This window comes from Streptomyces sp. NPDC030799 (assembly GCF_055572255.1).
In genome coordinates this window covers 225,410-278,189 of record NZ_JBVIDS010000015.1, presented here as the reverse complement: position 1 = coordinate 278,189, position 52,780 = coordinate 225,410, and the positions used below count along the sequence as shown (strand labels likewise).

At 71.5% G+C, this 52,780-nt stretch carries 54 protein-coding genes and 2 pseudogenes (1 of these 56 only partly in view); 18 read left to right on the top strand and 38 right to left on the bottom strand.

Annotation, left to right across the window (positions count from 1 at the left end; translation table 11 throughout):
* From ACZ41I_RS33520 to ACZ41I_RS33510, 3 genes and pseudogenes are all read left to right on the top strand, one after another.
* Positions 1–649 (top strand): annotated as a pseudogene (locus tag ACZ41I_RS33520) (poly-gamma-glutamate synthase PgsB); the annotation flags it as partial.
* Positions 646–1,128 carry a poly-gamma-glutamate biosynthesis protein PgsC/CapC gene (locus ACZ41I_RS33515; RefSeq protein ID WP_363216169.1) on the top strand — a complete coding sequence of 161 codons (483 nt, stop codon included), beginning with the start codon at positions 646–648 and terminating at the stop codon, positions 1,126–1,128. The pseudogene ACZ41I_RS33520 and the gene ACZ41I_RS33515, both read left to right, overlap by 4 nt.
* Before the next feature lie 100 nt (positions 1,129–1,228).
* On the top strand, positions 1,229–2,278 hold the full coding sequence (locus ACZ41I_RS33510) for an NlpC/P60 family protein (protein WP_468515815.1): 1,050 nt from the start codon (positions 1,229–1,231) through the stop codon (positions 2,276–2,278).
* 4 nt (positions 2,279–2,282) lie between these two features.
* Here the strand turns inward: ACZ41I_RS33510 and ACZ41I_RS33505 are convergent, their stop codons facing one another.
* The 3 genes from ACZ41I_RS33505 to ACZ41I_RS33495 are packed head-to-tail and all read right to left on the bottom strand — an operon-like array spanning position 2,283 to position 3,933.
* On the bottom strand, positions 2,283–2,945 hold the full coding sequence (locus tag ACZ41I_RS33505) for a DUF5063 domain-containing protein (RefSeq protein WP_363216167.1): 663 nt from the start codon (positions 2,943–2,945) through the stop codon (positions 2,283–2,285).
* Entirely contained in the window at positions 2,938–3,537 is a 600-nt protein-coding gene (gene recR, locus ACZ41I_RS33500) for a recombination mediator RecR (RefSeq protein ID WP_030342446.1), read from the bottom strand. The genes ACZ41I_RS33505 and recR overlap by 8 nt, the downstream gene beginning before the upstream one ends.
* Positions 3,538–3,588: 51 nt before the next feature.
* Positions 3,589–3,933, bottom strand: a complete 345-nt coding sequence (locus ACZ41I_RS33495) for a YbaB/EbfC family nucleoid-associated protein (RefSeq protein WP_399767219.1) — start codon at positions 3,931–3,933, stop codon at positions 3,589–3,591.
* Between the two features lie 255 nt (positions 3,934–4,188).
* Between ACZ41I_RS33495 and ACZ41I_RS33490 the strand changes: the two genes are divergently transcribed.
* Positions 4,189–4,938, top strand: a complete 750-nt coding sequence (locus ACZ41I_RS33490) for an SLATT domain-containing protein (RefSeq protein WP_399766184.1) — start codon at positions 4,189–4,191, stop codon at positions 4,936–4,938.
* Here the strand turns inward: ACZ41I_RS33490 and ACZ41I_RS33485 are convergent, their stop codons facing one another.
* The 3 genes from ACZ41I_RS33485 to ACZ41I_RS33475 form a co-directional block, all read right to left on the bottom strand.
* Positions 4,939–6,852: a serine/threonine-protein kinase gene (locus ACZ41I_RS33485; protein ID WP_468515814.1), complete on the bottom strand. Its 1,914-nt coding sequence runs from the start codon at positions 6,850–6,852 to the stop codon at positions 4,939–4,941.
* A gap of 115 nt (positions 6,853–6,967) precedes the next feature.
* Positions 6,968–7,471 carry a MarR family winged helix-turn-helix transcriptional regulator gene (locus ACZ41I_RS33480; protein ID WP_468515813.1) on the bottom strand — a complete coding sequence of 168 codons (504 nt, stop codon included), beginning with the start codon at positions 7,469–7,471 and terminating at the stop codon, positions 6,968–6,970.
* The gene (locus ACZ41I_RS33475) at positions 7,468–8,082 is read right to left on the bottom strand and encodes a type 1 glutamine amidotransferase family protein (RefSeq protein ID WP_468320721.1); all 615 of its coding nucleotides are present in this window, start codon (positions 8,080–8,082) and stop codon (positions 7,468–7,470) included. Before ACZ41I_RS33475 ends, ACZ41I_RS33480 begins: the two co-directional genes overlap by 4 nt.
* Before the next feature lie 159 nt (positions 8,083–8,241).
* Between ACZ41I_RS33475 and ACZ41I_RS33470 the strand changes: the two genes are divergently transcribed.
* From ACZ41I_RS33470 to ACZ41I_RS33450, 5 genes are all read left to right on the top strand, one after another.
* On the top strand, positions 8,242–9,597 hold the full coding sequence (locus ACZ41I_RS33470; protein WP_363216162.1) for an aspartate aminotransferase family protein: 1,356 nt from the start codon (positions 8,242–8,244) through the stop codon (positions 9,595–9,597).
* Between the two features lie 137 nt (positions 9,598–9,734).
* On the top strand, positions 9,735–10,430 hold the full coding sequence (locus ACZ41I_RS33465) for a GntR family transcriptional regulator (protein ID WP_468515812.1): 696 nt from the start codon (positions 9,735–9,737) through the stop codon (positions 10,428–10,430).
* A gap of 48 nt (positions 10,431–10,478) precedes the next feature.
* Positions 10,479–11,129 (top strand): hypothetical protein, encoded by a 651-nt coding sequence (locus ACZ41I_RS33460; RefSeq protein ID WP_363216160.1) that lies wholly within the window; start codon positions 10,479–10,481, stop codon positions 11,127–11,129.
* Between the two features lie 62 nt (positions 11,130–11,191).
* Positions 11,192–11,431 carry a DUF6400 family protein gene (locus ACZ41I_RS33455; RefSeq protein WP_363216158.1) on the top strand — a complete coding sequence of 80 codons (240 nt, stop codon included), beginning with the start codon at positions 11,192–11,194 and terminating at the stop codon, positions 11,429–11,431.
* The gene (locus ACZ41I_RS33450) at positions 11,418–11,645 is read left to right on the top strand and encodes a hypothetical protein (protein WP_363216157.1); all 228 of its coding nucleotides are present in this window, start codon (positions 11,418–11,420) and stop codon (positions 11,643–11,645) included. The genes ACZ41I_RS33455 and ACZ41I_RS33450 overlap by 14 nt, the downstream gene beginning before the upstream one ends.
* 82 nt (positions 11,646–11,727) lie before the next feature.
* On the opposite strand, the gene ACZ41I_RS33445 is transcribed toward ACZ41I_RS33450, so the two are convergent.
* From ACZ41I_RS33445 to ACZ41I_RS33435, 3 genes are all read right to left on the bottom strand, one after another.
* Positions 11,728–13,545, bottom strand: coding sequence for a bifunctional metallophosphatase/5'-nucleotidase (locus ACZ41I_RS33445; protein WP_399766202.1), 1,818 nt, complete (start codon positions 13,543–13,545; stop codon positions 11,728–11,730).
* 223 nt (positions 13,546–13,768) lie between these two features.
* Positions 13,769–13,996, bottom strand: a complete 228-nt coding sequence (locus tag ACZ41I_RS33440) for a hypothetical protein (protein ID WP_399766205.1) — start codon at positions 13,994–13,996, stop codon at positions 13,769–13,771.
* A 49-nt stretch (positions 13,997–14,045) separates the two neighbouring features.
* Positions 14,046–15,329 carry an adenylosuccinate synthase gene (locus ACZ41I_RS33435; protein WP_363216153.1) on the bottom strand — a complete coding sequence of 428 codons (1,284 nt, stop codon included), beginning with the start codon at positions 15,327–15,329 and terminating at the stop codon, positions 14,046–14,048.
* A gap of 211 nt (positions 15,330–15,540) precedes the next feature.
* On the opposite strand from ACZ41I_RS33435, the gene ACZ41I_RS33430 reads away from it, so the two are divergent.
* The gene (locus tag ACZ41I_RS33430; RefSeq protein WP_468515811.1) at positions 15,541–16,365 is read left to right on the top strand and encodes a diacylglycerol kinase family protein; all 825 of its coding nucleotides are present in this window, start codon (positions 15,541–15,543) and stop codon (positions 16,363–16,365) included.
* 127 nt (positions 16,366–16,492) lie between these two features.
* The gene (locus tag ACZ41I_RS33425) at positions 16,493–18,004 is read left to right on the top strand and encodes an APC family permease (RefSeq protein ID WP_399766209.1); all 1,512 of its coding nucleotides are present in this window, start codon (positions 16,493–16,495) and stop codon (positions 18,002–18,004) included.
* Between the two features lie 46 nt (positions 18,005–18,050).
* Here the strand turns inward: ACZ41I_RS33425 and ACZ41I_RS33420 are convergent, their stop codons facing one another.
* The 21 genes from ACZ41I_RS33420 to ACZ41I_RS33320 form a co-directional block, all read right to left on the bottom strand.
* Entirely contained in the window at positions 18,051–19,274 is a 1,224-nt protein-coding gene (locus tag ACZ41I_RS33420) for a cytochrome P450 (RefSeq protein WP_468515810.1), read from the bottom strand.
* A 43-nt stretch (positions 19,275–19,317) separates the two neighbouring features.
* Entirely contained in the window at positions 19,318–19,806 is a 489-nt protein-coding gene (locus ACZ41I_RS33415) for a hypothetical protein (protein WP_468320736.1), read from the bottom strand.
* Between the two features lie 78 nt (positions 19,807–19,884).
* Positions 19,885–20,346: a hypothetical protein gene (locus ACZ41I_RS33410; RefSeq protein WP_468320739.1), complete on the bottom strand. Its 462-nt coding sequence runs from the start codon at positions 20,344–20,346 to the stop codon at positions 19,885–19,887.
* Positions 20,347–20,456: 110 nt separating this feature from the next.
* A complete protein-coding gene (locus ACZ41I_RS33405) occupies positions 20,457–21,122 on the bottom strand; it encodes a response regulator transcription factor (RefSeq protein WP_363216146.1) in 666 nt (221 codons plus the stop codon).
* Positions 21,119–22,468 (bottom strand): sensor histidine kinase, encoded by a 1,350-nt coding sequence (locus tag ACZ41I_RS33400; RefSeq protein ID WP_468515809.1) that lies wholly within the window; start codon positions 22,466–22,468, stop codon positions 21,119–21,121. The genes ACZ41I_RS33405 and ACZ41I_RS33400 overlap by 4 nt, the downstream gene beginning before the upstream one ends.
* A 115-nt stretch (positions 22,469–22,583) precedes the next feature.
* Positions 22,584–23,264: a response regulator transcription factor gene (locus ACZ41I_RS33395; protein WP_363216144.1), complete on the bottom strand. Its 681-nt coding sequence runs from the start codon at positions 23,262–23,264 to the stop codon at positions 22,584–22,586.
* A 65-nt stretch (positions 23,265–23,329) separates the two neighbouring features.
* A complete protein-coding gene (locus tag ACZ41I_RS33390) occupies positions 23,330–24,769 on the bottom strand; it encodes a sensor histidine kinase (RefSeq protein WP_468515818.1) in 1,440 nt (479 codons plus the stop codon).
* 13 nt (positions 24,770–24,782) lie between these two features.
* The gene (locus tag ACZ41I_RS33385) at positions 24,783–26,042 is read right to left on the bottom strand and encodes an acyltransferase (protein ID WP_399766223.1); all 1,260 of its coding nucleotides are present in this window, start codon (positions 26,040–26,042) and stop codon (positions 24,783–24,785) included.
* Positions 26,035–27,213, bottom strand: a complete 1,179-nt coding sequence (locus ACZ41I_RS33380) for an alpha/beta hydrolase (RefSeq protein ID WP_468515808.1) — start codon at positions 27,211–27,213, stop codon at positions 26,035–26,037. Before ACZ41I_RS33380 ends, ACZ41I_RS33385 begins: the two co-directional genes overlap by 8 nt.
* 163 nt (positions 27,214–27,376) lie before the next feature.
* Positions 27,377–28,276, bottom strand: a complete 900-nt coding sequence (locus ACZ41I_RS33375; RefSeq protein ID WP_468515807.1) for an alpha/beta hydrolase — start codon at positions 28,274–28,276, stop codon at positions 27,377–27,379.
* 364 nt (positions 28,277–28,640) lie between these two features.
* On the bottom strand, positions 28,641–29,858 hold the full coding sequence (gene kynU / locus ACZ41I_RS33370; RefSeq protein ID WP_363216141.1) for a kynureninase: 1,218 nt from the start codon (positions 29,856–29,858) through the stop codon (positions 28,641–28,643).
* On the bottom strand, positions 29,851–30,696 hold the full coding sequence (locus tag ACZ41I_RS33365; protein WP_468515806.1) for a tryptophan 2,3-dioxygenase family protein: 846 nt from the start codon (positions 30,694–30,696) through the stop codon (positions 29,851–29,853). The genes kynU and ACZ41I_RS33365 overlap by 8 nt, the downstream gene beginning before the upstream one ends.
* 146 nt (positions 30,697–30,842) lie before the next feature.
* The gene (locus tag ACZ41I_RS33360) at positions 30,843–31,256 is read right to left on the bottom strand and encodes a DUF3151 domain-containing protein (RefSeq protein WP_363216139.1); all 414 of its coding nucleotides are present in this window, start codon (positions 31,254–31,256) and stop codon (positions 30,843–30,845) included.
* A gap of 144 nt (positions 31,257–31,400) precedes the next feature.
* Positions 31,401–32,855: an MFS transporter gene (locus tag ACZ41I_RS33355; protein ID WP_468515805.1), complete on the bottom strand. Its 1,455-nt coding sequence runs from the start codon at positions 32,853–32,855 to the stop codon at positions 31,401–31,403.
* A gap of 63 nt (positions 32,856–32,918) precedes the next feature.
* Complete coding sequence (gene fbaA, locus ACZ41I_RS33350; RefSeq protein ID WP_363216137.1) at positions 32,919–33,941, bottom strand: class II fructose-bisphosphate aldolase; 1,023 nt, start codon at positions 33,939–33,941, stop codon at positions 32,919–32,921.
* Positions 33,942–34,085: 144 nt separating this feature from the next.
* A complete protein-coding gene (gene pyrE, locus ACZ41I_RS33345) occupies positions 34,086–34,634 on the bottom strand; it encodes an orotate phosphoribosyltransferase (protein WP_363216136.1) in 549 nt (182 codons plus the stop codon).
* 10 nt (positions 34,635–34,644) lie between these two features.
* Positions 34,645–35,433, bottom strand: coding sequence for an aldose epimerase family protein (locus ACZ41I_RS33340; protein WP_363216135.1), 789 nt, complete (start codon positions 35,431–35,433; stop codon positions 34,645–34,647).
* Between the two features lie 64 nt (positions 35,434–35,497).
* A complete protein-coding gene (locus ACZ41I_RS33335; RefSeq protein WP_468515804.1) occupies positions 35,498–36,274 on the bottom strand; it encodes an SRPBCC domain-containing protein in 777 nt (258 codons plus the stop codon).
* Positions 36,275–36,396: 122 nt separating this feature from the next.
* Positions 36,397–38,034, bottom strand: a complete 1,638-nt coding sequence (locus ACZ41I_RS33330; RefSeq protein ID WP_468320756.1) for a polyamine aminopropyltransferase — start codon at positions 38,032–38,034, stop codon at positions 36,397–36,399.
* Between the two features lie 79 nt (positions 38,035–38,113).
* Entirely contained in the window at positions 38,114–38,656 is a 543-nt protein-coding gene (locus ACZ41I_RS33325; protein ID WP_363216132.1) for a DUF2617 family protein, read from the bottom strand.
* Positions 38,657–38,973: 317 nt separating this feature from the next.
* Positions 38,974–39,336 (bottom strand): hypothetical protein, encoded by a 363-nt coding sequence (locus ACZ41I_RS33320; protein WP_468515803.1) that lies wholly within the window; start codon positions 39,334–39,336, stop codon positions 38,974–38,976.
* Between the two features lie 118 nt (positions 39,337–39,454).
* Between ACZ41I_RS33320 and ACZ41I_RS33315 the strand changes: the two genes are divergently transcribed.
* Positions 39,455–40,648, top strand: a complete 1,194-nt coding sequence (locus ACZ41I_RS33315) for a pyridoxal phosphate-dependent aminotransferase (protein WP_468515802.1) — start codon at positions 39,455–39,457, stop codon at positions 40,646–40,648.
* A 113-nt stretch (positions 40,649–40,761) separates the two neighbouring features.
* Positions 40,762–41,916 (top strand): hypothetical protein, encoded by a 1,155-nt coding sequence (locus ACZ41I_RS33310; protein ID WP_399766250.1) that lies wholly within the window; start codon positions 40,762–40,764, stop codon positions 41,914–41,916.
* A 15-nt stretch (positions 41,917–41,931) separates the two neighbouring features.
* Here the strand turns inward: ACZ41I_RS33310 and ACZ41I_RS33305 are convergent, their stop codons facing one another.
* Positions 41,932–42,468 (bottom strand): type III secretion system chaperone family protein, encoded by a 537-nt coding sequence (locus ACZ41I_RS33305; RefSeq protein WP_363216115.1) that lies wholly within the window; start codon positions 42,466–42,468, stop codon positions 41,932–41,934.
* 149 nt (positions 42,469–42,617) lie between these two features.
* Between ACZ41I_RS33305 and ACZ41I_RS33300 the strand changes: the two genes are divergently transcribed.
* Positions 42,618–42,752 carry a hypothetical protein gene (locus ACZ41I_RS33300; protein ID WP_363216114.1) on the top strand — a complete coding sequence of 45 codons (135 nt, stop codon included), beginning with the start codon at positions 42,618–42,620 and terminating at the stop codon, positions 42,750–42,752.
* Between the two features lie 46 nt (positions 42,753–42,798).
* Here the strand turns inward: ACZ41I_RS33300 and clpB are convergent, their stop codons facing one another.
* Complete coding sequence (gene clpB, locus ACZ41I_RS33295; RefSeq protein ID WP_363216113.1) at positions 42,799–45,396, bottom strand: ATP-dependent chaperone ClpB; 2,598 nt, start codon at positions 45,394–45,396, stop codon at positions 42,799–42,801.
* A 115-nt stretch (positions 45,397–45,511) separates the two neighbouring features.
* Here clpB and ACZ41I_RS33290 point away from each other — a divergent pair, with 115 nt between their 5' ends.
* On the top strand, positions 45,512–45,904 hold the full coding sequence (locus ACZ41I_RS33290) for a pyridoxamine 5'-phosphate oxidase family protein (protein ID WP_399766257.1): 393 nt from the start codon (positions 45,512–45,514) through the stop codon (positions 45,902–45,904).
* Positions 45,905–46,061: 157 nt separating this feature from the next.
* On the opposite strand, the gene ACZ41I_RS33285 is transcribed toward ACZ41I_RS33290, so the two are convergent.
* The gene (locus ACZ41I_RS33285; RefSeq protein ID WP_363216111.1) at positions 46,062–46,397 is read right to left on the bottom strand and encodes a hypothetical protein; all 336 of its coding nucleotides are present in this window, start codon (positions 46,395–46,397) and stop codon (positions 46,062–46,064) included.
* Positions 46,394–46,651 (bottom strand): hypothetical protein, encoded by a 258-nt coding sequence (locus tag ACZ41I_RS33280; protein ID WP_363216110.1) that lies wholly within the window; start codon positions 46,649–46,651, stop codon positions 46,394–46,396. The genes ACZ41I_RS33285 and ACZ41I_RS33280 overlap by 4 nt, the downstream gene beginning before the upstream one ends.
* A 113-nt stretch (positions 46,652–46,764) precedes the next feature.
* Here ACZ41I_RS33280 and ACZ41I_RS33275 point away from each other — a divergent pair, with 113 nt between their 5' ends.
* Positions 46,765–47,748 (top strand): helix-turn-helix transcriptional regulator, encoded by a 984-nt coding sequence (locus ACZ41I_RS33275; protein WP_399766262.1) that lies wholly within the window; start codon positions 46,765–46,767, stop codon positions 47,746–47,748.
* 75 nt (positions 47,749–47,823) lie between these two features.
* On the opposite strand, the gene ACZ41I_RS33270 is transcribed toward ACZ41I_RS33275, so the two are convergent.
* The 3 genes and pseudogenes from ACZ41I_RS33270 to lxmJ form a co-directional block, all read right to left on the bottom strand.
* A complete protein-coding gene (locus ACZ41I_RS33270) occupies positions 47,824–48,870 on the bottom strand; it encodes a helix-turn-helix transcriptional regulator (RefSeq protein WP_363216108.1) in 1,047 nt (348 codons plus the stop codon).
* A gap of 219 nt (positions 48,871–49,089) precedes the next feature.
* The gene (locus ACZ41I_RS33265; protein WP_399766268.1) at positions 49,090–50,196 is read right to left on the bottom strand and encodes a sugar ABC transporter substrate-binding protein; all 1,107 of its coding nucleotides are present in this window, start codon (positions 50,194–50,196) and stop codon (positions 49,090–49,092) included.
* Between the two features lie 236 nt (positions 50,197–50,432).
* Positions 50,433–51,029, bottom strand: a pseudogene (gene lxmJ / locus ACZ41I_RS33260) (F420-dependent peptide dehydroalanine reductase LxmJ); the annotation flags it as partial.
* Between the two features lie 105 nt (positions 51,030–51,134).
* Between lxmJ and ACZ41I_RS33255 the strand changes: the two are divergent.
* Positions 51,135–51,767, top strand: a complete 633-nt coding sequence (locus ACZ41I_RS33255; protein ID WP_468515801.1) for a hypothetical protein — start codon at positions 51,135–51,137, stop codon at positions 51,765–51,767.
* Positions 51,768–51,841: 74 nt separating this feature from the next.
* Here the strand turns inward: ACZ41I_RS33255 and ACZ41I_RS33250 are convergent, their stop codons facing one another.
* Positions 51,842–52,087: a LuxR family transcriptional regulator gene (locus ACZ41I_RS33250; RefSeq protein ID WP_468515800.1), complete on the bottom strand. Its 246-nt coding sequence runs from the start codon at positions 52,085–52,087 to the stop codon at positions 51,842–51,844.
* Positions 52,088–52,565: 478 nt separating this feature from the next.
* Between ACZ41I_RS33250 and ACZ41I_RS33245 the strand changes: the two genes are divergently transcribed.
* Positions 52,566–52,780: the 5' end (the start) of a fibronectin type III domain-containing protein gene (locus tag ACZ41I_RS33245; RefSeq protein ID WP_399766276.1), read on the top strand. It continues 1,816 nt past the right edge of the window; 215 of the gene's 2,031 nt are visible here — the first part of the coding sequence; its start codon is at positions 52,566–52,568; its stop codon lies off the right edge, out of view.

Here is a 52,780-nt window from a genome sequence, read left to right as displayed (position 1 = left end):
CACCGACGAGGAGCTGCGCGGCTTCAGCTGGTTCACCTTCAAGGAGAACGTGGCCATCGCCCTCGCCGTCGCCGAACTCCTCGGCGTGGACCGCGAGACGGCCCTGCAGGGCATGTACGACGCCCCGCCGGACCCCGGTGTCCTCTCCGTCGAGAAGTACCGCACGCCGCAGGGCGGCACGCTCGCCTTCGCCAACGTGTTCGCGGCCAACGACCCCGAGTCGACGCTGATGAACGTCAACCAGCTCCTCGACCTCGGGGCGATCCACCGCCCCCTGCACGTGGTCATCAACTGCCGCCCCGACCGCGTCGAACGCAACGGCCAGATGGGCCAGATCATCCCCGAGCTGGCCCCCGACACGGTCTTCCTGATCGGCCATCCCACCAAGAGCGCCCGAGAGGGCATCCCCGGCGGCTGGGGCGGACGGATCGTCGACCTCGGCGGCGACGACCGCGACCCCGACAGCCTCACCGCCGACCTGCTCGCCGCCCTGGACGGCGACGCGTCCCTCGTCGCCATCGGCAACATCCACGGACAGGGCGAGCTGCTGCTGGAACGCCTCGCCCAACTCCCCTCCGCCGGCACCGGGTCGGCCGCCCCCGGCATGTCCCGCTTTCCCGCTCAGCGCACCGGAGACAACGACCAGTGACCCCCGTCCACCTCAGCCCGGACATGGCCGCGATCGGCATCACGCTCGGGCTCCTCTTCTCCCTGATCTGCTACCTCACCACCAACCTCTCCCCCGGGGGCATGATCACCCCCGGCTGGCTGGCGCTGATCCTCGTCGGGAACTGGCGGCTGTTCCTCATGGTGATCGGGGTGACCGTCCTGACGTACGGCTGCACGCGTCTGATGCAGGGCGTCGTGATCCTCTACGGCAAGCGGCTGTTCGCGGCGGTGGTGCTGTGCGGGGTGCTGATCCAGGCGACGTGTTTCCTGCTCCTCCAGTACAAGTTCCCGTACCTCTTCGGTCACCAGACCCTCGGCTACATCGTGCCGGGCCTCGTCGCCTACCAGCTGGTCCGCCAGCCGCCCCGCGCCACCCTCGTGGCCACGTCCACGGTCACCCTCGGCGCGTACGTCGTCCTCACCACGGGCGTCCTCCTGGGCGCACTGCCCGGCCTGTAAGCCGGTATGCCACCCGCCACGTGACCGGCACGTGGCCCGGTATCCGATCCGGCGTTCGAAGCGCCTGCTGTCCCCAGACGAAAGGGAATCCCCACCTGCCATGGCCGCCGCCCCCGCCGCCCGACGCAAGCGGAACCAACGGCTCTCTCTCGCCCTTCTCGCAGCCGTGGCCCTCGCTGCCGGCGTGGTCACCCACCAGCTGCGCACCGCCGGCGGCCCGGCCGCCGCCCGCACGGCCGATTCCGGCCAGGACCGGCTGCCCCCCGCCCGTGCCCGGGGCCTCCAATACGACCGCCTCGCCGACCCCGCCCGCACCGTCGTCCGGGACGGCTCCGGCGCCGTGGTCGCCACCCTCACGGACGGGGCCCGCACCGCCGTCCTCACCGGGCCCGGCCGCACCTTCACCGAGCCGCGGACCACCACGTCACATGTGATCACGGACAGTTGGGTACGCCTGATGCCGCGCCCATGGGCGGCCGGCCAGGAACGGTCGAAGTGGTTCGCCGACTGGCTGCGCGCCAACCGCGGCAGCACCAAGCCGGACGTCCTCGCCGCGGCCCTGCAGTACCGGGCGGGAGAGAAGCCCCTCAAGGACGCGAAGGGCGTCCGGTACGCGGGAGCGGCGACGTACGGCACAGCCGGTGACGACAACGCGGGGACCACCCGTCCCAGCTCCGACTTCTACCAGTATCTGGGCATCCCCTGGACCTTCCCCGACGGTCACACGGTGCACCCCGACAAGGCGCGCTACGGCACCGTGGGCCCGTCGGGCTATGTACGGCTCGTCTACGGCTACCGAGAGGGCTACCCGCTGCTCGGCCGGGACGACAAGGGCCCGGGCCTTCCCCGCACCGCCGACGCGATGGCCACGCACGGCCCCGGCGTCCCGGTGCTCCGAGGCACGGGCACCCCCGCGGCGCTGAGCAGGCTCCAGCCGGGCGACCTCGTCTTCTTCGCCACCGCCGACCGTCAGGACCACCGCCTCGACCAGGTCGGCATCTATCTCGGCCTGGACGACGACGGCCACCCTCGCTTCGTCTCCAGCCGCGCATCGGCAGGCGGCCCCACCTTCGGCGACCACGGCGGCTCGGCCCGCCTGGACGGCAACGGCCTCTATGCGAAGGGACTGCGGGCGGCCAAGCGGCTCTGAGGCGTCACTTCCCCGGCTGGATCCCCAGCGGTGCGCCGATCTCCTCGGCCATGACCCGGCCCGCCTCGAACTCCAGGGTCTCGTCGCCTATGGCGGGCTGGTCGGTGTCCAGACCGTCCAGTTCCTCCAGGGGCTGGTTGAGGCGGACGTGGATGAGGACGGACTGGAGCGCGCGCAGCACGGCGGAGGCCGTGGGGCCCCAGTTGGAGAAGTAGGAGAACTGCCACCACCACAGGGCCTCCGTGGTGCGTCCCGCACGGTAGTGGGCCATGCCGTGGCGCAGGTCGGTGATGACGTCGGCGAGGTCGTCGGAGATCCGGGCCGGGACCGGCGCCTTGCGGGGCTCGTACGGGTCGAAGACCTCGGAGTAGATGTCGACGGGCTCAAGGAGACGAGCCAGGTTCTCGCGGAGTTCGTCCACGTCGGCGTCCGGCCCCGTGTCGGGCTCGTAGCGCTCCTCGGGGACGATGTCCTCGTGGGCGCCCAGCCGGCCCCCCGCCAGCAGGAGCTGGGAGACCTCCAGGAGGAGGAAGGGGACGGTCGAGCCGGGCTCGTCGCCCTTCGCCACCTCCGTGACGGCCACCAGGAAGCTCTCGACCTGGTCCGCGATCTGGACCACGAAATCGTCCGGGTTCTGCGTCGAGTCGTGCAGTGTGGCGTCAGACATCTAGGAGTCGTCTCCCCTCGAAGGCGCGGCCGAGGGTGACCTCGTCCGCGTATTCCAGGTCGCCACCCACCGGGAGGCCGCTGGCCAGGCGGGTGACCTTCAGGCCCATGGGTTTGATCATGCGGGCGAGGTAGGTGGCCGTGGCCTCGCCCTCCAGATTGGGGTCCGTCGCCAGGATCAGCTCCGTGACCGTCCCGTCGGCCAACCGTGCGAGAAGTTCTCGTATACGCAGGTCGTCGGGACCCACGCCCTCGATCGGGCTGATGGCGCCGCCGAGCACGTGGTAACGGCCGCGGAACTCGCGGGTGCGCTCGATGGCGACGACGTCCTTCGGCTCCTCGACCACGCAGATGACCGACGGATCACGGCGCGGGTCACGGCAGATGCCGCACAGCTCCTCCTGTGCCACATTGCCGCAGGTCGCGCAGAAGCGGACCTTCGCCTTGACCTCCAGGAGCGCCTGCGCGAGCCGCTTCACGTCCGTCGGCTCGGCCTGCAGGATGTGGAAGGCGATCCGCTGCGCGCTCTTGGGACCGACGCCGGGCAGCCGCCCCAACTCGTCGATGAGGTCCTGGACCACGCCTTCGTACACCGGACTGCCCTTCCTTAAGACCTTTCGGTACGTACCGTAGTTGGCCCGGACTCAGAACGGCAGACCGGGGATGCCCGTGCCGCCGCCGAGGCCCTGGGCCAGCGGGCCGAGCTTCTGCTGCTGCAGCGTCTGCGCGTTCTCGTTGGCCGCCTGTACGGCCGCCACGATCAGGTCGGCGAGCGTGTCGGTGTCCTCGGGGTCGACCGCCTTCGGGTCGATCTTCAGCGCGCGCAGCTCACCGGCGCCGGTCACGGTGGCCTTCACCAGACCGCCGCCCGCCTGCCCGTCGACCTCCGTGTTCGCGAGTTCCTCCTGCGCCCGCTGCAGATCCTGCTGCATCTTCTGGGCCTGCTGGAGCAACTGCTGCATGTTGGGCTGGCCACCACCGGGGATCACGATCAGCTCCTCTACGTTCTTCTCCTTGAGCATGAGCCTACGTGGTCCACGTCCCCATCGCCCCGCCACTCTTTCGAGTGAGAACAACGGTAGCCCTATACCTGATCAAGGCCCTCTTCCGAGCGGAAAAGCCGGGAAAGCTCCCTCTTCGCCACCCATTGGGCGGTAGGAAAGGTGCCGCGCGTCGGCATGGAATCGGCATGGTATGTCACGCAACGTGACCGGTCGTGATCAGTGATCAGTAGGGAGTGCCGGGTGGGTCAGCCGGAGATGCAGCCCGAGGGTCCGCCACAGGACGGGCGGGGCGAGGGTGCGGCCGGGCTGCGGCCGGGCGATCTGAGCGGGCGGGCCTTTCCGCTCGGGGACTGGGGGGAGCCCGCCGAGCGGCTCGACGAGCTGTACCGATGGGTGGAGCGCGGGGCTCTGGAGACGGCGTCCTGGTATCTGCGGGACCGGGTGTGGAAGCGGCGCACCGCCCGGGTGCTGCGCTCGGGTGCGGCGGCGGGCGCGGTGACCGGTGCCGCGCTGCCGCTGCTGGACCTGGCGGGAGCGGCCGACGGGGTGGCGCCCTGGGGCTGTGTGGCGCTGCTGCTCGCGGTCGCCTGTGTCGGCGTCGACCGGTACTTCGGGGTGACGTCCGGCTGGATGCGGGACGTGGCCACCGCGCAGGCCGTGCAGCGGCGGCTGCAGGTGCTGCAGTTCGACTGGGCCTCCGAGAGCATCCGGGAGGTGCTGGGTCCGGCCGAGGGCACGGCCGGGGAGGCCGCCGAGCGGTGCCTGGGGGTGCTGCGGCGGTTCACCGAGGACGTCACGGAGCTGGTGCGCACGGAGACGACCGACTGGATGGTGGAGTTCCGCACGGGTTCCGCCCCGCTGGGCATCCAGGCGGCGGTGGCGTACGTCCCGCGCCAGGAGGCGGGGAATTCCGGCAGCCGCTTCCCCCTGCCGCCGGCCAACGGCTCCCGTCCGAACATGCCGCGGCAACGGCCCCCGGAGCCGCGCTGATCACTGCTTGGTGTACGTCAGGCTCTCTCCCCCGTCCGCCTTCGCCCGCCTCAGGCTGCCGTCCGGCAGCAGGGTGACCTCGGTGGATTCGCCCGGGGTGCAGGAGGAGGCGGGTTCGCCGCTGGTGACGGTGGACGGCCCGATCTCCAACGGCCCGTTGCCGCTGGGCGGTTGGTCGAGCGTGGCCTCGAAGACGCAGTGGTACGTCCCCCCGCCCTCCGTCGGCCCGTCCGCCACCAGCGTCAGCACGCTGTCGCCCACCTTGCCCTGCCGGATGGTCAGCCGGCGGGTGTTGGTCCCGTTGGCGTTGTCGATCGTCGTGCCCCAGGTGCCCAGATAGGCCTCCGGAATCGCCCCGTTCGAGGGGGCGGATGCGGAGACGGAGGCGGAGACGGACGGCGTCGGCTCGGCCGGGCCGGGCGCACCGGAGCCCTTGGCGGGCGCGGAACCGACCGCGCCGCCCTGTTTGTCGTGCCCGCCACCGCCGTTCATCAGCGCATACACCGAGCCGCCCGCGCCCAGCGCCACCACCAGCGCGATCACGACGAGCAGCGCGGTCGACCGCCCACTGCGCCGCTCGGGCTCCTGCGCCCCACCGAGCGCCGACGGCCCGTACGGCGGCGTGGATCCGGGCCCGCCGCCGTACGGGGGGTACGACTGCGGCGGGTACCCGTAGGCGCCGCCCGGCTGGGGATACGACTGCGGATACGACTGGGCAGCCGGCTGGGGATGCTGCTGCGCATGCCCGTACCCGAACCCGGGTGCCACCGGAGGCACCGGCGGCGGAGCCTGCCCCGACACGACGGTGGGCACCTGATGCACACCGGCACCGGCCCCCGCCCCCGCATCGGAAACAGCAGCATGCTCGGGCGACGCCCCGCCCGTGCCGCTCCCCGGAGCAGCACCCCCCGCACCCACGAACGCCGCCCCGCCGCCACCGGAACTCCCCGCACCCGTCGACGGCGCGTCCGCACCCGAAGACCTGCCCTCCGGATCCTCGACCTCCAGCAACTGCACGGCGTGCCGCCCGAGTTGAGCGACCAATGCCCCCGGCAGCCAGGGGTCCCGGGACCGCCCCCCGGTCACGGTGTCCTCCGCCCCGGTCCGCTCCAGCAGCGCATCCAGCGACGGCCGGGCCCCAGGATCCTTGCGCAGGCACTCCCGCACCAGGTCGGCGATCCCCTCCGGCACCCCCGCCAGATCCGGCTCCTCCTGAGCGATCCGGAACATCAGGGCGTGCACCCCGCTGTTGGCGGTCCCGAACGGCATCGCCCCGGTCGCCGCATACGCGAGCACGGACCCGAGGCAGAAGACGTCGCACGCCGGAGTGATCCGGTCCCCGCGCACCTGCTCGGGCGCCATGAACCCGGGCGATCCGACGAGCGACCCGGTCTGCGTCAGCTCCTGCCCGCCCAGCGAGGTCGTCTCCAGCGCCCGCGCGATCCCGAAGTCGATGACACGCGGCCCGTCGATCGTCACCAGCACGTTCGACGGCTTCAGATCCCGGTGCACGATCCCCGCCGCGTGGATGTCCTGCAACGCGTGCGCGAGCCCGGCCGCCAGAATCCGTACGGACCGCTCCGGCAACGCGCCGTGATCACGCCCGACGACCTGCTGCAGACTCGGCCCGGCGACATATCCGGTGGCCACCCACGGCACCGCCGCCTCGGTGTCGGCGTCCAGCACGGGCGCGGTCCAGTACCCGCCGACCCGCTGCGCGGCCTGCACCTCCTGCCGGAACCGCGCCCGGAACTCCTCCTGCGCGGCGAGTTCCTCGCGGACCAGTTTCACGGCGACGGTACGGCCCCGGTCCGACCGGGCGAGATAGACCTGCCCCATGCCGCCCGCGCCCAGCCGCGCCAGCAGCCGGTAGCCCCCGATGTGCTGCGGATCCCCCGCCGCCAGCGTCTCCATGGCCGCCCCACCCTCCCCCATAGACCCGGTCCGCACCACGCAGACGTGTGCGGCGAACCGAGAATAATCCGGTCCCCGAGGCAGCCGCGCGGCCCTCTGTCCACCGTTCCGATGTCTACGGTTCCGACGGGGGCGGCGGGGGCGCCCCCGCTGCAGCGGAGCCGGGAGCGGGGGAAGGCCTGCCCAGCTCGTCCAGGACCTCCGACAACCGTTCCAGCAGCCGCACCGCCTCGGCGAGTGCGTCCTCCCCCATGGCCTGCGCCAGCCGGTCCGCGTAGGCCGCGTGCCCGGGGCCGATCCGGGCCACGGCCGCTCGCCCCTGTCCGGTCGGCGCGAGGAGTTTTGCCCGCCGGTGCGCCGGGTTCGGCCGGTACTCGGCCAGACCCCGCTGCACGAGCAGATCGGCGACGCGCTGCACGCTCTGCCGCGTGATGCCCATGGCCCGCGCGATCCCGGCCACCGGCAGCGGCTCGCCCAGCACCGCACCGAGCACCTGCCACCAGGCGGCGGTGAGCCCGGCCGGGCGGGCCAGCTCCTCGGCGACGGAGAGGAACTGCCCGTTGAGGCGGAAGACACCGAGGGCGCTGCGGCTGAGCAGTTCCTGACGTTCCCGGCTCACCGGGCGCGGGCCTGCTGCAGAACGGCGTACGCCTCGGCGTCGGAGTCGTGGTACAGCCGGTACCAGGCGTCCAGCACCTCGCCCTCGTACACCCCGAGGAGCCGGAAGACCTCCCGGGCGAAGGCGACGGGCTCGGTGGGTCCCGCGGTGATCAGACCGCCGTCGGTCACGGCGTCCGCCTCGACGTACCGCCCGGCGCCCGCGTAACCGGTCGCTGCCAGGTAGAAGGAGGCCGCGCTGGTGTGGGCGCGGTCGTCGAGCAGGCCCTCGCGCGCGAGGCCGGCGGTGGCGCCGCAGATCGCGGCGACGGGCACACCGGCGTCCAGGAAGGCGCGGGCGGTCCGGGCGAAGGGGGCGAGGTCGTCCGACGCGTCCCAGAGGTCGGCGCCCGGGAGGATCAGCAGCGAGCTGTCCTCGGGGCGGAGGTCGCCGAGTGCGAGGTCGGGCTGGATGCGCAGCCCGCCGATGCTGACGACCGGCTCACGGCGCGGGCCCACGGTGCGGATCCGGTACCCGGCGCGCGCGAGATACGCGGTCGCGTGCCCCGTCTCCCAGTCGGCGAGGGTGTCGTAGACCGCCAGATGCACAGGTTTGCCGACCGATCCATTCATGACAGCATGCTGACATTTGGACAGCATGCTGTCAATAGTTGGCCCGGCCGTGCCCTGCCGTCCGTCTCCGCCCCGTCGACAATCTGTCGGGGATTACCCCCGTCCACGGAACAAGACGCCGATATCCCTTCCGCATCGCGGACATTTACGCTCGCGGGCATGACCCCTCAGCCCAACCCCGAAGCCGGCGCCGCAGTGAAGGCCGCGGACCGCGCGCACGTCTTCCACTCCTGGTCCGCGCAGGACCTCATCGACCCGCTCGCCGTCGCCGGCGCCGAGGGGTCGTACTTCTGGGACTACGACGGCAAGCGGTACTTGGACTTCACCAGCGGGCTCGTCTACACGAACATCGGCTACCAGCACCCCAAGGTCGTCGCGGCCGTCCAGGAGCAGGCGGCGAAGCTGACGACCTTCGCGCCCGCCTTCGCGATCGAGGCGCGCTCGGAGGCGGCCCGGCTGATCGCCGAGCGGACCCCCGGCGATCTGGACAAGATCTTCTTCACCAACGGCGGCGCCGACGCCGTCGAGCACGCGGTGCGCATGGCCCGGCTGCACACGGGCCGCCCGAAGGTGCTCTCGGCCTACCGCTCCTACCACGGCGGCACCCAGCAGGCGATCAACATCACCGGTGACCCGCGCCGCTGGGCGTCCGACGGCGCCGCGGCCGGTGTCGTCCACTTCTGGGCGCCGTTCCTCTACCGCTCCCGCTTCTACGCCGAGAACGAGGAGCAGGAGACCGCGCGCGCCCTGGAGCACCTGGAGACCACGATCGCCTTCGAGGGGCCGGGCACGGTCGCGGCGATCATCCTGGAGACCATCCCGGGCACGGCCGGCATCATGGTCCCGCCGCCGGGCTACCTGGCCGGCGTCCGCGAGATCTGCGACAAGTACGGCATCGTCTTCATCCTGGACGAGGTCATGGCCGGCTTCGGACGCACGGGTGAGTGGTTCGCCGCCGACCTCTTCGGGGTCGTACCGGACCTCATGACCTTCGCCAAGGGCGTGAACTCGGGTTATGTGCCGCTCGGCGGCGTCGCGATCTCGCAGGAGATCGCCGAGACCTTCGGCAAGCGCCCCTACCCCGGCGGCCTCACCTACTCCGGGCACCCGCTGGCCTGCGCCGCCGCCGTCGCCACGATCAACGTGATGGCGGAGGAGGGCGTGGTCGAGAACGCGAGGCGCCTCGGCGAGAGCGTCGTCGGGCCGGCCCTGGCCGAGCTCGCCGAACGGCACCCGAGCGTCGGCGAGGTGCGCGGCGTCGGCATGTTCTGGGCGCTGGAGCTCGTGAAGAACCGGGAGACCCGCGAGCCGCTGGTGCCGTACAACGCGGCCGGCGAGGCCAACGCGCCCATGGCCGCGTTCGCGGCCGCCGCCAAGCAGCACGGTCTGTGGCCCTTCGTGAACATGAACCGCACCCATGTGGTGCCGCCGTGCAACGTCACGGAGGCCGAGCTCAAGGAGGGCTTCGCCGCCCTGGACGCCGCGCTGAGCGTGGCCGACGAACACACTCGGTAGCCGCACCACACCTGCCGCCGGGCCGATCCGAACGCGTAAGGTGGCGTGCTCGTAAGACATGGATACCCGCGTAGATCGCAGATGTGATCGCGGGTACGGACGAGTACGTCACCCGACGCGTGAGGAGAGGCCCGCCCATGCCCGGCACCCGCGCCGTGACGCGCAGCACCCTGCGCCAGCAGATTGCGGACGCGCTCCGTGACGAGGTGCTGGCCGGGCGGCTGCGACCGGGCCGGGCGTTCACGGTCAAGGAGATAGCCGAGCAGTACGGCGTCTCCGCCACCCCCGTCCGCGAGGCGCTGGTCGACCTGTCCGCCCAGGGCATCCTGGAGGCCGACCAGCACCGCGGCTTCCGTGTGCCGGAGTACTCCGTCACCGACTACCGGAACATGATCGAGGCCCGCAGCCTGGTCACCGACGGCATGTTCCAGGCCCTCGCCACCGGCCACCCCGCCTTCCGCACCGCGCCGGAGGACCCCCGTACGACGGCCGCGCTGACCACCGTGCGCCGTCGCGGCGAGGAGGCCCAGCGGGCGGCGGCGGCCGGGGATCTGACCATCCTCATCGGCTACGACCTCCGTTTCTGGCGCGAGCTGAGCGCCCTGTTCGGGAACCCCTACCTCGGCGACTTCCTCAACCGCCTGCGCGTCCAGTCCTGGGTGTGCGCCGTGCAGCACCTGCTGCGCGTGCCCGACCTGCGCGGCCGTCTGTGGGCCGGGCACACCGGCCTGGTCGACGCCCTGGCCCGCCGCGAGGCCGAGACCGCCCGCTCGATCGTCGCCGCCGCCAACGCCCACTCGCTGGCCCTGCTGGAACACCTGACCAACGGGTAAGTGACCGGTAGCCTTCCCTGACCACCTTCTGTGTGTGAGGAGCTCTCTTTGGCCTGTGACCTGTGGCTGGTACCGCTCGTGGACGTGTTGTGCCACACCCCGGACAACCCGTTCGCCGAGGAACTCGCGCAGTACAACAAGGCACTGGCCGAGGCCGGGCTCCCGCCGGTGCCGGTCTACCAGTACATGCCGGGCCTGTCCGGCGAGGTCGCCCCGGTGGCCGGCTTCGACTACGACGCCCTCCACTTCCTGCGCCGCGCCTACCTGCTCCAGGTCTGCGGCCTGCCGGTGACCCCGGTGGACGACCTGGGCGGCGACTACGAGCAACTGCTGGAGATGTTCGAGTCCACGGCCCAGCAGTCCCACCTGGTCTGGCACTACGACCACGCGGGCGCGTACGTCCCGGTCGACTTCCCCGATCCGCTGTCCAACGAGGAACTCCTCGCCGGGGGCGGGCCGTTGGGCTCCTCGCAGACACTGCTGCGCGAGCTGGAGTACGTCGCCCCCACGATCGGCATCGACCCGGCCAACCCCCCGGCGGCCCCGGCACCCCCCGTGGCCCCCACGGAACTGGAGGAGCCGGCCGTCCCCGCTCCCTACGACCCCAGCCCCTTCGCCCGCGAACGCCACGTCTGGCTGGGCCTGCACGCAGCGGCAACGCGCTCCCTGGCACAGGGCTCGATGATCGTGTTCAGCTGAGCACGTGTGATGTCACCCACTTGGTCTTGCCGTGGGGGAAATGCCCTCCTACGTTCGATTGCATGTCCCCCCACGGCCCCACCTTCGACTTCGCCGTCGACCTGAGCGCACACGAGATGCTCCGGCGCACCCACGTCATGGCCGCCCTCGGCCCCGACTGGGACCCTGCGGCGGCGCTGCGCGGCGAGGAGGAGGCGCGGGCGCTGCTGTACTCCGGCCTGGACGCGGAGCAGCAGCGCATCTACGACGAGCTGGTGGCGGCCGGGGTGCTCCCCGCGGGGCCTGGCGATGCTGCCGCTTGATCCGCAGGCCGACAGGGGACGGCGCGCCTGGGTGGCGTGCCCGAACTGTGACGACCGGGCCGGGTGCGAGACCTGCCGGCAGGGCGGGGCCTGCACCGCGCACTGGCGTTATCTGCTGTCCAACACCGGCAGCCTGCTGCACCTGCAGTGCCCCTCGTGCACCCATGTGTGGACGCACGAGACGCACTTCGGTGCCACTCGTCGAACGCGCTGACGCCCAGCGGGGTCAGCCCTGCGGCAACGGCGGGCAGTTCGTCCGCCTGGACCGTGAGCGGGGCCGGCGCCTCGGACAGGTATCAGAAGACCGGCGTACCGGCCTGCGTCAGCTTCCAGTTGGTGACTGCGAAGTCGGCCGGGTCGAGGGTCTTCTTCGCCGTCACGTAGTCGATCATCAGCTGGCGGATCTCGTTGGTCGAGCTGTAGGCGACCGGCGCCGAGGCGATGTGCGGGTAACCCGAACCGCCGTTGGCGCGGTAGTTGTTGACCGCCACGACGAAGACCTGGTCGTCGGCCACCGGAGCGCCGTTGTAGGTGAGGTTCTTGATCCTCGACCCCTCGGCCTGCGCGATGTCGATCTCGTAGTCGACACCCGCCGCCGTGTCGTACATGTAGTCCCAGAAGCTGTTGGCGTTCGTGAGGGTGGAGGTGTCCACCTTCGTGCCCGCCGGGACCTGGTGGTAGTACTTCGCCGCGTACTCCAGGTAGTCCTTGAGCTGGGCGCCGGTCAGCTTCCGGCCGTAGAGGGTGTTGTCGTAGATGTAGAGCCCGGCGATGTCCTTGATGGTGACGTTGCCCTTGGGGATGTCCGCCGTGCGGGAGAAGGGCGCCGCCATCGAGATGAGCGGGAGGGCCGCGTCGGACGTCGACAGGCCCGCCTTCACCGACTCCATCTGCACCTTGTGGATGAAGTCCATGATGGGGACGTCCTTCCAGCAGGAGTCCGCCGCCGAGAGGTCCTGCGTACAGGTGCCGACCGCCGTGTTGACGTACTTGACCACCAGCTCGTGGTCGGCCTCCAGGAGCTGCTTGATCTCCGGGTCCTCGGCCACGTCCTTGGGGTTCAGGGTCTGCGCCTTCTTGCTCGTCACCTTCCACTGGCCGTGGTGCAGTTCGAGTTCGAAGTCGAAGACGCTGAGGCGGTAGCCCCAGCAGTACGGCTCGGAGAGGAGGACCTCCTCGCCGGTCTCCGCGTTCTTCACCGTGTAGGACGGGACCTCCACGTGCGTGTGGCCGACCAGGATCGCGTCGATGCCGGGCACCTGCTCGGCCACCAGGTTCGACGCGTTCTCCACGTACGGGAGCGAGTCGCCGTAGGAGGACGAGCCGTCCATGCCCGAGTGGTCCGTCAGGAAGACGACGTCACAGCCCAGCGCGCGCAGGCGCGGAACGTACTTCTTCGCCTGCTCCACCAGCCCGGGGAACACCATCTTCCCGCTGACGTTGTCCTTGTCCCACAGGGCGATGCCGGGGTTGGTGAGGCCCAGGATGCCGACCTTGATGTCGGGGGCGCCGGGGACGCGGATGCGCTTCACCGTGTACGGCTGGAAGGCCGGGCGGAGTGTCTTCGCGTCCAGCGCGTTGGCGCCCAGCAGCGGGAAGTGGCACTGCTGCTCGAACTTGCGGAGCACCTCGATGCCGTAGTTGAACTCGTGATTGCCGAGGGCGGCGGCGTCGTAGCGCATGTGGTTCATGGCCACGGCCATCGGGTGCTTGGGGCCCTTCTTGCCGTCGGTGCCCGTGATGGGGTCGACGCGCGCGAAGTAGTAGGCGAGGGAGGTGCCCTGGATGATGTCGCCGGCGTCGACGAGGAGGACGTGGTCCTCGCCCTTGGCCTCGCGCTGCTGCTTGATGAGGGTGGCCACGCGCGCCACACCCACCGAGTTGCCCGCCTTGTCGGTGTAGGGGGCGTCCTTGTAGTAGTCCCAGTCGAAGACGTGGCTGTGCAGGTCGGTCGTGCCCAGGATGGAGAAGGACCAGGTACGGGGGTGGCAGTCCCGCTTCTGCTCGGCCGCCTGTGCGGGGGCCGCCGCGACGGTTCCCGCGGCGGCGACGGCCGCACCGGTGGCGGCCGACTTCTTCACGAACTCCCGGCGGTTCATGGGACTGAGGGGCATGCGAGGCTCCTGGGAGGCAGGCGTTGACGCGAGCAGATCAAGACAAAGGTACGTGCCGTGCGGGGGCTACCCGCGTAGATGCTTGCCTCACTCCCGTTGACGGGGAACCAGGAACAACCCAAGGGCCGGTCAAGGAAGTTCCTTCCCTTGACCGGCCCGAGGCGAGACGCCGGGCTTTCAGCCGCCGTACCGCCAGAGTTGGTTGTCGCGATGTCGCCGCCGGTCACCCGGCGAGGCCGCCGACGCGGCCGATGAGCCTGATCTCCGGCGGCCAGAGCACCCGGCTCGCCATCAGCAGGGAGGGCCCCAGATGCACCGGGCAGACGCGCAGCGGGGGCAGCTGGTACCGGGCCACCTCGAAGACCGCCGGGTCGGAGCAGTCCGTGCCGCCGGCCTGATCACCTTCACCGCCGTACGGTCCCCGGCAGCGTGCGTTCCGGTGGACGCTCATATCTCGATTGTCCACCGGAGCACACGGCCATGGATGCCTGTACGAGCGCCTACAGGAACGAGTTGATCTCGATCGTCTCGTCCCGGCCCGGGCCCACGCCGATCGCGGAGATCGGGGCGCCGGACATCTCCTCCAGCGCCTTGACGTAGTTCTGGGCGTTCTTCGGCAGGTCGGAGAAGGACTTCGCCTTGGTGATGTCCTCGGACCAGCCGGGCAGCGTCTCGTAGACCGGCTTCGCGTGGTGGAAGTCGGTCTGGGAGTACGGCAGCTCCTCGACCCGCTTGCCGTCGATCTCGTACGCCACGCAGACCGGGATCTGCTCCCAGCCGGTGAGGACGTCGAGCTTGGTGAGGAAGAAGTCGGTCAGGCCGTTGACGCGGGTCGCGTAGCGGGCGATGACCGCGTCGAACCAGCCGCAGCGACGGTCACGGCCGGTGGTCACGCCCCGCTCGCCGCCGATCCGGCGCAGCGCCTCGCCGTCCTCGTCGAACAGCTCGGTCGGGAAGGGGCCGGCGCCGACGCGGGTGGTGTAGGCCTTGAGGATGCCGATGACGCGGCTGATCTTCGTCGGGCCCACGCCGGCGCCGGTGCAGGCACCGCCGGCGGTCGGGTTCGAGGAGGTCACGAAGGGGTACGTGCCGTGGTCGATGTCCAGCAGCGTGCCCTGGCCGCCCTCGAACAGGACGACCTTGTCGTCCTCCAGGGCCTGGTTCAGGACCAGCACGGTGTCGGCGACGTACGGCTCGATCTGCTCGGCGTAGCCCAGCAGCTCCTCGACCACCTGGCTCACGGCGATCGCGCGCCGGTTGTACAGCTTGGTGAGGATCTGGTTCTTGACGTCGAGGGCCGCCTCCACCTTCTGGGTGAGGATCGACTCGTCGTACAGGTCCTGGACCCGGATGCCCACGCGGTTGATCTTGTCTGCGTAGGTCGGGCCGATGCCGCGGCCGGTGGTGCCGATCTTGCGCTTGCCGAGGAAGCGTTCCGTCACCTTGTCGACGGTCACGTTGTACGGCGTGATGATGTGCGCGTTACCGCTGATCAGGAGCTTGGACGTGTCGACGCCACGCTCGTTCAGACCGCTCAGCTCGGAGAGCAGGACCGACGGGTCGACGACGACTCCGTTGCCGATGACCGGAACACAAGTAGGCGAGAGGATTCCGGAAGGGAGGAGGTGGAGTGCGTACTTCTGGTCGCCGACGACGACCGTGTGGCCGGCGTTGTTGCCGCCCTGGTATCGCACTACATAGTCCACCGAGCCACCGAGCAGGTCGGTCGCCTTTCCCTTGCCTTCGTCACCCCACTGAGCACCGAGCAGCACAAGTGCGGGCACGCGCGTACACCCCTTCCGGGCGGGGCATGTCCATGGTCGAAGGCGTGGGCGTAAGGTTCACCGCCGCGTGCCACAGCGACCGCCGTTGGTCGCCAACCGTCGGACCGGGTGCCCCGGAATAGACGAAGCCCCTGGCGCAATAGCGCAAGGGGCTCTTGCACAAAGATGCTACCCGAGGAAGCGAGGCAGGACCGAGGTGGCGACTTTCGCGATGTCCGAACAGCTGCTGGTGATCATCGATCCGGCGGCACGGCAGACGGACGGGGAGTCCGTACGGATCGCGAAAGACGTGCTCAGCGCGGGTGCGGCGGCCAAAGTGTGTCTGCCGGACGGGCCGGAGGAATTCGCCCGCGCGCTGGGCCGCAGGGGGTCCAGGCGGCCGGTGGTCGTGGGCGATGACCGCGCGCTGGTGCGGGCGGTGACCCTGCTGCACCGCCGGCGGGAGCTGGCCGGATGTGCGCTGTCGGTGGTCCCGGTGGGTGACACCCGCCTGGCCGAGTCGCTGGGCGTACCCGGCGGGGCGGTGGCGGCGGCGCGGGCCGTGCTGGACGGCGCCGAGCGGCGCCTGGACCTGCTGGTCGACGACAGCGACGGGATCGTGCTGAGCAGGCTGGGTATTCCGCCGGAGCCGGTGGTGCGGGCGCCTGCCGCCGAGCCGGTGGCCATCTCCTGCGGCCGTCCCTGGTACCGCTCCCTGGTCCGCTCCCTCGCCCCGCGCCCGCCCCGGCTCTCCGCCGTACCGGCGCCGGGCCCCTCCCGGTTCCGGGTCGAGGTCGACGGGGAGACGGTGGTGGACCTGGGCCAGCCCGTGGAGGCCGTGTCGGTCGCGCCGGGCACGGGCGGGGTGGCCGAGGTGGAGGTGCGTCCGCTGTCGGTGGGCGCGGAGGCCACGCCGGTACAGGTGTCCGGGCGGACGGTGACGGTGGTCGGCGCGGACTTCCGCTACCGCGCGGACACGGCGGTGTCGGGGCCGGTACGGCGGCGTACGTGGCGGGTGGTGGGGGACGCCTGGGGGCTGGTGCTGCCTCCGGAGTGAACCCACCCGCCCCCCTCAATGGTCTGGTGACAAATATTTAACCGTTCCGACCCCTTCCCGTGTACCCGTGTCGTCCACCATCCTGCTCCATCAGGACCCAGCGACCGGATACTGAGGGGGCCACCCGATGGCAGTGGACGAGGGCGTTGCCCCGACGGCGGGCACGGCGGACGAGGAGACGGTTCACCGGCTGAAACCCAACGCGGTGGGGCTGCTCGGCGTGGTGTTCATGGCGGTGGCCACCGCCGCGCCGATCACCGCGATGACCGGCAATGTGCCCTTCATGGTGTCGTCCGGCAACGGCATCGGCGCACCCGCGAGTTATCTCGTGGCAATGGTCGTCCTGGCAATCTTTTCCGTCGGTTTCACCTCGATGGCGAAGCACATCACGTCGACCGGGGCCTTCTACGGATTCATCTCGTACGGGCTCGGCCGGACCGCCGGCCTCGCCTCCGGGCTGCTCGCGACCTTCGCGTACGTCGTCTTCGAGCCGGCCCTGATCGGCATCTTCTCCACCTTCGCGACGACGACGCTGAAAGACCAGACCGGCGTGCACCTGCCCTGGTGGGCCTTCGCGATCCTGATGCTCGCGATCAACGCGACCGGCACCTGGTTCGGGGTCAGCGTCGCCGAGAAGCTGCTGGTGGCGCTGCTGGCGACCGAGGTGACCGTGCTGGCGGCGATGGCGGTGTCCGTGGCCTTCCACGGCGGCGGGCCGCACGGGTTCAGCCTCGCGCCCGTGGACCCGGTCAACGCCTTCAAGGGCACGTCGGCCGGGCTCGGGCTCTTCTTCGCCTTCTGGTCCTGGGTCGGCTTCGAGTCGACCGCGATGTACGGCGAGGAGTCCCGCGACCCCAAGAAGATCATCCCCAGGGCCACGATGATCAGTGTTCTGGGCGTCGGCGTCTTCTACGTCTTCGTGTCCTGGATGGCCATCACGGGCAACGGTGAGGCCGAGGCCGTGAAGGCGGCCTCCTCCGCGAACCCGCTCGCCCTGTTCTTCGGCCCCACCGAGCGGTACGTCGGCCACTGGGCCGTCGACGTCATGCAGTGGCTGATGATCACCGGCTCGCTGGCCTGCGGCATGGCCTTCCACAACTGCGCCGCCCGCTATCTGTACGCGCTGGGCAGGGAGGGCGTCCTGCCGTCGCTCAAGCACACCATCGGGCGCACCCACGCCCGGCACGGCTCGCCGCACATCGCGGGCCTGGTGCAGACGGTGGTGAGCGCCGTACTGATCGCCGCGTTCTGGATCGCGGGCAAGGACCCGTACAACGCGCTCTACGTCCTGCTGGCCATCCTCGGCACCATGGCCATCCTGATCGTGCAGGCCGTGTGCTCCTTCGCCGTGCTGGTCTACTTCCGCAGGCACCACCCGGAGAGCCGCCACTGGTTCCGGACCTTCACCGCCCCGCTCATCGGCGGCATCGCGATGCTCGGCGTGGTCGTCCTGCTGGTGTCCAACATGGGGGTCGCGGCGGGGGCGGAGTCCGGCTCACTGCTGCTGAAGGCGACACCGTGGCTCGTGGCGCTGGTCGCGGCGACGGGCGTGGGCTGCGCGCAGTACCTGAAGCACCGGGCGCCCGAGCGGTACGCGCTGCTGGGGCGGACGGTGCTGGAGGAGACCAAGGAGCGCTGAAAAGGCACATATGCCGGATCACCCCTCGGATCAGCCGATCGGGTGGTCAGCGCATCTCGACGCTCAGCCCCTCCAGCCCCCGGATCACGAAGTTCGGCTTCCGCTGCGGCTCCGCCGCCAGGGTCAGCGTGGGGGCCTGCTGGAGGAGGGCCGACATGGAGGCCGCCAACTCGATGCGGGCCAGCGGGGCGCCGATGCAGTAGTGGATGCCCGCGCTGAAGGAGATGTGCGGGTTGTCGGTGCGGGTCAGGTCCAGACGGTCGGGGTCGGTGAAGACGGCCGGGTCGTGGTTGGCGGAGCCGAAGAGCATGGCGATCTCCGCGCCCCTCGGGATCGTCGTGCCGTCGATCTCGATGTCGTCCAGGACCCAGCGTTCGAAGAGCTGGAGCGGGGTGTCGTAGCGCATCAGCTCCTCGATCGCGGACGGGATCAGGGAGTGGTCGGCGCGCAGGGCGGCCAGCTGGCCGGGGTTGCGGAACAGCGCCCACCAGCCGTTCACCGTGGCGTTGACCGTGGCCTCGTGGCCGGCGTTGAGCAGCAGGACCGCCGTGGAGATCATCTCCTGCTCGGTCAGCCGGTCGTCGTCCTCGTCGTGGGCCGCGATCAGGCCGGAGACGAGATCGTCGCCCGGCTCCTTGCGGCGGGCCGCGATCAGCTCGCGCAGGTACTCCGAGAACTCGACCGACGCACGGACCGCCTTCGCGGCCGTCGCCTCCGACGGGTTCAGCTCGTACATCCCGCAGATGTCCGCCGACCAGGGGCGGAGCTGGGCGCGGTCCGCCTCGGGGATGCCCAGCATCTCGGCGATCACGGCCACCGGCAGCGGCTCCGCCACATCGGTCAGCAGATCACCGCCGCCGTTGCGGACGAGCGCGCCCACCAGCTCGCCGGCCAGTCCGTCGACGTACGGCCTCAGGCGCTCCACCGTGCGCGGCGTGAACGCCTTCGACACCAGGCGTCGGATCCGGGTGTGGTCCGGCGGCTCCAGGTCGAGCATCCCGTGGTCGTTGAGGGCGTGGAACGGCTCGTGCTCCGGCGGGGGCGGGGTGCGGCCGAACTCCTCGTGCGAGAAGCGGTGCTGATACGTCCGCCCCAGCCGGCGGTCCCGGAGCAGCGCCGAGACGTCCGCGTGGTGCGGGACCAGCCACTGGTCGGTCGGCTCGTACCGGATCACCCGGCCGCGTGCGCGCAGCTCGGCGTAGGCCGGGTACGGGTCGGCGAGGAACGCCGGGTCCCAGGGGTCGAAACCGAGGTCGTGAGAGCCTGCCATGCGGGGAAGCTAACCCGCAGGACCGCGGGCTGACCAGGGGTGCTCAGCCCCGGCCTGCGGAGAGGAAGTCGTAGTAGTCCTTCCCGCCGACGAGCACGGACGTGACACACAGCGGCAGACCGTCGGCGTCGCGGGGCACCTCCTGGGAGGTCTGCCGGGTGAAGCCCAGGGACACGCCGGGGATCACGGGGTGCTCGGGCCGCGACCGGTCGACGCGCCATCCCCGCGCGGTGGCGCGACGGAACAGTTCCTCCGCGGGTGTGCCGAAGACGTCGTCCCCGTCGAGCAGGACCCGTGTGCCGGAGGTTCTGCCCTCGCCGGGCCACCACAGCTCGATCGCCGTCACCGTGGGGCTGCTCTCCAGCAGGGCCTGTACGCCCACCCCGTCCAGGGACCAGGAGGCCCGCGCCGAACTCCGGCGCCTGAACAGCCGGGGCTCGCCCCAGCCGGACACCGCCGCGATCGCCTGTTCCAGCGTCATGCCCAGACACAGCGGGGCGACTCCGTGCGGTGGGTCGAGTACGAGCTCCATGGTCAGACGACGGGTTCCGTGCCGACCAGCCCGACGCCGACGTGCGGCCGGATCTCGACACGCATGTGCTCCCGCCCTTCAGATCTGGTCCGCGACCAGCACGTAGTCGTAAGAGAGGGGGTCGCCCTCCTCGTCCACCGGGTACTCGTGGCTGCTCCGGTTCGCGAGGATCACCTTCAGCTCCGGCAGGACGTCGAAGCCCAGGTCGTTCTCCTCGATGGTGTGGCCCCGTTCCGCGAGCTGTTCGAAGAGGTCCTCGCTCGGGGTGCGGAAGACGTCGAGCCCGTCGAGCAGCACCCGCACGTCGGCGTCCTCGTTCCGGAACCGGACCAGCTCCACACCGCTCAGCGCGCCCTTGGTGAAGCCGAGTACGACGTCCATCTCGAAGTCGTCCTGCCGGAGCACGATCTGCCCCGGCTCCTCGTCGCACGAGACGGTCCGGAAAGGACACCGTCCCGCCACCGCGGCACGCGCCTCCTCGACCGACATGCCGAACCGGAACGGCCCGACGCCGACGTGCGGCCGGATCTCGGCATCCATGTGTGTGCCTTTCCCGTCGATGGACCTTCGCACATGCCCATGTCCGAACACGCATGGTCCCAGACGATTTGGACGAGCGGACAATCGGGCACGCCCGGGGCAGGGCGGCGTCAGCCCGGAGTCACCAGGCGGGCCTCGTAGGCGAAGACCGCTGCCTGGGTGCGGTCCCTGAGGCCGAGTTTGACGAGGATCCGGCTGACGTGGGTCTTGATCGTCGACTCTGCCACCACCAGGCGCTCGGCGATCTCGGCGTTGGACAGGCCCTGGGCGATCAGGATCAGAACCTCGGTCTCCCGTTCGGTGAGGTCGCCGTAGGCCGCTTGGGCCGACGGGGCCAGGCGCGGGAGGTCCGAGAGGCGGGAGAACTCCGTGAGCAGGCGTTTGGTGACCGAGGGGGCCAGGAGCGCCTCGCCCGCGGCCACCACCCTGACACCGTCCGCCAGTTGGCGGGCCGAGGCGTCCTTCAGGAGGAAGCCGGAGGCTCCTGCGCGCAGGGCCTGATACACATACTCGTCCAGGTCGAAGGTCGTCAGCACCAGCACCTTCGCCGCCGCGTCCGCAGCGACGATCTCCCGGGTGGCCTCGATGCCGTTCAGCTGCGGCATGCGGATGTCCATCAGGACGACGTCCGGGGCGAGTTCGCGGACCCGGGCCACCGCCTCGCGCCCGTTGACGGCCTCGCCGACGACCTCGATGTCCGGCATCGCGTTCAGCAGGACCGAGAAACCCTCGCGGACCATCATCTGGTCGTCCGCGATCAGTACGCGGATGGTCATGCGTCCCCTTCGCCCGCCGTGGCCGCCGGCACCGGCAGGAACACCGTCACCTCATAGCCCCCGTCCTCCGCCGGGCCCGCCGTCATTTCGCCGTTCAGCATCGACACACGCTCCCGCATGCCCGTGATGCCGTGCCCCGCGCCCGGAGAGGGTTTCGTCAGGTGCGGTGCGGGCGGCGGGCCGTTGACTATGCGCAGCCCCAGGCCGCCGAGGACATAGCCGATCTCCACGCGGGCACTGGCTCCCGGAGCGTGCCGCAGGGTGTTGCTGAGGGCCTCCTGGACGATCCGGTACGCCGACAGCTCCACGCCCTGCGGCAGTTCGCGGACGGCGCCGGTCACCGCCTTGTCGACCGTGAGGCCGGCCTCCCGCACATTGGCCAGCAGCCCGTCCAGGTCGGACAGGGTCGGCTGCGGGGCGTCCGGGGCCTCATGGTCCTCGGCACGGACCACTCCGAGGACCCGGCGCAGCTCGGTCAGGGCCGCCACCGCGTTCTCCCGGATGGTGACGAACGCCTTCTCCAGCTCCTCCGGCGGGTTCTCCACCCGGTAGGGCGCGGCCTCCGCCTGGATGGCGACCACCGACATGTGATGGGCGACCACGTCATGCAGCTCACGGGCGATGGTCGTGCGCTCCTCCAGCAGCGTGCGCCGCGAGCGCTCGTGCGCGGTCACCGTCTGCTGCGCGGTCACCTCCTGCTCGGCCTGCCGGCGTATGTGCCGGACCGTGACGGCCAGCAGGATGAATGCCGAGAGGACCAGCATGGGGGACACGTCGGTCTCGTAGTGGTCGAAGCCGAAGGCGGCGTCGAACCAGACGCCGTACACCGCGGTGAGCGCCCACATCCAGGCCGCGGTGCGCGGGCGGGTGCGGAGCGCCACGACGGTGAGCACCGTCAGGTGGGAGACGAAGCTGCTCGGCAGCCAGGGCCAGCTGTCCCAGTCGCTGCCGGTGACCGCGGTGGCCGTGGTCGCCGCGAGCGACAGCCAGAACGCCCCGGCCGGACGCGCCAGGGTCAGCAGCACCGGAACCAGGGCCAGCAGCGCGCGCAGCAGGGCGCTGACCCCCGCCTCGTTGTCGGCGAAGCCGACGAGCGCCGCCAGCACGCCCACGGCTGCCACCGTCACATGCGGGGCCCAGGCCGCGTACTCCCTCATTCGGCCCGGCAGCCGGCGGGCGAGCGGGCCGTCCACGGACAGGGGCGGCAGCGGCCGGTAGGCGAAGGCGTGCTGGAGGAGGTCCTGCCGCAGCCCGCGCAGGGCGCCCGCGGCGAGCCGGAACTCCGGGCTCCGCGGCCGGCCGGCCGGGCCCGGCGGAGTCGTCTGCGTGTGCGTCGTCTGGGTCACGTACGCAACGGTAGGCGGGGGCGGGGCCGTGGTCGTCACCTTGCAGAGGGGTCCTCGCGGGTCCCTCTCAGGTACTACGGGTCTTGCGCAGGGCCCCGGTGCGGGACCGGTGGCCTCACCGGCCGCCGGGGCGGACCAGGCCGGACTCATAGGCGAAGACCGCCGCCTGGGTCCGGTCGCGCAGCCCCAGCTTCACCAGGATCCGGCCCACGTGCGTCTTCACCGTCTGCTCGGCCACGACCAGCCGCTCGGCGATCTCCGCGTTCGACAGGCCCTGGGCGATCAGCGCCAGCACCTCCGTCTCCCGTTCGGTGAGGTCACCCACACGCTGCTTGAGCGGGGCCCGGGGACTGCCGTCCAGGCGGGAGAACTCGGCGATGAGGCGGCGGGTGATGCCGGGCGCGAGCAGGGCGTCGCCCGCGGCCACGACCCGTACCGCCTCGGCCAGCTGGTCCGCGGAGGCGTCCTTGAGCAGAAAGCCGGAGGCCCCCGCCCGCAGCGCCTCGTACACGTACTCGTCCAGGTCGAACGTGGTCAGCACCAGCACCCTGACGGCCGGGTGGTCGGCGGTGATCCGGCGGGTCGCCTCGATGCCGCCGAGTTCGGGCATCCGGATATCCATCAGCACCACGTCCGGCACCAGTTCGGCGGTCCGGGCGATCGCGTCGCGGCCGTCCACCGCCTGCCCGACCACCTCGATGCCGGGCTGGGCGTTGAGCAGCACGGTGAAGCCCTGCCGGACCATCTGCTGGTCGTCGGCGATGAGTACGCGGATGGTGCCGGCGCCGCTCGTCATGGGGGTCGGTTCTCCTGTCGGGGCTCGGTGCTTGCGGATCGGGTGCAGTGGGACGAGGACCGGGGTCAGGGCGGCCCGGCAGGTGTCGATTCCGTCGGTCCGGGGACGCCGCCGCGGGGGAGGAACGCCACCACCACGAAGCCGCCGTCCCGGGTCGGTTTCGCCTCGACGCTCCCGCCGAGCATCGCCGCGCGCTCCCGCATGCCCAGCAGGCCGTGCCCACTGCCCGGGGTCGGCTGGACCGGGCGGCTGGGCGGGGAGTTCCTGATGCTCAGGTATATGCCGTTGGGGAAGTGGGCGATGTCCAGGTGCACCTTCGCACCCGGCGCGTGCCGCAGCACGTTGCTCAGTGCTTCCTGGACGATCCGGTACGCCGACAGCTCCACCCCGGGCGGGTAGCCGCGGGCATCGCCCTCCTCGGCCTTCACGACGTCCACGCCGGCCGCCCTGGTGTTCTCCAGCAGGGAGTCCAGGCGGGCGAGGTTCGGCTGCGGGGCGTCGGGGGCCGGGCCGGTGCCGGGAGCGGACAGGGAGGAGATGTCCTCGGCCCGCGGTTCGTCCGGGCTCTCGGAACGCAGGACGCCGAGCACACGGCGCAGCTCCGTCAGGGCCTCCAGGGCGTTGTTGCGGATGCCCGCGAGGTTCTCCTTCAGCTCCTCCGTGGGGTTCTCCACCAGGTGGGGAGCCACCTGGGCCTGGATGGATATCACCGACATGTGGTGGGCGACCACGTCGTGCAGCTCCCGGGCGATACGGCTGCGCTCCTCCAGCAGGGTGCGGCGGGCGCGTTCCTCCGCGGTGATCGTCGTCTGCCGGACCAGCTGGGTACGGGCCTCGCTGCGGCCGCGCAGGGTGGTGCCGATGAGGGCGGCGACGGCGAACAGGCCGATCGCCACCTCTCCCGTCGGGGTGTAGAGCCGCGCTCCTATGAAGCCTTCGATGAGGAAGGTGACCAGGGCGGTGGCGCCGAGTGCGGCAACCGTGCCGCGGACGCGGACGCGCAGGGCGAGGAGCAGCAGTACAGCCATGTGGGCCAGCAGAACGGGCGTGGACCAGGGCCAGTTCGGGTGGGCCAGCCGGAGCATGGGCGCCAACATCTGCTGCCGGGCGAGCAGCGCGGTGACGGCGGCGGCTGCCAGTGACAGGGCCCAGGCGGGAACGGGGCGCCGCAGGGCCAGGACGATGGCGACGCTCTGGAGGGACGTGCACAGGAGGGCAACGGCGGTGGCGAGGCCATAGCTGTCGGACAGCTCCTCGGCGCCGGCTCCCATGATGGCCAGGGCCGCGTAGAAGGTCAGCAGGTAGGTGAGGAGGCGGAGCCAGCGGTACTTGGAGAAGGGGGGCGACTGGGAGGAGGGGTTTTCGCCCAGCCAGGCGCGGAATCGGGCGGCCCGGGAGGGAGTTGCCGGGCCGGGCTCGTCCTCGGCCGGGATCGGGGAGGCGGATGACCTCGCGGGCGGGGCGTCGCCGGGGTGGTCGGTCGGGTTCTTCGGCTCCGCGGACATCACGGACGCAACTTTAGGCATGGTGCGGGGACCTCGCTGGCGGCACATGGCGGCGGACCACGCGCGACGTACGGTTTCGTGGGCGGCGGGGGCCCTGTTCGTGGTGTCGGAAGGCCGTCCGGCACAGGGCCAGGGTCAGGGTGAAGACGGGGAGCCAGAGCAGGCGGGAGGCCACCCAGGTGAGGGAGTCGGGGGTGGTGTGCAGTCCGGGCAGGCGGCCGGCCAGGAGGGCCGTCGCCGTGGTGGCCATCATGGCCGTCTGGTGCCAGAGGAAGATCGTCATCGCGGAGAGGTTGACGAAGGCCGTCGCCGCCCAGACCAGGGGCCGGGCCGTCGCGCGGCGCAGACGGTCGCGGAGCAGCAGGGCGAGGCCGCACTGGGCCAGGCCGAAGGTGACGGCCGCCAGGGTCGGGGGGTTGAGGTTGGATGTCGCCGCGCCGGGAACGCCGACCATGGACGCCGGGTAGCCCCCGCAGGTGACGAGCAGGGCCGTGGTCGCCGTACCGCCGAGCAGCAGGGCCCGGGCCGAGCGGCGGCTCGTCAGCGCTCCCCGGGCCCAGGCGGCGCCGAGGGTGTACGGGACCAGCCAGCCCGCCGGCAGGTTCAGCCAGCCGAGCCAGGACGGGCCGAGGTGCAGGCCGAAGCGGAGCAGGTCCACGTGCAGGACGACGGCGAGCGGCCACAGGGGGTTGAGGCGTGCGACGAGGGGGGTGGCGGCCGTGAGCGCGGCGAAGACCAGCAGGAACCACAGCGGGGACAGCGCCAGTTTGAGCAGGGTGTGGATCGTGGCCAGGGGCGTGCCGCTGAGGAGGAGGGTCACGGTCGCCACCGTCCACAGGGCGAGCAGCGCGGCCACCGGGCGCAGCAGGCGGGTCAGCCGGGCGCGCAGCCAGGCGGCGTAACCGTCGCCTCTGTCGCGGGCCGAGGCCAGGCCGCGCGTCGCCACATGGCCGCCGACCAGGAAGAACACGGCCAGTGTCTGGAAGAGCCAGGAGACCGGGGCCAGCCAGGGCATGTGCTGCAGCGGACTCGCCGTGTGCAGGCCGCCGTCCTGGGCGACCAGCGCCGTCACCAGCCAGTGGCCGAGGACGACACCGAGGATCGCGAGGGCGCGCAGGGCGTCGATCGCACGGTCCCGGGATGCGGGGGTGGCGGCGTCGACCTGGTGGGCGGCTCGGCGGAGGGCGTGGAGGGGTGCGCGCAGAGCCGTGCGGAGGGCGGGCTGCGGGGCGTGGAGGGTGGTGCGGGGGGCGCTTGCGGTCTGCTCAGGCACGGGTCACCTCCGAGGTCTCGCCGAGGGTGATCCGGGCCAGGTTGGCGAGGGAGACCGACCCCGGGGTGAAGTAGCCGCTGTGGTCGGCGTCGGCCGCGTCGAAGACCCGGGCGCCGAAGGCGCCGGAGACCGGGTCGGTGCCGATGCCGAGGGTGGTGCCGAAGAGGTGGGCGCGGACGTGCGGTACGTGCTCCACCCAGTCGTCGCTGCCGCGGGCCGCCCAGACCCGGGCGCGGGTGTGCAGGGCGGCGGCCGAGTGGGCGCCGGTGCCGGGGCTGCCGATCAGGACCATGTCGTCCGCGTCCAGGCCGGGGGCGGCCCGGCCGCAGACGACCGAGCCGTAGGAGTGGCAGAGCAGGGAGATGTGTGTCCGGGGTGGGGTGGCCGCGCGCAGGTGGCGTACGAAGGCGCGCAGGCGGGGGGCGGCTTCGTCGGCGCGGGTGGTGGTGGTCAGCGCGGTGCTGACGGTGGCCGGTGTCTCGTAGCCGAGCCAGGCGATGACGGCGACGTGGGTGTGCTGCGGGGCGCGGTGGGTGAGGTCGGTGTAGAGGGCGGCGGCCGCCCGGTGGAAGCGGGCGTAGGTGTCCAGGGAGGTGTCCGAGCCGGGGACCAGGACCGCGAGGTGGTCGGCGTGGGCGAGGTCGCCGAGGACCTCGGTGGCCTGGCCTGCACCTCGGCCGTCGAAGGTGAGGAGGTGGCGGGACGGGGAGGCGAGTGCCAGGTCGGCGGTGGCGCGGTGCAGGTCGCCGTGGGCGGCGGCCATGCGGGCGGCCCGGGCGGCCTCGGCCCGGTTGGTCTCGTAGGTGACGGCGAGCGTGGTGGCGGTGAGTGGGGGCAGGGTCGCGGGGGCGGGGGCGGGGATCCGGGGGCGGGCTGCGCCGGCGAGGGGGGCGGCTATGGCCGCGGTGAGGAGGGCGGCGAGGAGGGTGCGGTGCCAATTCCTCGGGCGGCGGGCGGGGCCGGGGCCGTCGCGGTCCGGGCGCGGGTCTGTGGGCGGGCACCCGGTCTGCGGCCGGGCTTGGTTTCCCACCCGCACCACCACCTCTGCTTTCGTCGTCGACTGCGGGTAGCCCTCGCGGAACGAACCCGCCGTCGGCGGCTGTCGGTCCGTGTCGAGGGAGGGGGTGGTCCGGGGCGACTGTGCAGGGGTGGGGTGGTCGGCGTGCCCCATGGGTGGGTTCCTTTCCGGTCGCCCGGCCATCGGGCTTCTCCGGAAAGGAAGTTAGGGATCGCGGGCTGTCGCCGGCGTCACACCAGGGAGCTGTCCTGCGGGGTAGCTCTCAGGTACTACGGGTATCACCGGGTGCCCGAGACGCCCCGCCGGAGACCCCCCGTCACCACGCCAGTTGGGCGATCTCCTCGGCCACCACCGCGCACGCGTCCGCCGCCGGGTCGATCAGCGGGAAGTGGCCCACGTCCTCCAGCAGCGTCAGGCCCACGACCTCCCCGGCCTTCGCCGCCGCGTCCGCGTAGGACTCGGCCACCGCCTGCGGCACCTCCCGGTCCGTACGCCCCTGCACGAGCGTCGTCGCGATGCCCGTCGGCAGGAGCAGGACGGGGTCGGCGCAGGGGCGGCGCTCGGCGAACGCTTCGGGGCCGCCGAGGAGTTGCATGCTCGCGTTGCCGCACACGGCCAGCTTCTCGGCGACCTCGAAGTCCGCGATCGGGGCGAGGGCGACGACCCCGCGCAGCGGTGCCGGCCGGCCGGTGCGCCAGGGGGAGCCCGCGGGCAGGACGTGGCGGGCCGCGGCCCACAGGGCGAGGTGGCCTCCGGCCGAGTGACCCGTCAGCACGGTGCGGCGCGGGTCGGCCTGCGGGAGGGCCTCGCGGATCAGGGCGGGGAGGGCGTCCAGGGCGGCCGCGACGTCGTCGAACGTGTCGGGCCAGCGGCCGGCCACAGGGGTGGCGTCACCGCCGTCACCCGTGCTCTGTCCGGGGATCAGGGGCTCGCCTCCGCGCCGGTACTCGACGTTGGCCACCGCGAAGCCCCTGCGGGCCAGGTAGTCCGCGAAGGGCGTGATGTGGCGCCGGTCGTAGCGGGCGCGCCAGGCGCCGCCGTGCAGGACGACCACCACCGGGGCCGGGGAGTCCGGCGCCGTCCGGGGAGCGTAGAAGTCGATCACCTGGTCGGGGTGGCTGCCGTACGCGGACGTGACGTCGGGGTCGACCGGGGGGTGCGAGAAGGCCGACTCCTCTTCGGCGGCAGCGCGGGCTGCTGCGGCGTCGTCCGGCATGCTTCAACCTCTCAGCGATGAAACGCGTTTGGCGGACCCAGTAAGACGGACCAGGTGGAGACAATCGGCCGTTGGCGGGAAGGTACCAGGCCGATGACGTGCGCGGACACGGGGTTACGGCCCGGCCGGCGCCGCGTACACCGCCCGGTCGCGGAAGTGCTGGTGCACAGGCCGGCGCCCCGGCCAAGGCCGGCGTCGGCACGGCGGACGGCCGCGCGGAAACGGACGCGGTGCAGCGAGGTCGGCCCTCCCGCGTCCGTCCCCTGCCCGGGGCGCCTGGGGGGTGTCGTTTGGATCACCCCGGCGTCGCGGGTCCGCCGGCCGGCACCGCTCGTCACGGCCGGCCCGATCCAAACGACACCCCCTAAGCCCCGCCCAGCACCTCCCCCAGCACCCGCGCCGCCCGCTCCACGTCCGCGAATCCCACGTACAGCGGTGTGAAACCGAAGCGCAGCACGTCGGGCGCCCGGAAGTCACCGACCACTCCCCGCTCGATCAGCCGCTTCATGGCATCCCCCGCGTCCGCGCACCGCAGCGCCACCTGACTGCCGCGCTCCTCATGGGCCACCGGTGTCAGACACTCGACGCGCCCCTCGGGCACATACGCCGCGACGCACTCCAGGAAGAAGTCCGTCAGGGCCAGCGACTTGGCGCGCACCGCGTCGACCGACACCCCGTCCCAGACGTCCAGCGCCGCCTCCAGCGCCAGCATCGACAGGATGTCCGGCGTGCCCACGCGCCCGCGCAGCGCGCCGGGCGCCGGGGCGTACTCCGGCCGCATCCCGAAGGGCTCCGCATGCGAGTTCCAGCCCGGAAGCGGGGAGTCGAAGCGGTCCTGGAGCGAGCGGCGCACATACAGGTACGCCGGTGAACCGGGGCCGCCGTTCAGGTACTTGTAGGTGCAGCCGACCGCGAGGTCGACGCCGTGCTCGTCCAGGCCCACCGGCAGCGCGCCGGCGCTGTGGCACAGGTCCCAGACCGCGAGGGCGCCGGCGGAGTGGACGGCCGACGTCAGCGACGGCAGGTCGTGGAGGCGGCCGGTGCGGTAGTCGACGTGGTTGAGCAGCACCGCGGCCGTACGGCCGGTCAGGGCGGCGGGCACCTCGGCCGGGGTCACGGCACGCAGCGTGCGGCCGGTCATGCGGGCCGCGGACTCGGCGATGTAGCCGTCCGTCGGGAAGGTGGTGGCGTCCACCAGGATCTCGGTGCGGTCCTCGTCGGCCATCCGTACCGCCGCGACCAGCGCCTTGAAGACGTTGACGCTGGTGGAGTCGCCGACGACGATCTGCCCGGCCGCCGCGCCGACCAGCGGGGCGATCCGGTCGCCGATCCGCTCCGGCGCCGTCCACCAGCCGCTCTCCTCCCAGGACCGGATGCGCAGTTCGCCCCACTGGCGGCGGACGACGTCCGCCACGCGCTCGGGTACCTGCGCGGGCAGGGCACCCAGGGAGTTCCCGTCCAGGTACACGCCCGCGGCGTCAGCCGTGTGACCGGACCCGGTGTCGAGGAGGAACCGGTCCCTGAGCGGCGCCAGCTCGTCCGCCGCGTCCAGTTTCTCCGCCCGCAGAACAAGCTCAGACATGGGACCTCGCCGTCCACAGCTCGGGGAACACGTTCTTCCGGGCGCGCTTCTCCAGCCAGGCCACGCCGGCCGAACCGCCCGTGCCGGCCTTGGCGCCCATCGCGCGGCGGGTGGCGACCAGGTGGTCGTTGCGCCAGCGCCACACCAGTTCGGCCACGTCGGTCAACGCCTCGCCCAGCCGGGCGAGTTCATCGCTCTCGTCCCCCGCGTAGACGGCGGTCCAGGCCGCCTCCACGGCGTCCGAGGGCTCGTAGCGCCGGGAGACGTCCCGGCGCAGCACCGAGTCCGGGATCGCGTGGCCGCGGCGTGCGAGGAGGCGTACGACCTCGTCGTACAGGCTCGGCTCGTGCAGCGCCTTCTCCAGTTCCGCGTGGACGCGCGGTGCGCCGCGGTGCGGGACGAGCATGGACGCGGACTTCTCACCGAGCAGGAACTCCATGCGGCGGTACATCGCCGACTGGAAGCCGGAGCCCTCGCCGAGGGCGCTGCGGTACGAGTTGAACTGCGCCGGGGTGAGCTGGCCGAGCGGCTTCCAGGAGGCGTTCAGCGCCTCCAGCTCGCGCACGGAACGCTTCAGCGCGGCGATCGCGGTCGGTACGTCGTCCGAGCGCAGGGCGTTCGCCGCGGTCTCCCACTCGTGCACGATGACCGTGAACCACAGCTCCATGACCTGGGTGGTCACCAGGAAGACCATCTCTCCGGGATCGTCGGAGAGGGTGTGCTGGAGGTGGGTGAGCACGTCCGCCTTGACGTAGTCCTCGTACGGCGTCGTACCCGCGAAGTCCAGGTGCGGGGTCTCGGGCTCGGCCTCGGGAAGGGGGTGAGCCTGTTGGGACATCGCTGTCTCCTGTTGTTACTCCGGGTAGCGGTCCGCCCCTGCCGATTCCGGCACGGGGGCCCCGGTCCCCACCCGGAATCCTCCGCAATCGCCTCGGCTACGGCAAGGCCCGTCCGCTGCCAGACGGGCCACACCGTGCGGTCCGGCTAGCCGAGGGTCTGGGCCGCCGTCGGGGAGGAGTCCTTCAGGAACTGCGAGCAGCGCTCGTACTCCTCCTGCTCGCCGATCGCCTGCGCGGCGCGGGCGAGGGCGTGCAGGGCGCGCAGGAAGCCGCGGTTCGGCTCGTGCTCCCAGGGGACCGGGCCGTGGCCCTTCCAGCCGCCTCGGCGCAGGGCGTCCAGGCCGCGGTGGTAGCCCGTACGGGCGTAGGCGTACGACTCCACGACCGCGCCGCGCTCGAACGCCTCGTCGGCCAGCTGGGCCCAGGCGAGGGAGGAGGTGGGGTACTTGGCGGCGACGTCCGCGGGGGCGGTACCGGCCGCGAGCTGTTCGCGGGGCTCGGGGTCGTCGGGGAGATGGGTGGGGGGCGGGCCGCCGAGGAGGTTCTCGTGAATCGTCATGGGTTCAGTTTCTCGCACAGGTGCATGTGCGGGCTCGTCCTGCGGGTACCCGTGCCGGTGCGGGCCGGGGGTGATGTTCGCCTGCCCGCGCCGGCGGGGTGCCTGCCCCGGAGGGGTCACCCTCAGTCGAAGCCCGGACCCCGCCTACCGCCTCCGTTCCCCCTCCAGAGGCGGCGCAGTCACATTGCCGTGCATCCTGCACTCCGGGCGCAGGCAGCCGGGGCGCGGTCGGCGGACCAGGGCGAAAGCGAGGGCCGAGCCCAGCAGCAGCGTCCCCGCGAGCATGGGCATCGCCCGGTCGAACGCCGCGTCGAACGCAGTGGGCGACCGGTACGCCTCCGGCCCCATCCCCGCCAGCAGCGGCAGCGCCGCGACCGCGACCAGGCCCGCCGCCCTCGCCGCCGCGTTGTTGATGCCGCTGGCCAGGCCCGCCCGGGTGGCGTCGACAGAGGCGAGGACCGTGGCCGTCAGCGGGGCCACCAGGGTGACCATCCCCGCCCCCATCACCAGCAATGCGGGCAGGACGTCCGTCGGATAGTCCGCGCCCGGCCCCACCCGCAGCATCAGCAGCATCGCCGCCGCGCAGAGCAGGGGACCGACCGTGAGCGGCAGGCGCGGGCCGGTACGGTCCGCCAGGGCGCCCGAGCGGGCGGAGAAGAGCAGCATCAGGGCGGTGGTCGGCAGCAACGCCGTACCGGCCGCCAGCGGCGAGTAGCCCGCCACCACCTGCAGCTGCAGCGCGGTGAGGAAGAAGAAGCCGCCGAACGCCGCGTACACGCACAGGGTGACCAGGTTGACCGCCGTGAACTGGCGCGAGGCGAAGATGTCCGGCGGGAGCATCGGGGCCGGACGGTGCCGTTCGACCAGCACGAAGGCCACCGCCGCCACCAGGCCCGCGACCGCGCTCAGCGCGACCGCGACCGTGCCCGTCCGCGCCTCGATCAGCGCGTACGTCAGCAGCGCCAGCGCCAGGGCGCCCAGCAGCGCGCCGAGCACGTCGAAGCGGCCCCGGCGGCCCCCGGCGGACGACTCCGGCACGTGCCGCACCGCGACCGGCACGCACAGCAGCGCCAGCGGGACGTTCAGCAGGAACACCCAGCGCCAGCCGGGGCCGGCCACCAGCCAGCCGCCCAGGAACGGGCCGACCGCCGCGCCGATCCCGCCGAAGCCGGACCACAGGCCGACGGCCCGGCTCCGGTCGTCGGGGTGGAAGGACGACTGGATGAGCGCGAGGGAGCCGGGGGTGAGGAGCGCGCCGCCGATGCCCTGCAGGGCCCGGGCGGCGATCAGGACGGGCGGGTTCGGTGCCAGGCCGCACAGCAGGGACGCCGCCGCGAACCACACCACGCCCAGCACGAAGACCTTACGGCGGCCGAAGTCGTCGCCCAGCGAGCCGCCCAGCAGGATCAGACCGGCCAGCGTGACCATGTACGCGTTGACCGTCCACTGCAGCGCGGCCAGGCTCGCGTCCAGGTCGCGGCCGATGCGCGGGAGCGCCACGTTGACGACGGTGGAGTCCAGCATGGCCATGCTGGAGCCGAGGACCGTCGTGAGCAGGATCCACTTGCCCTGGGGCGAGGCCAACCGGACGTCGGACACCCCCCAGGTATACAGCGGGCCCGGCGGCAAGGACAGCCGCCGGGCCCACCGCAGGGGTACCGCTTACTTGATCCTGTTGCCCGCCGAGCGCAGGTTCTTCGTGGCCTCGACGACACGCGCGGCCATGCTCGCCTCGGCCAGCTTGCCCCAGGTGCGCGGGTCGTAGGCCTTCTTGTTGCCGACCTCGCCGTCGACCTTCAGGACGCCGTCGTAGTTCTGGAACATGTGGGCGGCGACCGGACGGGTGAAGGCGTACTGGGTGTCCGTGTCGATGTTCATCTTCACGACGCCGTTCTCCAGCGCGGTGAGGATCTCCTGCTCGGTGGAGCCGGAGCCGCCGTGGAAGACGAAGTCGAAGGGGGACTGCTTGCCGAACTTGGCCGCCACGCCCTCGTTCAGCTCCTTCAGGAGCTCGGGGCGGAGCACGACGTTGCCCGGCTTGTACACGCCGTGCACGTTGCCGAAGGAGGCGGCCAGCAGGTAGCGGCCCTTCTCGCCGAGACCGAGGGCCTCCGCCGTACGGATGGCGTCCTCGACCGTCGTGTACAGGGAGTCGTTGATCTCGTGCGAGACGCCGTCCTCCTCACCGCCGGTCGGGGTGATCTCGACCTCCAGGATGATGTTCGCGCGACGGGCCTGCTCCAGCAGCTCCTGCGCGATCTCCAGGTTGTCGGCGAGGGTCTCGGCGGAGCCGTCCCACATGTGGGACTGGAACAGCGGGTGGCGGCCGGCCTTCACGCGCTCCTCGGAGATCGCGAGCAGCGGACGTACGTACCCGTCGAGCTTGTCCTTCGGGCAGTGGTCGGTGTGCAGCGCGATGTTGACCGGGTACTTCTCGGCGAGGATGTGCGCGTACTCGGCGAGGGCGACCGCGCCGGTCACCATGTCCTTGCTGTACTGGCCGCCGAGGAACTCGGCGCCGCCGGTCGAGATCTGGACGATGCCGTCGCTCTCCGCCTCCGCGAAACCGCGCAGCGCCGCGTTCAGGGTCTGGCTCGAGGTGACGTTGATGGCCGGGTAGGCGAACTTGCCTGCCTTCGCCCGGTCGAGCATCTCGTTGTAGACCTCGGGGGTTGCGATGGGCATCTGTCCGCTCCTTGGTGTTGCGGGTCGGCTTGGTGCGTTACGGCCCTGACCTAGACCTGGGGATTCGACGTCGTCGTCGGTCCCATCTTTCCAGACATGGACCGCAGGTCCATGCGCCGGTCAAGTCCAGGTCAATCCGCGTCGTCAGTCCAGACCCAGTTCATCCTTCGAGAAGGCGAAACGGTACGGAACACCTGCGCCGGCTTCGATCTTCTCTGCGGCACCGGTCGCCCGGTCCACGATGGTCGCGACGGCGACGACCTCCGCGCCGGCCTCGCGCACCGCCTCCACGGCGGTGAGCGGGGAGCCGCCGGTGGTGGAGGTGTCCTCGACCACGAGCACCCGCCGCCCCGCGATGTCCGGGCCCTCCACGCGCCGCTGCAGACCGTGCGCCTTCGCGGCCTTCCGTACGACGAACGCGTCGAGTTTCCTCCCGCGCGCGGCGGCGGCGTGCAGCATGGCCGCGGCGACCGGGTCGGCGCCCATGGTGAGCCCGCCCACCGCGTCGAACTCCAGGTCGGCGGTGAGATCCAGCAGGACCTGGCCGACCAGCGGGGCGGCCTCGCCGTCGAGGGTGATGCGGCGCAGGTCGACGTAGTAGTCGGCCTCCAGACCCGAGGAGAGGGTCACCTTGCCGTGCACCACGGCCTTGTCCTTGATCTGCTGCAGCAGCGCGCCACGTACTTCCGTCATGCCGCCCAGCTTAAAGGCGCCGCCAGCTCCAGGTCGTCGTCGCCTCCAGCGGCTCCAGCGGGGTGACCAGGCGCGGAAGGGTGTTCAGGCCGTTCGGCGGACCGGTCTGCGGCTCCACGCACACGGCCTCGGCCTGCTCGTCGTAGACGACGACCCACTCCTCGCGGCTGGCCACCTTCAGCTCCAGCTGCCCCGGCCAGGTGAGGGTGACGTCGACGCCGCCGGGCATGCCGAAGCAGTCGTCCCAGGGGCCGGGCTTCGGGTCGATCCGGTTGCCGGTCGGCAGATGGTCGTCCCCGCGTTCCTCCTGCCAGGCGGGCTTGAAGTCGAGGGTGACGTCCTCGCCGCCGAGGTTCCGGTTGAACCAGGGGTGCCAGCCGATCTGCGCCGGGAAGGAGTCGTCGTACGTCTCCACGGACATCGTCAGCGTCAGGCTGTCCTCGGCGAGCACGACGCTCTGGGTGACGCGGCCGGGGTGCGGCCAGGGGTCGACCAGCTCGTACGTGATCACCGCCTCGTGCTGCGAGGCGCGCGCGGTGCGCCAGGCGCCGTCGCGGGCGGTGCCGTGGATGGCGTGCGGCGGGGAGTTGAGCGGCATCTGGCGCACGGTGCCGCCGTCCAGGAAACGGCCGTCCCTGGTGCGGCCGCACCAGGGCACCATCGGGAAGCAGCCGAAGCGGGGGCCTTGCCTCAGCAGTTCCAGGGAGCCGATCCTGAGGCTGCCGATACGGCCGCCGTCGGCGGGGCTGACGTGCACCTCTGCGTCACCTGCGGTCAGCGTGATGTCTTCGTTACTCACGGGATGACACTACTGGGCAGACCGGTCGGGACCGCGAGTACGGGCAGCAACTCCGGAACCTGGCTCAGCGACGCCTGCGCAGCGCCCGGCCCACCACGATCGCGGACGCCACCGCCAACGCCGCCGCCGGCGCCGCCCAGCGCAGCGCCGACGTCGCCGTGACCGTCTGCGGTGCCGGAACCGGTGCGTAACGCCCGCGCGGCGGGGCGTGGTCGACCTCCTCGGCGCTGCGGCCGATCATCGTCCGGCGCGCGTGCGCGGCCTCGGCGGGCGGCTCACCGGTGTCGGCGAAGTCCTCCGAGAGACGGTCGGCCGCCGGGTCCAGCGAGGGCTGCGGGACCTCGGTGTCGAAGACGGAGGTGTGCTCGGTCTCGGGCTCGGGCCCCTGCTTCCCCGCGGTCCTTGTCTGCTCCCCCGGCGCCTCCGTCGTCGCCAGGTTCTCCACGAAACGGTTCAGCAGACGGGTCGCCGCCGCGCTCACCGCGTCCGGCGGCAGCTCGACGATGCGGCCGTCCGCGTCCGCCGTGCCCTCGGCCCTGACCGTCGTACCGCCCTCGGTGTCCGCGAGGCTCAGGGTGAGGCTGAGTTTCACGGCGCCGGTGCCGCGGGCCTCGGTGGCGTCGGCCTCGACGGTGTACGTGCCGTTCTCGCGGGCGGTCACCCGTGCCGTGCCGCGGTAGGTGACGGAGTGTCCGCCCACGCGCAGTTTCAGGCGTCCGGCGACGGGTTCGGCACCGGCGTCCTGTTGCAGGCCGGGGATGGCGCGGGCGACCTGGGCGGGATCGGCGAGGGCGTCCTTGAGCCGCTCGACCGGGACCGGGACGAAGACCTGGTGCTCCATGTCCGCTGAGCCTACCCAGGTGTGACCGGAAAGTACCCCCGCGAAAACCGGCTCCTCGACACCGGCGCTCTCAGTACCGGCTCTCCGTACCGGCTCTCGGCTCCGGCCCTCGGTACCGGCTCTCAGTACCGCGGATGCACCAGCGTCGAAGCCGGCAGCCCCTCGATCCGCGTCCGTGCCGCCGCCCTCCCGTCCGCCGTCAGGTCGCGCTGGGTCAGCGTGTGCGCCTGCCAGGACCCCAGCCGCAGCGGTGGCGGAGTGTGTCCCGCGGCCGCCAGCAGGAACCCCCAGTCGTGCGGGGCTCCGGACGCGCCGGCCGAGCGGTCGGGACCGGCGGGGAAGCCGGAGTCGTGGCCGAGGACCCGGTAGGGGGAGGCGGCGAAGCCGGCCGCGCGCAGGGTTGCGGCCACCGTCCAGAAGACAAGGGGACGGGTGGTGACGGACCCGGCGTGCACGACGAGCCGGCCGCGGGGGGCGAGGGCGCGGCGGGCCAGGCCGTAGAACTCCTGGGAGTACAGCTTGGTGCTGGCGGTGATCCCGGGGTCGGGGAGGTCGGCGATGACGACGTCGTACGACCGTCCCCGTGCCCCGCGCAGCCAGGCGAGCGCGTCGGCCGTGGTGGTGTGGAGGCGGGGGTCGGCGTAGGCGTGGCCGTTGGCGGCGGCGAGGCCGGGGTCGTGGCGGGCCAGGCGGACCAGTCCGGGGTCGAGTTCGACGAGGTCGACGCGGCGTACCCCGGGCCGGCGCAGCACCTCGCGGGCGGCGAGGCCGTCGCCGCCGCCGAGGATGAGGACACGCGCGTGCGGCCCGCCGGACATAGCGGGGTGCACGAGGGCCTCGTGGTAGCGGTGTTCGTCGCGGCCGCCGACCCGGAGCCGGCCGTCCAGGAAGAGGTCGAGGGGCTTGCCGTCGGTGCCGCCGGCCAGCACGACCTCCTGGACGCCGGTCTGTTCGGCGACCCGGACGTCGTCGCCGTAGACGGCGTGCCGGGCGGCGCGTTCGAAGTCGTCGGCGAGCGCGGCGGCGGAGGCGAGGACACCGAGGACGACGAGGCCGACGACGAGCAGGGTCCAGCGGGCCCGGCAGGTCAGGTCGCGGCGGAAGAGGCCCAGCACCAGGGCGCCGCCCGCCACCACATTGACCGTGCCGGTGACCAGAGCGCCCGTCAACTGGCCCAGGAACGGCAGGAGGAGGAAGGGGAAGGCGAGGCCGCCGACCAGCGCGCCCACGTAGTCCGCGGCGAACAGATCGGCCACCGCGCCGCCCGCGTCCTGGTGGCGGATGCGCTGGATCAGCTCCATCAGCAGCGGGACTTCGGCGCCGATGAGCAGGCCGATGGCGAGGGAGAAGGCGACCAGGAGGCAGCGCGGGCCCTCGGCCCACAGCCCGCCCCAGTCGCCGGTCCAGGCGAAGACGGCGTACAGCACCATCGCGCTGCAGCCGCCGACCAGCGCGAGGACGGTCTCGATCGCGCCGAAGCCGGCCGCCGCGTGCCAGCGCAGCCGTTTCGCGCCGAGGGAGCCGATGCCCATCGCGAACACCATCACGGACAGCACGACGGAGGCCTGGGTGACCGAGTCACCCATCAAGTACGAGGCGAACGCGACGAGTTCGAGTTCGTAGACGAGTCCGCAGGCGGCACAGACGAAGACGCACACGAGAACCAGGAACCGCCCGGTGCCGGGCCGGACGGGCAGCCGGGCGGGGCCTGTCCAGGAGGGCGGGGCGCCCGGCGGCGCGGGGGCGTGCGGTTCGATCACGTTGCGACGGTACGTCACATGTGCGGCACGCTTCGTCACCCACACGTGTGGAACTGGGGGCAGTTGACACCCGGCGGGTTTATGTCGGCGCGGTGTCCTCGGCGGACTCTGCCACCCTGACCCGCGCCCCGACCCGGGTGCGGGTGGCCACCAACTGGCCGTCCTGCGGGTAGGCGTGCCAGGTGCGCCAGTGCACCTGACCCTCGTGGCGCTGGGCCAGCATCGCGGTGAAGGCGTGCGGGCTGCCCGGGAAGACGCCCGCGAGGCCGTGCGGATGGTCGGAGACGAGGGCCAGCAACTCCTGGGCGCGGCCCGCGAACGAGCCGGGGCTGAGCACCTCGACGCGTGCGGCGAACTCGTACTCCCAGTCGCCGACCCGCTTGGCGACGCCGAGCGGCAGCGGGGTGCTGGAGCCGGGGATGCACGCGACCGTCTCCGAGCACAGGCCCCGCTCCTCCTCCAGCAGCACCTGGTGGGATGCGCCGAGCAGTCTCAACTGGAGCTTGGTACCGGTGAGTTCCAGATCGAGGGTGGCCAGGGCCGGCAGCGGCTCGCGTCCCAGAGCCCAGGCCAGGTCGGCAGCGCGCGTATCGGTGTAGGAGGTGTTCAGGGTCGTGAGCATGGATCGGCTCCGCAAACACGCGATGAGGGGGGAGATCGGCCATGTCAGCCCAGCCGGCTCGGCCGGGTGGGGAGTCTCAGGGACGTCCGAGGGGCTGCGTTGGCGATTTAGAGGGAATCATGAACAGAGGCGCCCCCACCGCGTTTTTACCCAACTTCGTGGGGTTTCCATCCCTCAGAGGGCTCCACAGTTCAACTGTTCAACCATGGCGTGCGCCGGGCGCGAGGACGAGACGGCGGGCGCCCGCCGGTTGCCTTCGCCGGCGGGCGCTCGCGTGCGGCCGTATGCGGTTCCCCCGAAAGCTCAGCTGCCCCGTGTCAGCTGCCTCCGCCGCATCCGCCCCCGCCGCCGCCGCACGACGAACCTCCGCCGCAGGAAGAACCCCCGCCGCAGGAGGAGCCCCCACCGCAGGAGGAGTGGCCTCCGCAGGAGTGGTGGCCGCCGTGGTGTCCCCCGTGGTGCCCGCCCGACGAACCGGAGTCGGCGCTGCCCGCCCACCAGCTGTTGCTGCCGCCGTCGTACGACGACGAGGACGACGACGAGCGGTACGACCCGGACCGGCCGCGGCCGCCCTTGTCGAGCGACACCCTGCGCTGCCGGTTGCCGGACCGTGCCCCCGCCATTGCCGTGAGGGTCACGAACGCGACCACGACCAGGATGAAGATGATGCCGACGGCCATGGCGTCACCCTCCTTCCGTTCCCCCGAAGCGGCCCCCCGTGGACCGCGGTGACCGGGGGATGCCCGGCCGTCCCAGGGCTCAAAGCAGAGTTGAGGAACTCCAGAGCTTGGGCGCAGGATGACCGGCATGACCTCCAGTGCACGTCCTCACCTCAACCGCCGGCTCGCCGCGTTCGGGACGACGATCTTCGCGGAGATGTCCGCGCTCGCCGTGTCGACCGGATCGATCAACCTGGGCCAGGGCTTCCCCGACACCGACGGACCCGAGGAGGTGCGCGAGGCGGCGGTGCGGGCGCTGCGCGAGGGCCGCGGCAACCAGTACCCGCCGGGCCCCGGCATCCCCGAGCTGCGCACCGCGATCGCCGCGCACCAGCAGCGCTGCTACGGGCTGTCGTACGACCCCGACACCGAGGTGCTGGTCACGGCGGGCGCGACGGAGGCGATCGCGGCGGCGCTGCTGGCGCTGGTGGAGCCGGGCGACGAGGTCGTGGCCCTGGAGCCGTACTACGACTCCTACGCGGCGAGCATCGCGATGGCGGGCGGCACGCGCGTGCCGGTCACGCTGCGCCCGCACATCGAGGAGGGGGCGTCCTTCCGCCTGGACCTGGACGAGCTGCGCGCCGCCGTCACCGACCGCACCCGGCTGCTGCTGATCAACACCCCGCACAACCCGACCGGTACGGTCCTCACGCACACGGAGCTGGCCGCGATCGCCGAGCTGGCGGTCGAGCGGGACCTGCTGGTGGTGACGGACGAGGTCTACGAGCACCTGGTCTTCGACGGCGCCGGACATCTGCCGCTCGCCTCGTTCCCCGGCATGCGCGAGCGCACGGTGACGATCGGCTCGGCCGGCAAGACGTTCTCCTTCACCGGCTGGAAGGTCGGCTGGGTCACGGCCGTGCCGGAGCTGGTGAGCGCGGTCCGCTCGGTGAAGCAGTTCCTGACCTACGTCTCCTCGGGCCCCTTCCAGTACGCGGTCGCCGAGGCCCTGGCCCTCCCCGACTCCTACTTCGAGGAGTTCCGCCGGTCCATGCTGGCCCGCCGCGACATCCTGGCGAAGGGCCTGGCGGAGGCGGGCTTCGAGGTCTTCGTCCCGGCCGGCACGTACTTCATCACCACCGACATCCGCCCGCTCGGCGAGAAGGACGGCTTCGCCTTCTGCCGCACCCTGCCGGCACGCGCGGGCGTGGTGGCGATCCCCAACGCCGTGTTCTACGACGACCGGGAGGCCGGGGCACCGTTCGTACGGTTCGCGTTCTGCAAGCGGGAAGAGGTCCTGCGGGAGGCCGCCGAAAGACTCCGGGCGCTGTAAGCGCGCCGGAAACTCAACGGCGCTTCCCCGTGTACGCGACACAGGTGAACCCATGACCCCGATGGCGGTCACCTGCTCGCGCTCGCACCCGCGCGCTTGCAGGGTGCGGTGGTGTGACCTACGCCCGTACCATTCCCGCCCCGCCCCTCACCACACTGAAGCCGGCGCAGCGAGCCGTGGGACTGTTCCTGGGGGTCCGGCTCGCCGGGGTGGCCGTGCTCGCCCTCGTCGCGCATGTCGCCGGCCGGCATCCGCTGACGCTGCTGGGGCGGTCCTGGGACTCGGTCTGGTACCTGGGGATCGCCACCCACGGCTACGGCCACGACCTGCCCTCCCACGATCCCGGCCCGCACAGCGACCTGGCGTTCTTCCCGCTGTATCCGGCGCTGCTGCGGGCGGTGACCGCGCTGGCCCCGCTCGGTGGGGGCTCCGCCGGGCTGCTGATCTCGTGGACCGGGGCCGCCGTGGCCGCAGCCGGCATCCATGCGGTCGGCTCCCGGCTGTACGGGCGGACCACCGGCATCGCGCTGGTGCTGCTGTGGGGGCTGCTGCCGCACTCGGTGGTGCTGTCGATGGCGTACACCGAGCCGGTGCTGACCGCGTTCGCGGCCTGGTCGTTGTACGCGGTGCTGGCCGGGAACTGGCTGTGGGCCGGTGTCCTCGCGGCGCTCGCGGGGCTGGCCCGGCCGAACGGGTTCACGGTCGCCGCCGCGGTACTGGCCGCGGCCGGGGCAGAGGTGTGGCGGCGGCGCGGAAAGGTTACCCACAGGCTGTGGACGGGCGCGGCGCTCGCCCCGCTGGGCTGGACGGCGTACGTGCTGTGGGTGGGCCGGCAGAAGGCGGATCTGCTCGGCGGATACTTCGAGGTGCAGCGGCTGTGGGGGTCGCGGTTCGACTTCGGCCGGGGCTCGCTGGAGTTCGTGCGCGCGATGCTGCTGCACGGCGGCCGGTTCGTGTTCCCGGTGGCGCTGGCGCTCGTCGTGGCGGGGGCGGTGCTGTACGCGCTGCTGGTCCTGGACCGCGCTCCGCTGCCGCTGCTCGTGTACAGCGGGGCACTGCTGCTGATCGCGCTCGGCGGCTCGGGTTTCTTCGAGTCCAAGCCGCGGTTTCTGCTGCCGGCGTTTCCGCTGCTGCTGCCGCTCGCCCGGGGGCTGGCGGGCATGGCGAGAGCCCGGCCCTGGCACGCGACCGTGCTGGTCGCGAGCCTGGCCGGGCTCAGCTGTCTCTACGGCGCGTACCTGGTGGTGTACGCGCAGGAGCCGCTGTAGGCCGTGCGGCGGGGCTTACTCGCCGTCGCCGTCGTCCTCGGGCTTGTCCGCCTCGTTGACCTCCTGCTCCAGGCCGAGCTGCTCGACGAGCCACTTGTCGAACTCGATCGCGGCCCGCACCCAGCTGACCGTGGAGGAGACGAAGTGGTTGATGTCGACGCCCGTGCCGATCAGCATCTGGGCCTCGCCGATCAGACGGACGGTGCCGTCGTCATGGGTGTGGGTGTAGACCTTGGGCCACAGGGTGCGGCGGTTCCAGTCGTCGACGGACTCCAGCAGCTGCGGCTTCTCGTCGATGGGGTGGGGGCGGTCGTAGAACGTCCGCACCGAGAAGACCGCCTGCTCGGCCTCCCCGCGGAACATGAAGTAGGTGCGGAACTGCTCCCACGGGGCCGCGAGGTCGCCTTCCTCGTCGACGACGTACTTCAGCTCCATCTGGTCGAGGAGCTGCTTCACGAGGTCCTGATCCGGGAGGACGGGGCCGGCCGGTCCCTGGGGCTGCGGTTCGGGCTGGCCCCCGAAGTTCGGAATCGAGGACGGGTCGATGCTCACCGTGTTTTTCCCTTCATGGTGGATCCAGCCATCCTCCCCCATGCGGGGAGGGGGGAGGCAAGCCCCGACGCCCTTGTCAGCCTTGGGCGGACACGATCCGGTCATCTGCCGGTGACGGTGTCATGACCAGCGGGCGGCATGATCACGGCATGCGCATGAGGAGAGAGCTTCGGTGGCTGCTGTGGACCCTGTGGCTGGCGTGCCTGGTGGTCGCGGTCTGGTTCGTCGTCGCAGTGATCATGCTGCTGACGGAGGACATGCCGTTCAATCAGCTGCAGAACTGACCCGGGCCCGCCCGCCATCGCGGACGGGCCCGGGCGGCGCCGTTCGTCACAGGGTCTTGCCGGTCTGCGGTCCCACGAGCAGGCCGTCCCCGAACCTGTCCACCCGCACCGTGTCGCCGTCGTTGACCTCGCCGGAGAGGATCTCCTTGGCGAGGCGGTCGCCGATGGCGGTCTGGACGAGGCGGCGCAGCGGGCGGGCGCCGTAGGCCGGGTCCAGGCCCTCCTCCGCCAGCCAGGCCAGCGCCTCGGGGGTGACGTCCAGGGTGAGCCGGCGCTCGGCCAGCCGCCTGGCCAGCCGCTCGATCTGGAGCTGCGCGATCCGCTCCAGCTCGGGCTTGGTCAGTGCCGAGAAGACCACCAGGTCGTCGAGCCGGTTGAGGAACTCCGGCTTGAACGAGGCCCGTACGGCCTCCAGGACCTGCTCCTTCTTCTCCGCCTCGCTGGTGATCGGGTCGATCAGGAACTGGCTGCCCAGGTTGGAGGTGAGCACCAGGATGGTGTTGCGGAAGTCGACCGTGCGGCCCTGGCCGTCCGTCAGGCGGCCGTCGTCCAGCACCTGGAGGAGGATGTCGAAGACCTCGGGGTGGGCCTTCTCGACCTCGTCCAGCAGGATGACGCTGTACGGGCGGCGGCGCACCGCCTCCGTCAGCTGGCCGCCCTCCTCGTAACCGACGTACCCGGGGGGTGCGCCGACCAGCCGGGCCACGCTGTGCTTCTCGCCGTACTCCGACATGTCGATGCGGACCATGGCCCGCTCGTCGTCGAACAGGAAGTCGGCGAGTGCCTTGGCGAGTTCGGTCTTGCCGACGCCGGTCGGGCCGAGGAAGAGGAAGGAGCCGGTGGGGCGGTCGGGGTCGGCGATGCCGGCGCGGGAGCGGCGGACCGCGTCCGACACGGCCCGCACGGCCTCGGTCTGGCCGATGAGCCGTTTGCCCAGCTCGTCCTCCATGCGCAGCAGCTTCTGCGTCTCGCCCTCCAGCAGGCGGCCGGCCGGGATGCCGGTCCAGGCGGCGACGACGTCGGCGATGTCGTCGGAGCCGACCTCCTCCTTCACCATCGTGTCCCTGGCGACCTCCTCCTCGGCCTCGGAGGCGGCCTCCAACTCCTTCTCCAGCTGCGGGATCTCGCCGTAGAGCAGCTTGGCGGCGGTGTCGAAGTCGCCGTCGCGCTGGGCGCGTTCGGCCTGGCCGCGCAGGTCGTCCAGCTTCTCCTTGAGCTCACCGACCCGGTTGAGGGACTGCTTCTCCTTCTCCCAGCGGGCGGTGAGGCCCCGCAGCTCCTCCTCCTTGTCGGCGAGGTCGCGGCGCAGCTTCTCCAGGCGGGCGAGGGAGGCCGGGTCGGTCTCCTTGCCGATCGCCAGCTCCTCCATCTTCAGCCGGTCGACGGCGCGCTGGAGTTCGTCGATCTCGACGGGCGAGGAGTCGATCTCCATGCGCAGCCGGGAGGCGGCCTCGTCGACCAAGTCGATGGCCTTGTCGGGGAGGAAGCGGGAGGTGATGTAGCGGTCGGAGAGGGTGGCGGCGGCCACCAGCGCCGAGTCCGCGATCTGGACCTTGTGGTGGGCCTCGTAGCGGCCCTTGAGACCGCGCAGGATCGCGATGGTGTCCTCGACGGTCGGCTCGGCGACCAGGACCTGCTGGAAGCGGCGCTCCAGGGCGGGGTCCTTCTCGATCCGCTCCCGGTACTCGTCCAGCGTGGTGGCGCCGACCATGCGCAGCTCGCCGCGGGCCAGCATCGGCTTGAGCATGTTGCCGGCGTCCATGGCGGAGTCCCCGCCGGCGCCCGCACCGACGACGGTGTGCAGCTCGTCGATGAAGGTGATGATCTGCCCGTCGGACTCCTTGATCTCGGCGAGGACGGCCTTCAGGCGCTCCTCGAACTCGCCGCGGTACTTGGCACCGGCCACCATCGCGCCGAGGTCGAGCGCGACCAGCCGCTTGTCCTTCAGCGACTCGGGCACGTCACCCTTGACGATCCGCTGGGCGAGCCCCTCGACCACGGCGGTCTTGCCGACGCCGGGCTCACCGATGAGGACGGGGTTGTTCTTCGTACGGCGGCTCAGCACCTGCACGACCCGCCGGATCTCCTGGTCCCGGCCGATGACCGGGTCCAGCCGGCCCTCGCGGGCGGCGGCGGTGAAGTCGGTGCCGAACTTCTCCAGGGCCTTGTACTGGCCCTCGGGGTCGGCGGTGGTCACGCGGCGTCCTCCCCTGGCCTTCTGGAAAGCCTCCTGCAGCTTCTTCGCGTCGGCGCCCTGCCGCTTGAGCACGTCCCCGGCCGCGCCGCCCTTCGCGGCGATGCCGATCAGCAGGTGCTCGGTGGACAGGTACTCGTCGCCGAGCGCCTTGGCGCGCTCGGTGGCGTCCGCGATGACGGCCAGCAGCTCACGGTTGGGCTGCGGCGGCGCGACCGTGGAACCGGTCACGCTGGGCAGTCCGGCGAGGATCTTCTCCGCTCCGGCGCGCACGGCGGCCTGGTCGGCCTCCACGGCGGCGAGCAGGTCGGTGATGTTCTCGTTCTCCTGCCCCGCGAGCAGCGCGAGGAGCAGGTGCGCAGGCGTGAGGTCCGGGTGCCCCTCGGTCACGGCGCGGTTGCTGGCCGCGTTGATCGCGTCCCGGCTCCTGTTGGTCAGCTCGGCGTCCACGTTGTCCGTTCTCCTCCTCGGCCACTCTCCACTGCTGACTTAACCAGCGTACACAAAGTTGAGCCTATTCCGCTCAAGGTAGGCGGCAAGGGTTGCGAAGGCTAGGTTGCGGGGCATGGTGAAGCCCTCTGAGCAGTACCTGGAGTTCTGGCGAGAACGCCACCTGTGCACCCTGACGACGCTCCGGCCCGACGGCAGCCCGCATGTGGTTCCGGTGGGGGTGACCTACGACGCGGAGGCCGGGCTGGCCAGGGTGATCACCAACGGGACCAGCGTGAAGGCGGGGCATGTGCGGGCGGCCGGGGCCGAGGGCGCCCGGGTGGCGGTGTGCCAGGTGGACGGCCGGCGCTGGGCCACGCTGGAAGGACGTGCACGGGTGCGGACGGAACCGGAACGGGTCGCGGAGGCGGTGCGGCGGTACGCCGAGCGCTACGAGCGGACGCCGGGGCCGAATCCGGCGCGCGTGGTGATCGAGATAGAGGTGGAGCGGACCTTGGGGAACGGCTGAGGCGGCCGAAAAGATTCAGCCACCCTGACAGCGCTCCCATACCACGCAATGCCGGGGAATACCCCACAAAACTGCAGCGGCGTCACCGTGTTCAGGTCACGGTGACGCCGCTGCGGGGGGAAGCACCTGAGCGATCTTTTACGACGGGGGAATCGCGTCAGGCACTGCGGGGGGTGGCCGAGATGCTCGTCAGGTCCTGGTCCGTCGGTTCGACGAGCCGATGGTCCCGCTGGTCAAGGTTTACGAAGATCATTCCGTACCGGATGGCGCACCGCACCGGCTGGGGCGCGCCACGCGGCTTGCGCAGGCACCGGTACGCCCGCACGTCCTCGTCGTCGTCCCGGGTGACGACGACCGGCTCTCCGAACACGGTCACCATCAGCGAGTCACCACTGTGGGGGATGGCGGTGACCAGGTCGATGAAGTGCCAGCCGGAGCGGTAGGCCGTGGCCATTTCGCGACGGAAGGAGCGGTCGTCGGGTGGAGTGGTCATGACTCGGCGACCCACGTGCTGTCCCTGGGAGCGAACCATGTGCTGTCGCCCGGAGCAGCGGAGGCCTTGACGACCCACGTGCTGTCACCGGCACCGGCAGCAGACACGGTGCTCGTGCGCCAGGTACTGTCGCCCGCCGCGTCCGCCTTCGTCCCCGCGAGGCCATTCAGCGCCCCGAAGGCCACCACGGCGGAGAAGGCGGCGACAAGCGCCGAGCGAAGCATTTTCTTACGCATAGTCGGCTTCGTCCTCATGTGAAGGTCACCTCTCCCCCGTCCGAATACGACGATGGCCCATTCCGGCACGTCATGGCCACACAAACGATGCATCATGTTCCTGCACGTTCAGGACCCTGGGGGGTGGAGATTTGGCAACGAACGAGACTAAGCGGACACATCCCCACGGGCTGACCGACCTGTGCGAGGACGGACGCCGTCTTTACGGGAACGCTCTCCGAACGGGACGCCTAGCCCGCGCGGATGCGGAACCCGCACCCTGTCTGATGGAGTTCGCCCTTCTTCATCCCGACCCCGACGACCCGAACTGGCTCCGCCCGGTACCGCCTTCCATCGCCCTGGCCCAGCGGCTCACCCCCATCGAGCAGGAGATCACCCAGCGAAGGCGGCAGTCGATCGAACTGGCCGATGCTTTCGAGCCGTTCATGAGCATCAGTGCGCAGCCCACGGCGACCACACACTCGATCACCGTGCTGGAAGGCCTCGACCGGATCAACGCGGCACTCGATCTGGCCACGGCCCAGTGCCAGACCGAGATGCTCACCGTCCAGCCGAGCCGCCGCCGCCTCGAACACACCCTCACCCAGGGGCTGAAGCGGGACAGACCCCTGATCGAGCGGGGGTGCCGGATCCGGACGCTCTATCAGCACCCCGCCCGCTACAGCCCCGAGACGCTCGCCTACGTGGCCCAGTTCACCGACGGCAAGGTGGAGTACCGCACCATCGACGAACTCGTCGAGCGGCTGATCATCTGCGACGAGACCGTGGCCTTCATCCCGACCCGCGACGACGGGGAGATCGCCCTCGAACTCCGGCATCCGGGTCTCGTCCGCTATCTGATCAAGGTCTTCGAGTTCATGTGGACCCGCGCGGTCCCGCTGAGCGCCGGCGCCCCCTACGAGACCGCCCCCGACGGCATTACGGAGATCCAGCACTCCATCGCCAAGCTGCTGGTCGAGGGCCACGTCGACGAGGCCATCGCCCGGCGCCTGGGCATGAACGTCCGCACCTGCCGGGCCCACATCGCCAAGCTCGCGACAGCGCTGGGCAGCGGCAGCCGCGCGCAACTCGGGTTCCTCATCGCCCAGTCGGGGATCCTCAAGCAGGAGCCCTGACGCCGGAACACGACGCGGCCGAAGGGCCCTGCCCGATCCGCCGGGGCGGCCGGCACACCGCCCGGCCCGGCTGTCTCATCGCACGCTCGGGGATTGCTGATCAGGAGCCGTGAGCGCGCCGGCGGGCGGACCGGGGCGGCGGTGGCCGTCCAGGCCGACCTGGGCGATCCGGACGCCGAGTTGGGTGCGGCTGGCCGCGCCGAGGGTCTCCGAGAGGCGGGCGATGTGGGCGCGGCAGGTGCGCACGCTGATGCCGAGCCGCTCGGCGATCACCGCGTCCTGGTGACCCTCGGCGAGCAGGGCGGCGATGGACTGCTCGCGGTGCGAGATGCCCTCGATGCCGGTGTCGGGGAGGGGAGCGGTGAGCGGGATGGCCAGGCGCCACAGCCGCTCGAAGACCGTGACCAGGTAGGCGACCAGGGCCGGGTGGCGCAGTTCCAGAGCCATCGTGCGGTCGGCGTTGGCGGGGATGAAGGCCACCGTGCGGTCGAAGAGGATCAGGCGGTCGATCACCTCGTCCAGGGTGCGGGCCTCCACCGTGTCGCCCATCAGCTCCAGGTAGTTGAGCAGCCCCTGCCCGTGCCGGGCCACGTGCGTGTACAGGTCCCGCATGCGCACGCCCCGGCCGCGCAGCGCCAGCGCCCGGTGCAGCCCCTCGGTCAGCTCGGCCTCCCGGCGGATGCCGCCGGGCTGCACGGTGAGCACCTCGGTCGTGCACGCCTCGGTCGCCTCGTCCATCGCGGCCTGGATCCGGGACAGCCCGTCCAGCACCCGGATGGCGCTGCCCTCGGCGGGCGCGGCGAGCGCACCCAGCTGACGGCCGAGTCCGGCGTACCACTCGAAGGCGGCGACCGCCGAGCCCACCCGCCGCTGGCTCTCGCTGACCTCGTCGTAGACGCCGCGCAGCAGCCTGGTCATGACCTCCTGCGGGGACGTCGGCACCAGCCAGTCCATGTCGTCCGGGTCCGGGTGCAGCAGGGCCAGCTCCAGCAGGCAGGGCACCGTCTCGGCATCAGTGCGCGGCACCCGCCCGCGGCGTACGGCACGGGAATACACCCGATCCCCGGCCGCGCACAGTCGGTCGGCGCCGTGTGGATGCTCCTCCGCCCCGCGCCCGGCCATCGCCCATTTCACCCCCGGTGTGCTGCCACTTCCGCAGCGCAACTATGCGCGGCGTCGACCGGGTCCGCAACACGGCTCGGCTCAACGCGGCCACCGGAAAGCGCGGTTATGTCTGGATATCCGCCATGCTCCGTCCCCCGCATTGCAACAAGCTGAAGCGGTCCGCCAGGGGCGTGAGGATTGTTGTCCCGCTGCTCTCGGGGGCGCGGGAAAGGCGCCCTACTTCAGGCCGATCGCCGCGCAGGCCGCCTTGTACTTGGCGGTGCAGATGTCGTCGACGGAGTAGATGCCGTCCGCGATGACCGTGGACTTGATGGTGTGCTTGGTCAGGGCGGTCGGCTGGATCAGCTTGGCCGGGATGTCCTTGGCGGTGGGGCTGTCCACCTTGTCCTGGGTGAGCGCGTCGAACTGGATGTCCTTGCCCTGGACCTTGGCGACGGCCATCTGTGCGGCGGCCTCGGCCTCGTCCGGGTAGGCCTTGTAGACGCTCATGTACTGCTCGCCGGCCAGGATCCGCTGGACCGCGTCGAGTTCCGCGTCCTGACCGGTGACCGGGGGCAGGTTCGTGACGCCGACCGCCTTCAGGGCCTTGATGACACCGCCCGCCATGCCGTCGTTGGCGGCGTAGACGCCGGCGATGTTGTTCTTGCCGACCGCGCTGATGGCCTTGGCCATCTCGGTCTCGGCGAGCTCCGGCTTCCAGTCCGTGGTGTCGTACGTCTCCGCGATCGTCACCTTGCCGTTCAGCTCGGAGAGCGCGCCCTGCTTGAACTGCTTGGCGTTCGGGTCGGTGGGCGAGCCGTTCACCATGACGATCTTGTCGGAGGTGTCGGTGTTCGGCCCGAGGGCCTCCAGCAGGGTGCGGCCCTGCACCTCGCCGACGAGCTCGTTGTCGAAGGAGACGTAGGCGTCGATCGGACCCTCGGCGAGACGGTCGTAGGCGATGACCGGGATGCCCGCGTCCTTGGCCTTCTTCACCCCGGCGGCGACGGCGTGCGAGTCGACGGCGTCGAGCAGGATGATGTCGACCTTGTCGTCGATCATCTGCTGCAGCTGCTCGGCCTGCCGGGAGGCGTCCGCGTCGGCGTTGGCGTACTTGACCTCGCCCTTCTTCCCGGTGAGTTCGGCGACCTTGTCCCTGATGATGGGGTAGTCGAACTTGTCGTAGCGGGTGTTCGCCTTCTCCGGCAGCAGCAGGCCGACGGTCATGTCGTTGCCCTTGCTCGGGCTCGCGTCCGCGCCGTTCCCCGTCGCGTCCAGCACGCCGCATCCGGCGAGCGAGAGGGTCATCGTGGACGCGGCCACGGATATGGCGATACGACGCATTCGAGAGCTCACTTCAGGTGCGTTCCGGACGTAGGGCTGCTATACGACCCAGGTGTCTGAAAAGACAACGCGCAGGCCGCACCCGACGTCAAGCCGAACTACTTAACGAGTCCGCAACACCACCCTCGGCTCACTCTGTGAAGGCCGAGCAAAATCCCCTCCAAACACTCTTTACGGACCCTTCATCCAAGGAGACTTCAGGAGACGGCAAAGGAGACGGCAAGAGAACGGTTCGATCAGATGACCGAACAGACCCGGCCATCCGCGTCCGTACGGCCCGGCCCGCCGGAGCCACGGGCCGCCAGGATCTCCTCCAGGTCCGCGACCGCGGCCGCCACGCCCTCGGTGAGCAGCACCGCCGTCGGATTGAGCAGGACCTCGTCGACCCCGGCGGCCCGGTATTCGGCCAGGGCAGCCGCGATCTCCTCCGGGCTGCCGGCCACGACCGCCCCGGCCCGCAGCAGTTCGGACGCCGGGTCGGGACCGTCGACGTCCACGCCCGCCCGGCGCAGCATGTCGGCGTAGTGCGGGGCGCCGAGATGGTCCCGGGTGGCGAGGCGGGCCAGCCGGCGCGCGTCCCGGCCCCGGCGGCGGACCGCCACGTGGACGGCGGTCGCGATCCGCGGAGGCGCGGCCCGGCCCGCCGCGGCGGCCCCGGCCGCCAACGCCGGTACGAGGGTGTCCCGCAGGTAGGCGGGCGGGGTCATCCGGGTGATCGCGACGTCCGCGGTCGCCCCCGCCGTACGGGCCATCGCCGGCCGCAGCACCCCGGCGCCGACCTCCACGGGAGCATGCGGGCCCACCGGGGGCAGCGCGGCGTGCAGCCGCGGGAACGTCCGAGGCCCGTCGTCCGTCCCCCATGACGTACGGCTCTTGACTTTCCCTTTACCGACTCGCCGACTCACCGACCGGACAGCAACAGCAAAGGAACGACCCGCATGCCGAAGGACCCGGCACCCAAGTCCACGCCCGACGCCCAGCACGCGGAGCACGAGGAGTACGGGGAGCACGAGGAGTACGGGGAGCACGAGGAGTACGGGGACGAGCCGGAGGAGCAGCCCGTCGTCGAGCACGTCGCGGACGACGACCACTTCGGTGCGGTCACCGTCCGGCTGGACACCCGGGAGGGCGAGGTGACCGTGACGGGCGCGTCGGTGCCCCGGGTGGTCCTGCGCCGCGCGGCCGGTACCCAGCCGGCGGACCATGTGCCGATCGGCACCCGGGACGGCGCCCGGCTGACGCTCACCGTCGACGGCACCGAGGCCGAGGTGGATCCCGCCAAGGGCCGGCTGACCAGGCGTTCGTACCGCGTCGACGTCCGGCACGGGGACCGCTGCTGGCGTCTGGTGCCCGACTCGATCCCGGGCAGTCGGCTGCTGCGCGGCGAGGAGCCCCTCGGGGAGTTCACCTCGGAGGGGAACGGACGGGTGGCCGCCGAGTGGGGCGAGGACGCGGCCGCGGATGCCACGGACGCGGCCGTCGGCTACGCGCTGGCCGCCGCGTTCGGCACCGGGGCGCAGCCGATGTGGATGATCGCCATCGAGATGGTCGGTGACATGCTTCCCGGCTGACCGCTCGTCACGCCCGGGCCGGACCTGGTGTACCGGAGGGGCCCGGCCCGGGCGTCGTGGGAATCAGCCGCGGATCAGCCGCGGTCGGCCCGGATGTCGTCGGCGTACAGGTGCGAGACGATCGCCGCCTGGAGCCGCGACGTGAGGTCGAGCTTGCGCATGATGCTGGCGGTGTGCGCCCGCACCGTCCGCTCCGCGATGCCCAGCCGGCGCGCGAGCCGGCGGTTCTGCTCGCCGGTGGCGAGCAGCAGCAGGACCTCCCGCTCCCGTTCGGTGAGCGCGGAGAAGTCCGGCGCGGCTTCCCGTACGGCAACTGCCATGTGGTTCCCCCTGGGCGATCGGTCGCCCGGCTCTCCAGCCTGCCAACCGCCGGGTGCCGGCACGGGCCCGCGAGCCCGCAGCTTGCTGCAGCCGGAACGGCGCGTGATCAGCGCGGTGGCCGCCGGAGGCGGTTGCGGCCGCCGCGCGGACCAGTTCCAGTTCCTGGAAACCCGCCGCTGCGACGCCGTCGTTCACTGCCAGCCGTTCACGGACGAACAAGCCGGCTCTCGCACCGTGTGTGCCGTGGCTGCGCTGCCCCTGTACTTCATGATCACGACTCTGCCACCCGTGGGTGCGGGCACTGAAGGGGAGCTGTTGTCAGGATCCTGCACGGCCCGGGGCACCTTCATGCCAGCCCGGCCACGGCCCCCACCAGGAGTTCAAAGGGAGGCAAAGATCCGTACAACCAACCCCCTCGGCCGCGAGTCATGATCACCGCCAGCCGTATGCCGCCCTCCGACTCGACCAGAGGACCGAATGAACCCAGCCAGATGCGCGACCGCCGCGGCCGTCGTACTCGTCACCGCCGGCGGCCTGCTGAGCGCGGTCACCGCGTCCGCCTCTGCCACGGTGAACTGTGCCTCGCCGGTGTACAAACGGACGTTCTATGCGAACACCACGTTCTCCGGCACGCCGCAGAAGACCGACTGCGACTCCGCCATCGACCAGAACTGGAGCGGGGCGCCCGCCAC

Bases quoted from the DNA above. Each gene is read 5' to 3' on its own strand.
- ACZ41I_RS33510 (WP_468515815.1), top strand. From the start codon at position 1,229: ATGGCCGCCGCCCCCGCCGCCCGACGCAAGCGGAACCAACGGCTCTCT.
- ACZ41I_RS33505 (WP_363216167.1), bottom strand. From the start codon at position 2,945: ATGTCTGACGCCACACTGCACGACTCGACGCAGAACCCGGACGATTTC.
- ACZ41I_RS33485 (WP_468515814.1), bottom strand. From the start codon at position 6,852: ATGGAGACGCTGGCGGCGGGGGATCCGCAGCACATCGGGGGCTACCGG.
- ACZ41I_RS33475 (WP_468320721.1), bottom strand. From the start codon at position 8,082: ATGAATGGATCGGTCGGCAAACCTGTGCATCTGGCGGTCTACGACACC.
- ACZ41I_RS33470 (WP_363216162.1), top strand. From the start codon at position 8,242: ATGACCCCTCAGCCCAACCCCGAAGCCGGCGCCGCAGTGAAGGCCGCG.
- ACZ41I_RS33465 (WP_468515812.1), top strand. From the start codon at position 9,735: ATGCCCGGCACCCGCGCCGTGACGCGCAGCACCCTGCGCCAGCAGATT.
- ACZ41I_RS33455 (WP_363216158.1), top strand. From the start codon at position 11,192: ATGTCCCCCCACGGCCCCACCTTCGACTTCGCCGTCGACCTGAGCGCA.
- ACZ41I_RS33450 (WP_363216157.1), top strand. From the start codon at position 11,418: ATGCTGCCGCTTGATCCGCAGGCCGACAGGGGACGGCGCGCCTGGGTG.
- ACZ41I_RS33445 (WP_399766202.1), bottom strand. From the start codon at position 13,545: ATGCCCCTCAGTCCCATGAACCGCCGGGAGTTCGTGAAGAAGTCGGCC.
- ACZ41I_RS33440 (WP_399766205.1), bottom strand. From the start codon at position 13,996: ATGAGCGTCCACCGGAACGCACGCTGCCGGGGACCGTACGGCGGTGAA.
- ACZ41I_RS33430 (WP_468515811.1), top strand. From the start codon at position 15,541: ATGTCCGAACAGCTGCTGGTGATCATCGATCCGGCGGCACGGCAGACG.
- ACZ41I_RS33425 (WP_399766209.1), top strand. From the start codon at position 16,493: ATGGCAGTGGACGAGGGCGTTGCCCCGACGGCGGGCACGGCGGACGAG.
- ACZ41I_RS33420 (WP_468515810.1), bottom strand. From the start codon at position 19,274: ATGGCAGGCTCTCACGACCTCGGTTTCGACCCCTGGGACCCGGCGTTC.
- ACZ41I_RS33415 (WP_468320736.1), bottom strand. From the start codon at position 19,806: ATGGAGCTCGTACTCGACCCACCGCACGGAGTCGCCCCGCTGTGTCTG.
- ACZ41I_RS33410 (WP_468320739.1), bottom strand. From the start codon at position 20,346: ATGGATGCCGAGATCCGGCCGCACGTCGGCGTCGGGCCGTTCCGGTTC.
- ACZ41I_RS33405 (WP_363216146.1), bottom strand. From the start codon at position 21,122: ATGACCATCCGCGTACTGATCGCGGACGACCAGATGATGGTCCGCGAG.
- ACZ41I_RS33395 (WP_363216144.1), bottom strand. From the start codon at position 23,264: ATGACGAGCGGCGCCGGCACCATCCGCGTACTCATCGCCGACGACCAG.
- ACZ41I_RS33390 (WP_468515818.1), bottom strand. From the start codon at position 24,769: ATGTCCGCGGAGCCGAAGAACCCGACCGACCACCCCGGCGACGCCCCG.
- ACZ41I_RS33380 (WP_468515808.1), bottom strand. From the start codon at position 27,213: ATGGGGCACGCCGACCACCCCACCCCTGCACAGTCGCCCCGGACCACC.
- ACZ41I_RS33375 (WP_468515807.1), bottom strand. From the start codon at position 28,276: ATGCCGGACGACGCCGCAGCAGCCCGCGCTGCCGCCGAAGAGGAGTCG.
- kynU (WP_363216141.1), bottom strand. From the start codon at position 29,858: ATGTCTGAGCTTGTTCTGCGGGCGGAGAAACTGGACGCGGCGGACGAG.
- ACZ41I_RS33365 (WP_468515806.1), bottom strand. From the start codon at position 30,696: ATGTCCCAACAGGCTCACCCCCTTCCCGAGGCCGAGCCCGAGACCCCG.
- ACZ41I_RS33360 (WP_363216139.1), bottom strand. From the start codon at position 31,256: ATGACGATTCACGAGAACCTCCTCGGCGGCCCGCCCCCCACCCATCTC.
- fbaA (WP_363216137.1), bottom strand. From the start codon at position 33,941: ATGCCCATCGCAACCCCCGAGGTCTACAACGAGATGCTCGACCGGGCG.
- pyrE (WP_363216136.1), bottom strand. From the start codon at position 34,634: ATGACGGAAGTACGTGGCGCGCTGCTGCAGCAGATCAAGGACAAGGCC.
- ACZ41I_RS33335 (WP_468515804.1), bottom strand. From the start codon at position 36,274: ATGGAGCACCAGGTCTTCGTCCCGGTCCCGGTCGAGCGGCTCAAGGAC.
- ACZ41I_RS33325 (WP_363216132.1), bottom strand. From the start codon at position 38,656: ATGCTCACGACCCTGAACACCTCCTACACCGATACGCGCGCTGCCGAC.
- ACZ41I_RS33320 (WP_468515803.1), bottom strand. From the start codon at position 39,336: ATGGCCGTCGGCATCATCTTCATCCTGGTCGTGGTCGCGTTCGTGACC.
- ACZ41I_RS33315 (WP_468515802.1), top strand. From the start codon at position 39,455: ATGACCGGCATGACCTCCAGTGCACGTCCTCACCTCAACCGCCGGCTC.
- ACZ41I_RS33300 (WP_363216114.1), top strand. From the start codon at position 42,618: ATGCGCATGAGGAGAGAGCTTCGGTGGCTGCTGTGGACCCTGTGGCTG.
- ACZ41I_RS33290 (WP_399766257.1), top strand. From the start codon at position 45,512: ATGGTGAAGCCCTCTGAGCAGTACCTGGAGTTCTGGCGAGAACGCCAC.
- ACZ41I_RS33285 (WP_363216111.1), bottom strand. From the start codon at position 46,397: ATGACCACTCCACCCGACGACCGCTCCTTCCGTCGCGAAATGGCCACG.
- ACZ41I_RS33280 (WP_363216110.1), bottom strand. From the start codon at position 46,651: ATGAGGACGAAGCCGACTATGCGTAAGAAAATGCTTCGCTCGGCGCTT.
- ACZ41I_RS33270 (WP_363216108.1), bottom strand. From the start codon at position 48,870: ATGGCCGGGCGCGGGGCGGAGGAGCATCCACACGGCGCCGACCGACTG.
- ACZ41I_RS33265 (WP_399766268.1), bottom strand. From the start codon at position 50,196: ATGCGTCGTATCGCCATATCCGTGGCCGCGTCCACGATGACCCTCTCG.
- ACZ41I_RS33255 (WP_468515801.1), top strand. From the start codon at position 51,135: ATGCCGAAGGACCCGGCACCCAAGTCCACGCCCGACGCCCAGCACGCG.
- ACZ41I_RS33250 (WP_468515800.1), bottom strand. From the start codon at position 52,087: ATGGCAGTTGCCGTACGGGAAGCCGCGCCGGACTTCTCCGCGCTCACC.